49 protein-coding genes and 1 pseudogene (1 of these 50 running past the window's edge) are annotated in these 57,671 nt (G+C 49.6%); 13 read left to right on the top strand and 37 right to left on the bottom strand.

The annotated features are described in order from the left end of the window. Nucleotides 1-1,326: the 5' portion of a DNA repair protein RadA gene (radA, locus tag BGX12_RS05195; protein ID WP_109735024.1), read on the bottom strand. 69 nt of this gene lie to the left of the window's left edge; 1,326 of the gene's 1,395 nt are visible here — the first part of the coding sequence; the start codon lies at nt 1,324-1,326; its stop codon lies beyond the left edge, outside the window. A gap of 215 nt (nt 1,327-1,541) precedes the next feature. Here radA and BGX12_RS05190 point away from each other — a divergent pair, with 215 nt between their 5' ends. Continuing rightward, nucleotides 1,542-3,662: a fibro-slime domain-containing protein gene (locus BGX12_RS05190; protein ID WP_199220732.1), complete on the top strand. Its 2,121-nt coding sequence runs from the start codon at nt 1,542-1,544 to the stop codon at nt 3,660-3,662. A gap of 104 nt (nt 3,663-3,766) precedes the next feature. Here BGX12_RS05190 and BGX12_RS05185 read toward each other — a convergent pair whose 3' ends face one another. From BGX12_RS05185 to BGX12_RS05175, 3 genes are all read right to left on the bottom strand, one after another. After that, on the bottom strand, nt 3,767-4,657 hold the full coding sequence (locus BGX12_RS05185) for a hypothetical protein (RefSeq protein WP_109735023.1): 891 nt from the start codon (nt 4,655-4,657) through the stop codon (nt 3,767-3,769). Next, nucleotides 4,650-5,210, bottom strand: a complete 561-nt coding sequence (locus BGX12_RS05180) for a CMP deaminase (protein ID WP_109735022.1) — start codon at nt 5,208-5,210, stop codon at nt 4,650-4,652. Before BGX12_RS05180 ends, BGX12_RS05185 begins: the two co-directional genes overlap by 8 nt. Nucleotides 5,211-5,388: 178 nt before the next feature. Next, nucleotides 5,389-6,123, bottom strand: coding sequence for an SDR family oxidoreductase (locus BGX12_RS05175; protein WP_109735021.1), 735 nt, complete (start codon nt 6,121-6,123; stop codon nt 5,389-5,391). A 173-nt stretch (nt 6,124-6,296) separates the two neighbouring features. Here BGX12_RS05175 and BGX12_RS05170 point away from each other — a divergent pair, with 173 nt between their 5' ends. Together BGX12_RS05170 and BGX12_RS05165 are read left to right on the top strand one after the other, a co-directional pair. Continuing rightward, complete coding sequence (locus BGX12_RS05170) at nt 6,297-7,961, top strand: sodium-dependent transporter (RefSeq protein WP_109735020.1); 1,665 nt, start codon at nt 6,297-6,299, stop codon at nt 7,959-7,961. Between the two features lie 198 nt (nt 7,962-8,159). Further along, nucleotides 8,160-8,666 (top strand): RidA family protein, encoded by a 507-nt coding sequence (locus BGX12_RS05165; RefSeq protein ID WP_109735019.1) that lies wholly within the window; start codon nt 8,160-8,162, stop codon nt 8,664-8,666. 188 nt (nt 8,667-8,854) lie between these two features. Here the strand turns inward: BGX12_RS05165 and BGX12_RS05160 are convergent, their stop codons facing one another. From BGX12_RS05160 to BGX12_RS05120, 9 genes are all read right to left on the bottom strand, one after another. Further along, nucleotides 8,855-9,358 carry a hypothetical protein gene (locus BGX12_RS05160; protein WP_109735018.1) on the bottom strand — a complete coding sequence of 168 codons (504 nt, stop codon included), beginning with the start codon at nt 9,356-9,358 and terminating at the stop codon, nt 8,855-8,857. A 21-nt stretch (nt 9,359-9,379) separates the two neighbouring features. Next, a complete protein-coding gene (locus tag BGX12_RS05155) occupies nt 9,380-10,966 on the bottom strand; it encodes an ATP-binding protein (RefSeq protein WP_109735017.1) in 1,587 nt (528 codons plus the stop codon). A gap of 229 nt (nt 10,967-11,195) precedes the next feature. After that, on the bottom strand, nt 11,196-12,080 hold the full coding sequence (locus BGX12_RS05150) for a DUF2971 domain-containing protein (RefSeq protein ID WP_109735016.1): 885 nt from the start codon (nt 12,078-12,080) through the stop codon (nt 11,196-11,198). Next, nucleotides 12,034-12,345 carry an FISUMP domain-containing protein gene (locus tag BGX12_RS05145; RefSeq protein ID WP_109735015.1) on the bottom strand — a complete coding sequence of 104 codons (312 nt, stop codon included), beginning with the start codon at nt 12,343-12,345 and terminating at the stop codon, nt 12,034-12,036. Before BGX12_RS05145 ends, BGX12_RS05150 begins: the two co-directional genes overlap by 47 nt. Nucleotides 12,346-12,452: 107 nt before the next feature. Further along, nucleotides 12,453-13,169 carry a hypothetical protein gene (locus BGX12_RS05140; RefSeq protein ID WP_109735014.1) on the bottom strand — a complete coding sequence of 239 codons (717 nt, stop codon included), beginning with the start codon at nt 13,167-13,169 and terminating at the stop codon, nt 12,453-12,455. A gap of 2 nt (nt 13,170-13,171) precedes the next feature. Further along, nucleotides 13,172-14,281, bottom strand: a complete 1,110-nt coding sequence (locus BGX12_RS05135; RefSeq protein WP_109735013.1) for an RNA-directed DNA polymerase — start codon at nt 14,279-14,281, stop codon at nt 13,172-13,174. A 120-nt stretch (nt 14,282-14,401) separates the two neighbouring features. Continuing rightward, nucleotides 14,402-17,098: a fibrobacter succinogenes major paralogous domain-containing protein gene (locus BGX12_RS16015; RefSeq protein ID WP_146196255.1), complete on the bottom strand. Its 2,697-nt coding sequence runs from the start codon at nt 17,096-17,098 to the stop codon at nt 14,402-14,404. Nucleotides 17,099-17,129: 31 nt separating this feature from the next. Next, nucleotides 17,130-18,116 (bottom strand): FISUMP domain-containing protein, encoded by a 987-nt coding sequence (locus BGX12_RS05125; RefSeq protein ID WP_109735011.1) that lies wholly within the window; start codon nt 18,114-18,116, stop codon nt 17,130-17,132. 9 nt (nt 18,117-18,125) lie between these two features. After that, complete coding sequence (locus tag BGX12_RS05120; protein WP_146196254.1) at nt 18,126-19,655, bottom strand: hypothetical protein; 1,530 nt, start codon at nt 19,653-19,655, stop codon at nt 18,126-18,128. Nucleotides 19,656-20,170: 515 nt separating this feature from the next. Here BGX12_RS05120 and BGX12_RS16080 point away from each other — a divergent pair. Beyond that, a pseudogene (locus BGX12_RS16080) lies at nt 20,171-20,332 on the top strand (ATPase); the annotation flags it as partial. Between the two features lie 5 nt (nt 20,333-20,337). Here the strand turns inward: BGX12_RS16080 and mutS are convergent. The 4 genes from mutS to rapA are packed head-to-tail and all read right to left on the bottom strand — an operon-like array spanning nt 20,338 to nt 27,871. Next, nucleotides 20,338-22,980, bottom strand: a complete 2,643-nt coding sequence (gene mutS / locus BGX12_RS05110; protein WP_109735008.1) for a DNA mismatch repair protein MutS — start codon at nt 22,978-22,980, stop codon at nt 20,338-20,340. Beyond that, a complete protein-coding gene (gene scpB / locus BGX12_RS05105) occupies nt 22,980-23,687 on the bottom strand; it encodes an SMC-Scp complex subunit ScpB (RefSeq protein WP_109735007.1) in 708 nt (235 codons plus the stop codon). Before scpB ends, mutS begins: the two co-directional genes overlap by 1 nt. Nucleotides 23,688-23,719: 32 nt before the next feature. Further along, a complete protein-coding gene (gene proB / locus BGX12_RS05100) occupies nt 23,720-24,859 on the bottom strand; it encodes a glutamate 5-kinase (RefSeq protein WP_109735006.1) in 1,140 nt (379 codons plus the stop codon). Nucleotides 24,860-24,883: 24 nt separating this feature from the next. After that, on the bottom strand, nt 24,884-27,871 hold the full coding sequence (rapA, locus tag BGX12_RS05095; RefSeq protein ID WP_233246266.1) for an RNA polymerase-associated protein RapA: 2,988 nt from the start codon (nt 27,869-27,871) through the stop codon (nt 24,884-24,886). A gap of 115 nt (nt 27,872-27,986) precedes the next feature. On the opposite strand from rapA, the gene BGX12_RS05090 reads away from it, so the two are divergent. Both BGX12_RS05090 and murA read left to right on the top strand, forming a co-directional pair. Beyond that, nucleotides 27,987-28,841 carry an RDD family protein gene (locus tag BGX12_RS05090; protein ID WP_109735005.1) on the top strand — a complete coding sequence of 285 codons (855 nt, stop codon included), beginning with the start codon at nt 27,987-27,989 and terminating at the stop codon, nt 28,839-28,841. 5 nt (nt 28,842-28,846) lie between these two features. Continuing rightward, nucleotides 28,847-30,130, top strand: a complete 1,284-nt coding sequence (gene murA, locus BGX12_RS05085; RefSeq protein WP_109735004.1) for a UDP-N-acetylglucosamine 1-carboxyvinyltransferase — start codon at nt 28,847-28,849, stop codon at nt 30,128-30,130. Between the two features lie 432 nt (nt 30,131-30,562). Here murA and BGX12_RS05080 read toward each other — a convergent pair whose 3' ends face one another. The 13 genes from BGX12_RS05080 to BGX12_RS05020 all read right to left on the bottom strand — a co-directional run bounded on the left by BGX12_RS05080 (nt 30,563) and on the right by BGX12_RS05020 (nt 42,690). Then, nucleotides 30,563-31,570 (bottom strand): tetratricopeptide repeat protein, encoded by a 1,008-nt coding sequence (locus BGX12_RS05080; protein WP_146196253.1) that lies wholly within the window; start codon nt 31,568-31,570, stop codon nt 30,563-30,565. Nucleotides 31,571-31,641: 71 nt separating this feature from the next. Continuing rightward, entirely contained in the window at nt 31,642-32,247 is a 606-nt protein-coding gene (locus BGX12_RS05075) for an OmpA family protein (RefSeq protein ID WP_109735003.1), read from the bottom strand. Further along, on the bottom strand, nt 32,244-33,593 hold the full coding sequence (locus tag BGX12_RS05070; RefSeq protein WP_233246265.1) for a translocation protein TolB: 1,350 nt from the start codon (nt 33,591-33,593) through the stop codon (nt 32,244-32,246). The genes BGX12_RS05075 and BGX12_RS05070 overlap by 4 nt, the downstream gene beginning before the upstream one ends. A 29-nt stretch (nt 33,594-33,622) precedes the next feature. After that, entirely contained in the window at nt 33,623-34,393 is a 771-nt protein-coding gene (locus BGX12_RS05065) for an energy transducer TonB (protein WP_233246264.1), read from the bottom strand. Between the two features lie 12 nt (nt 34,394-34,405). Beyond that, complete coding sequence (locus BGX12_RS05060) at nt 34,406-34,816, bottom strand: biopolymer transporter ExbD (protein ID WP_109735001.1); 411 nt, start codon at nt 34,814-34,816, stop codon at nt 34,406-34,408. A 9-nt stretch (nt 34,817-34,825) separates the two neighbouring features. Beyond that, nucleotides 34,826-35,518 carry a MotA/TolQ/ExbB proton channel family protein gene (locus BGX12_RS05055; protein WP_199220731.1) on the bottom strand — a complete coding sequence of 231 codons (693 nt, stop codon included), beginning with the start codon at nt 35,516-35,518 and terminating at the stop codon, nt 34,826-34,828. 228 nt (nt 35,519-35,746) lie between these two features. Beyond that, complete coding sequence (locus tag BGX12_RS05050) at nt 35,747-37,246, bottom strand: FecR domain-containing protein (RefSeq protein WP_158278174.1); 1,500 nt, start codon at nt 37,244-37,246, stop codon at nt 35,747-35,749. A 174-nt stretch (nt 37,247-37,420) separates the two neighbouring features. Continuing rightward, complete coding sequence (locus tag BGX12_RS05045) at nt 37,421-38,191, bottom strand: ribonuclease HII (protein WP_109734999.1); 771 nt, start codon at nt 38,189-38,191, stop codon at nt 37,421-37,423. A gap of 30 nt (nt 38,192-38,221) precedes the next feature. Beyond that, the gene (gene purN, locus BGX12_RS05040) at nt 38,222-38,818 is read right to left on the bottom strand and encodes a phosphoribosylglycinamide formyltransferase (RefSeq protein WP_109734998.1); all 597 of its coding nucleotides are present in this window, start codon (nt 38,816-38,818) and stop codon (nt 38,222-38,224) included. 401 nt (nt 38,819-39,219) lie between these two features. After that, complete coding sequence (locus BGX12_RS05035) at nt 39,220-41,112, bottom strand: SulP family inorganic anion transporter (RefSeq protein ID WP_109734997.1); 1,893 nt, start codon at nt 41,110-41,112, stop codon at nt 39,220-39,222. 105 nt (nt 41,113-41,217) lie between these two features. Continuing rightward, nucleotides 41,218-41,556: a hypothetical protein gene (locus tag BGX12_RS05030; protein WP_109734996.1), complete on the bottom strand. Its 339-nt coding sequence runs from the start codon at nt 41,554-41,556 to the stop codon at nt 41,218-41,220. Between the two features lie 11 nt (nt 41,557-41,567). Continuing rightward, on the bottom strand, nt 41,568-42,146 hold the full coding sequence (locus BGX12_RS05025) for an SGNH/GDSL hydrolase family protein (protein WP_109734995.1): 579 nt from the start codon (nt 42,144-42,146) through the stop codon (nt 41,568-41,570). A gap of 10 nt (nt 42,147-42,156) precedes the next feature. Then, nucleotides 42,157-42,690, bottom strand: coding sequence for a sulfurtransferase TusA family protein (locus BGX12_RS05020; protein ID WP_109734994.1), 534 nt, complete (start codon nt 42,688-42,690; stop codon nt 42,157-42,159). A gap of 156 nt (nt 42,691-42,846) precedes the next feature. On the opposite strand from BGX12_RS05020, the gene BGX12_RS05015 reads away from it, so the two are divergent. Next, nucleotides 42,847-44,415 carry a glycosyltransferase gene (locus BGX12_RS05015; RefSeq protein ID WP_233246263.1) on the top strand — a complete coding sequence of 523 codons (1,569 nt, stop codon included), beginning with the start codon at nt 42,847-42,849 and terminating at the stop codon, nt 44,413-44,415. Nucleotides 44,416-44,493: 78 nt separating this feature from the next. Here the strand turns inward: BGX12_RS05015 and BGX12_RS05010 are convergent, their stop codons facing one another. From BGX12_RS05010 to BGX12_RS04985, 6 genes are all read right to left on the bottom strand, one after another. Further along, nucleotides 44,494-44,745, bottom strand: coding sequence for a type II secretion system protein J (locus BGX12_RS05010; protein ID WP_109734993.1), 252 nt, complete (start codon nt 44,743-44,745; stop codon nt 44,494-44,496). After that, nucleotides 44,736-45,038 (bottom strand): PilW family protein, encoded by a 303-nt coding sequence (locus BGX12_RS05005; protein ID WP_199220730.1) that lies wholly within the window; start codon nt 45,036-45,038, stop codon nt 44,736-44,738. The genes BGX12_RS05010 and BGX12_RS05005 overlap by 10 nt, the downstream gene beginning before the upstream one ends. Further along, the gene (locus BGX12_RS05000; protein ID WP_109734991.1) at nt 45,035-45,862 is read right to left on the bottom strand and encodes a hypothetical protein; all 828 of its coding nucleotides are present in this window, start codon (nt 45,860-45,862) and stop codon (nt 45,035-45,037) included. The genes BGX12_RS05005 and BGX12_RS05000 overlap by 4 nt, the downstream gene beginning before the upstream one ends. Further along, the gene (locus BGX12_RS04995) at nt 45,859-46,836 is read right to left on the bottom strand and encodes a hypothetical protein (RefSeq protein ID WP_146196252.1); all 978 of its coding nucleotides are present in this window, start codon (nt 46,834-46,836) and stop codon (nt 45,859-45,861) included. Before BGX12_RS04995 ends, BGX12_RS05000 begins: the two co-directional genes overlap by 4 nt. Before the next feature lie 82 nt (nt 46,837-46,918). Next, the gene (locus BGX12_RS04990) at nt 46,919-48,634 is read right to left on the bottom strand and encodes a type II secretion system protein GspD (protein WP_233246262.1); all 1,716 of its coding nucleotides are present in this window, start codon (nt 48,632-48,634) and stop codon (nt 46,919-46,921) included. 214 nt (nt 48,635-48,848) lie between these two features. Beyond that, complete coding sequence (locus BGX12_RS04985) at nt 48,849-50,186, bottom strand: family 16 glycosylhydrolase (protein WP_109734989.1); 1,338 nt, start codon at nt 50,184-50,186, stop codon at nt 48,849-48,851. 318 nt (nt 50,187-50,504) lie between these two features. On the opposite strand from BGX12_RS04985, the gene BGX12_RS04980 reads away from it, so the two are divergent. Continuing rightward, nucleotides 50,505-51,977: a DUF4832 domain-containing protein gene (locus BGX12_RS04980; RefSeq protein WP_109734988.1), complete on the top strand. Its 1,473-nt coding sequence runs from the start codon at nt 50,505-50,507 to the stop codon at nt 51,975-51,977. Nucleotides 51,978-51,991: 14 nt separating this feature from the next. On the opposite strand, the gene BGX12_RS04975 is transcribed toward BGX12_RS04980, so the two are convergent. Beyond that, nucleotides 51,992-52,549, bottom strand: a complete 558-nt coding sequence (locus BGX12_RS04975; RefSeq protein ID WP_109734987.1) for a hypothetical protein — start codon at nt 52,547-52,549, stop codon at nt 51,992-51,994. Between the two features lie 225 nt (nt 52,550-52,774). On the opposite strand from BGX12_RS04975, the gene BGX12_RS04970 reads away from it, so the two are divergent. The 5 genes from BGX12_RS04970 to BGX12_RS04950 all read left to right on the top strand — a co-directional run bounded on the left by BGX12_RS04970 (nt 52,775) and on the right by BGX12_RS04950 (nt 57,228). Next, the gene (locus BGX12_RS04970) at nt 52,775-53,080 is read left to right on the top strand and encodes a type II toxin-antitoxin system RelE/ParE family toxin (RefSeq protein ID WP_109735066.1); all 306 of its coding nucleotides are present in this window, start codon (nt 52,775-52,777) and stop codon (nt 53,078-53,080) included. Then, nucleotides 53,067-53,411 (top strand): addiction module antidote protein, encoded by a 345-nt coding sequence (locus tag BGX12_RS04965; RefSeq protein ID WP_109734986.1) that lies wholly within the window; start codon nt 53,067-53,069, stop codon nt 53,409-53,411. The genes BGX12_RS04970 and BGX12_RS04965 overlap by 14 nt, the downstream gene beginning before the upstream one ends. Before the next feature lie 189 nt (nt 53,412-53,600). Beyond that, nucleotides 53,601-53,927: a type II toxin-antitoxin system MqsR family toxin gene (locus BGX12_RS04960; RefSeq protein ID WP_109734985.1), complete on the top strand. Its 327-nt coding sequence runs from the start codon at nt 53,601-53,603 to the stop codon at nt 53,925-53,927. After that, complete coding sequence (locus BGX12_RS04955) at nt 53,928-54,416, top strand: type II toxin-antitoxin system MqsA family antitoxin (RefSeq protein WP_109734984.1); 489 nt, start codon at nt 53,928-53,930, stop codon at nt 54,414-54,416. 61 nt (nt 54,417-54,477) lie between these two features. Further along, nucleotides 54,478-57,228, top strand: a complete 2,751-nt coding sequence (locus BGX12_RS04950) for a valine--tRNA ligase (RefSeq protein ID WP_109735065.1) — start codon at nt 54,478-54,480, stop codon at nt 57,226-57,228. Nucleotides 57,229-57,671 lie beyond the last annotated feature (443 nt).

Genomic DNA, 57,671 nt, shown 5'->3' with positions numbered 1-57,671 from the left:
CCTGGAGTCGGTGGGAATATTACCTCCAGCAGGAACGATAGCTTCGGTCATGCCTAGGCGGCGGGCCTCCTTAAGGCGTTGATCCAGAAGGCTTACACTACGGATTTCTCCAGAGAGACCCAGTTCCCCGATGGCAATCGTCTGACGGGACAGAGGTATTCCCAGATGATTGCTGGCAATAGCTAACGCAAGGGCCAGGTCCGAGGAAGTATCGTTTATCTTCATTCCGCCGGCGATGCTTGCAAATACGTCGGAAGCCCCGATGGTAATACCCCCAAACTTTTCCAGAAGGGCGAGAATGATGGTGAGGCGCTTGGCATCAATGCCAGCGGCCACTCTCTGTGGAACCGCGAAGGTAGTCTGATTGACGAGAGCCTGCGTTTCAAATAGAAGAGCGCGGGACCCTTCCAAGGTGCAGCAAACCACACTGCCTGGAGTTGGCGGTACACCCTCCTGCAGGAATACCTTGCTGGGGTTGGGAACGGAAGACAATCCATGGCTGGTCATCTCGAATACGCCGATTTCATCGGTGGCGCCAAAACGATTCTTGATGGTACGGAGTAGACGGTACTGATGGTTACGATCCCCTTCAAAATAGACTACGGTATCCACCATATGTTCCAGAATGCGGGGGCCAGCGATCTGACCATCCTTGGTGACATGGCCGATAAGAACCGTAATGCAACCGGAGTTTTTTGCCCATACCATAAGGTCTAACGTGCATTCACGAAGCTGAGCTGCAGAACCCGGCGTTCCATTCAGGTCGTCTTTATAGACCGTCTGGATGGAATCGATTACGAGGATCTGCGGTTTGATGTCATTGGCCTGCTGGATGATTTTTTCAAGACTTGTCTCGCACAGCAGAAGCATGTCGGAGCCAGCCACGTTCAGACGTTCGCTACGAAGTTTCACCTGACAGGCGCTTTCTTCGCCACTGACATAAAGAGCCCTGACTCCCGCGGCATTCATGGTGGCAAGAGTTGTAAGAACCAGAGTGGACTTGCCAATACCGGGATCGCCGCCAATGAGGACAAGGCTTCCGGGAGCGAAGCCACCGCCCAGCACGCGGTCGAATTCCGTATTGGCAGTACTTAATCGTTTCGTATCTTCAGTAGCAACATCCTTGAGGGACACCACCTTATGGACCGGACCACCCAGCCCTCGCCCACCGCGACTTGCAGCCACATCCAACTTTTCTACAACGTGTTCCTTAAGACTACTCCACGCTCCACAGAATGGGCACTTTCCTGCCCACTTGGGAGTTGTATTACCGCATTCCGTACAGAGGAATTCAATTTCTTTCTTGTTTTTATTTACTGCTACCATGTGCACTAATATAGAATAAGCCCATTGACATTTTGTGTCAACGGACAAAAATAGTGCACAAAATTTCACTTCCTAGGCATATATGGCATTTTTTGCGCTCAATAATCACACAATTATGCAATTTTCAAATCAAACAATTTGCTTCACGATTGTTTAATTAAATTACAAGCATCGATTACCCAAGTCGCATATTTATTTGGTTTAGGAGTTACATTATGAACACATCTATGAAGGTTCTGCTTTGCGGAGCAGTTATTTCTGCGGGTGCAGTCAGTGCAAACGCAGCAACGAAGCACATTAGCGTCGTTATTCCACCAGATTTCGACGCATGGCTTTCCGACACCCCCATAATCAGTCTGGACGGAGGCAAGACCGGTACTGCACTTAAGTTAGATCAAAAACATTGCGGTTGGCTTTATGCAGATGTTGAAGCTGACAAGCTGTCTGACGACGTGGTCTTTTTCCGTAAAGGGGATTCCAATCGCGAAGACATGATCGGCTTAAACGGAAACTGGGAAACAGGTGCCACGGCAACGCCCATTCCCTTGGCAACTCTTTTTGAAGCATACAATACGGACTCCCTATACTTCGTTGCGGATCAAGAACAATTTATAGACGGTGAAGACGGTTGGTATACAACATACCCCGAAGGAGTGGAAGGCTCTTGCACATATAGTCTGCAATCCGTTGTCTATGATACCGATGCAAAGCTTCATCCCGCATTTTCCTGCTACGGATCAGGTGGGGAAAGCTGTCAGTTTGGCATTGAAGGCGTCGTAGACCAAGACGTAGCCCAAAAGGCAGTCAACAGATGTATCGGTGTTACCACAGGCATTGTGGAAAGTGTATTGGACACGACCGTCAACCAGTTCAAGCGCAAGCCGAAACTCACCACAAAGGGAGCAGCCTGTTTCATCAATGAAAAGTTCTTCAACCAGCTGTTCACTCCTACCGAAGGTGTAAACGAAGCGAGCTGCTCCGACATTCCTTTGACCAGAACTCAGAATTTCCAATGGAAGTTTGATTCAGACATATTCCAAAGCAAGGGGACGACCGTTCCAGGCGGATTCTTCCCGGTTGAAGAATCTACCGACGAAATGATCAAGTCCAACCTTCAGACACCTCTTGCTGCAGCCCGAATCAAACGCAGTGCCGAAGGTCCCATCTTCTATGGTCCGGATTTAAGAGAACTTGACGAAGCGACAGGTGTTCCAAAAATCAATCTGGTTTGTAATGGAGCCGGTTGGACTGGCGGTGCAGACTGTGAAGGTCATTTTGCAGATGGTGACGATACAGAAGCACTAATCAAGTCCCTTTATCCCAAGGCAAGCTGTGTTATAGGATGGGCATGCCAGGATGAGGCACCGGAAGGCTGGACATTCTACAAGACAAGTTCTGAAACAGTGGTTGCCAGCGATAAGGGAGGCGTTCCTCGCTGGTACGGCAATCGCAACCAACACTTCTGTACAGAAACTCACGTAGTCTTCGACTATATAGCAGGGCAGACATTCTCCGTATTAGGCGATGATGATATTTGGGTATTCATCGACAATAAGTTGGCTATCGACTTGGGCGGTACCCACCTGGCAGCACCGGGTTTTGTGGACCTGAGCAAATTTGAAGGTCTTAGCGGAAAGCTGGTTGAAGGAAATCGCTATAATCTGGACATGTTCACCTGTGACCGCCGCACCACCATGTCCAACTTGGCCATCCGTACCAACATCTTTATGCGTAGCCTTCCCTCCTACCTCCAGATTCGCGCTACAAAAGATTACGCTACAAACGTTTCTTCCTATGAACTTTGCTACAATAAAGCAGAATTTGGCTGTATGGATTTGATCAAAGGCGTTGAAGAGAATTCTACCTGCAAGTCGGTACCGAATACAATTCAGTATTTCCTTTCAACAAACGGCATCGCAGATACCGACAACAGCGAACTTCTTGAAAACGGCAAGATCAACCATGGCGGCATAGACCTCACTAATCCGGCTGCCCCTCAGGTTAACAACCAGAAACTCGATCTCCCCGAAGGTCGCTACACCCTGTTTGCTGCAGTTGAAGGCAAATTCAAAAAGATTACATCCATCCGTGTAAGCGGCAATGCGGAGACCATTACCATTAAGCCCGTTGCTACTGCCAACATGAAGATTCAAGCAGCAGGTTCTTCTATCTCCATTACTGCACAGGGTGCAAAGACTTATGCTGTCATGGATATGATGGGACGAGTCCTGTCCAAAGGAAAACTCATGAACGGACATGCAAATGTTGTCATGACTCGTAAGGGAAGCTTCATGGTTCGCGCAGACAACCAAGTCCAGCGAGTGATCCTGAAATAACCCTAGCAAAAAAAAGTTATATTCCTAACAAAAAAGTAGGCAGGTCCAGATGGATCTGCCTATTTTTTAAATGCCTCTAAATACAAGCGCCTGTATTTTACGGATTAAAAGAATGAAAGAGAGATGCCTAGCTGAGCAAAATAGTGGTACTTCATATCAGCGGCGAAGTTCTTCTCGAAACGGATTCCACCATCCGCAAAGCCATGAACAACACCATCAGAACTTGCCAAAGGAGAAAGACGCAATCCCACGTCGTTCATATAGGTAAAACTACGCTTGTGGAATCCTTCGGAAATAATCTGAGTGTTCAGGCGACTTCTATCCAAAATACCCAGCCAGGACCCGGGAACCACGGGAATGTACAGGGAACCGCAAAGTGCGTAAACAGGCACCAAGGCAATAGCGGCCAGAACGGAACCTACTGGACCCATGGATGTTTTTTCAGAAGTCTTGACGGAATCATTATGGAAATCGGGACCTCTGAAAATTGGGCCAAGGCCGCCCATAATGGCGCCGGCAGCGGCAATCCAGATAGTTTCATCGGACACCACCTGAAAATTGTCTGCGGCAATTTGGAGATGGAACGGTTCAAAGCCGACGGATACAGGCCAACTCCTGGAAAGAGGAAACATAAAGCCTATACCAAAGTCCACGCCATTGGATGGTCCGTAGCTAGACCTGACGAACAAACCCGCAGGAAGATAGCGAGGGTAAGGTTTCTTACCAGAGTTCAGGAGACGAACCACCAGGGCTGTGTCCAGGCGATTGACCTCCGGCCTCTGTTCCGCAGGGGCGGATACCTCGGTGATTTCTGCAGGTGTTGAGACTTCTACGTTTTCTGCAGGAGCGTGCTCTGCAACAGGAGCCTCTTCCACGGCAGCTTCTTCTACTGGGGACGCAGCAACAGGAGTCTCCTCGGCAGGAACTTCCTGGGCAGAAACCTCGCAGGCAAAAGCCAACAGGAAACTTGAAATATAGGCGGTGAGCTTACGCATTAGGCTTGCTTACCACGGGACGAATACGCTTACCACAGAGGGTCACTACAATGTGTGCCTGAGCAAACATATAGTAGGCGGTGTCGCGACTGTTATTGAGGGTAGACTTGGGATCGTAATCATCCTTGGTCACGAAAACTTCGGACACGCCGGAAAGACTTACATCCAGAGCACAGCGTTCGCAAGGAAAACCGATCACGTAGAGCTTGGAGCCTTCGGGAACCTTACCGCGGGCATAGTGCAGGGCATTAATTTCTGCATGAACCATGAAGGGGTACTTATTGGCCTCGAACTCGTGATGGCTCAGCAATTCACCGGAGTCTGCATCCAAAAGATCATAAGCCAACAGCTGTTTCTCGCGAGTGTAAGGAACAGTCTCGTCGTCAAAGCCGGCGGGAGCGCCGTTGTAACCAGTACTGATGACACGGCCTTCGGGGGAAACCAGGATTGCACCCATCTGAGTGTTCTGATCTTTGGAAAGACGAGCCTGGGCCACCATCATCTGGGTGTAGACTTCGTCACGGAGCTTTGTGCGGGAGGAATTATTGTTCATGGGGATAAATATAATAAAAGCAAATCCTGAGACTTGTTCAGGATGACGTCATGAAAAGCTGGTCCTGAAACTTGTTCAGGAATACCTTCAAAAAAACTGGTGGCAGCCGAAGCCACCACCAGCTTTTTGGGGGTTAGGAGGATTCTTTGGGAGATTTCACTCCATTAGATGCTCCGTTTTATTCGACGGTTGCACCCTTCTTCAAAGCGTCTTCAAGAGTCATGCCGGTAAATTCCTGGGCACTGAACCAACGACCGCTCTTCTTGTCATCAAGGAGAACGCCCACCATGGAGCCCGGGATAACAGTTTCAGGAGCGTTGGGGGCAGCAGGACCACCCAAATCCGTACGCAACCAACCCGGATCCATGAGGTTCATCATAACATCAGTTCCGTTCAGCTTAACGGCAAAATCCTTCACAAACTTGGTGAGGGCGGCCTTTGCACAAGCATAACCCATGAGTTCCGGCTCGTTAGCGATGCCACTGGTGGTCAACTGCATACGGCCAAAGCCACGCTTAATCATACCCGGCAGGAAATGGTAGGCAATTTGGACCGGAGCATAGAAGTTCACAGCCATTGCGTGGTGGAAATCTTCCATAGTGTTGGTCAGGTAGTCCTGGAAATAATGACTCATGAGACCTGCGTTATTGTAAACCAAGTCAACCTGGATACCCCAGGAATCAATTTCAGCGAGGGCGGCAGCCACTTCATCGGCACTTTCAAGATTGCAACCGACGGCACGGACTTCTACGCCATAGGGCTTCAATTCTTCAATGACCTTGTCTGCGTTAGCCTTGCAACGGCCCTGGAGGATGATATTTGCACCCAGTTTAGCCATTTCAATAGCAGTAAGACGGCCTACACCACGGCAACCGCCGGTAATCAAGGTCCATTTACCCTTAACGTTGATCATAAATCCAATCCTTTTTTCCCAAATCTTCTTGGGTTTATTGTAAAGTTACTTTTTATCAGGCAATATGATCACAAATTTTTGATTATTTCTGTATACAGCAGTAACAGCTCCATCAAGCCTCACGCCTCCAAAAAAGTTTTCTAGATTGCAAAAAAAATATTGGGAACAAGAACATGAAAAACAAACGTGATAACTGGGGTTCCAAACTGGGCGTGATCCTGGCAGTAGCCGGTTCCGCCGTCGGTCTGGGCAACTTCCTTAGATTCCCGGTGCAGGCTGCCACAAATGGCGGCGGCTCATTCATCATCCCCTACTTGATAGCGTTTTTACTCCTGGGAATTCCTCTTTCCTGGATGGAATGGACCTTAGGTCGCGCCGCAGGCGGCAAACGTCATGGAACCGCCCCGGGTGGTTTCCATTACATTCTGGGAAAGAAGCCCTGGGCAAAGCACCTGGGGTCCCTGTGTATTCTGCCGCCCCTGTTCATCACCTTCTACTACATGTTTATCCAGTCCTGGATTCTGGCCTTTACCTACTACTCCGCCACAGGAAAGTTGATGGAAGTGGTGGCTGGAGGTTACGGCCCCATGAAGGAATTCTTCGGTAACTACATCATGCTGAACACAAAGATTGGCCCCTTCCCCGCCGCAATCCTTTTCTTCCTTGTCACCTTCGCATGCAACATGGGCTTGCTTAGCTTTGGAGTCCGTAAAGGCATTGAACGCGTAAACAAGATTACCATGCCGATTCTTCTAGTGATGGGCTTGATTCTTGTGGGACGAGTTTTGACCATTGACGGTATCAGCAAGGGTTTGGCATTCGTCTGGAACCCGAACCTTTCCGAAATCACGAACCCCACCGTATGGCTTGCCGCTTCCGGCCAGGTATTCTTTACCATGAGCCTGGGTATGGGTATTGTATTCTGCTATGCAAGCTACCTGAAGCCCAAGGAAGACCTGGTGCTTTCATCCCTGACGGCGGCATCCACCAACGGTTTTGCAGAAATCATCCTGGGTGGCACCATCGTGATTCCCATGGCAGTTCTTATTGCAGGAAACAATATTGAAGAATGCGCCAAGCTGGGTACCTTCGGTCTTGGCTTCCAGACCATGCCCTTCGTATTTGGCCAGTTGCCCTTTGGCGGTTTCTTCCAGACATTGTGGTTTGGCATGCTGTTTATTGCTGGTGTCACCAGTGCCATCTCTATTATCCAGCCCCTTATCAGCTTCTGCGAGGACGACCTGAAGCAGAGCCGCAAGGGAGCCATCACCTCTGTCAGTGTAGTGACATTCCTAGGCGGTCTCGTCGGAATCTTTGGCCTTGCCGCCGGTGCGGTTGACGAATTTGACTTCTGGGGCGGCAGTTTCCTTCTGGTGTTCATCGGAACCATCCAAGCATTCATTTTTTCCTTTGTCCTTGGTAAACGTAAGGTGAAGCAGGCTGATGGTTCCGATGAATCCGAGGCATTTGCCCTGATGAACGAAGGTGCGGCATTGAAGCTTCCAAAGTTTTTCAGATTCATCATCCGTTACGTCTGCCCCGCCTACCTGGCCATTGTACTTGTGGCTTGGCTCGTTCACGACGGCTGGGCAGTAGTAAGCCTGCAGGGAGTTTCTCCCGATGCAATGGTGACTTTCCTGGGCCACCAGATGAGCCAGATTTCTTTCACCTGGGGAATTCGAATTTTCCTGTTGGTTTGCACAATCCTGTTAAATGTGTTGATTTACCTGGCCTGGCGCAAGGGTGATCCGGCCGACGTTCCCCCTACCACCCATAAGCAGAACATGCCCATCGGCGATTCTGACGATGTTCTTTCTAACAAGAAGGAGGTTAAGTAATGGAACTTTCTACTGGCGGAATTATCTTTATGGTCGGTTCCTGGGCCGTCATCGTAGGCCTTTGCGCTTTTTGTTTCAGCAAGGTTTTTGGCGGAAAGAAAAAAGACTAAAGCGCAGGAGCACCCCCGCAGGTACAAAAAATTAAATGTCCAGAAACAAGATTTCTGACAGGGCAAAATCTATATAAGGAGTAAAAACATGCTCTCTATCAAGAAAAAAGTCGAAGAACTAGGCTTGACGCTGCCCGCCGTGGCAGCTCCGCTGGCAGCTTATGTACCAGCTACCCGCGTGGGCGACATGATTTTCGTATCAGGACAGTTGCCTTCCGTAAATGGGGATTTTTCCGCTTATACAGGAATTGTTCCCACCGAGCTTTCTCCAGAAAAGGCAAAGGAAGGCGCCGCTATTTGCCTGCTGAACAACATTGCAGCGGCCATGAGTATGCTAGAAGATGGAGAAACGCTGAAATTGGTCCAGATGCAGGGTTTTGTCCAGTCCTCCCCCGACTTTAAAGAACAGCCCGCCATCCTGAACGGGGCAAGCGAACTTGCAGTCCAGATTCTGGGAGACAACGGCAAGCACGCCCGCACTGCCGTAGGCGTTGCAGCGCTCCCCAAGAATGCAGGTGTGGAAATCAGCTGTACCTTCCAAGTGACAAAGAGCGAAGTCAAGTTCCAGGGTCGCATGAACTGGATCGAACCGTAGGTTTGTTGCAACGCAGTCATATAGTCATTGCCCTTCCGCTCGGTTCACTCCGTTCACCCGGCTTCGCCGGACTCGCTTCAGTTCAATAACTATATGACAAGGAAGTGCAACAAAGGTCTTTCGCATTCAAGAGAACGCTAGATATTTCAAGAGAAAAGCACCGTTCAAAAGAACAGTGCTTTTTTCATTTAAAACTCAAATTTCATTAACCAATCCCGCATTTTACAAGGCGGGATATTTTCTTTGCGAGACTGTGCGGCAATGAAGGCTCCGGCAAGCGAAGCCATTTTCATCGGATCAAGATTAATTTCCACGCGGCCCAGGTCAAGGCGGTCTGCGTCGTAGCAGGTATCAATGGTGGGGTCGCCATTATGCCTTTCCGAAGTGTGGTTCTTACAGGCGTGATATAGTTTCTCGAACTGTTCATCCGTGATTTCAAAACGTTTTTCTTCACGACATTTCTTGGCGAATTCAGCACCACGGCCGCCGTGAGTTTCGTCGTATCCGTCAAAGTCCCGCTTGGAATCGTGGAACAAGGCAAAGAGGCGAACCACCGTAATGTCAGCCTTAGTCTTTTTCGCAAGCAACAGTCCGTTAAACTCCACTTGCCGCCAATGGGCCAAGCCGTGGATTTCGGAATCATAAACGCGATCCTCGAAAACGAAGTCTTGTAACGCAGCGAAGTCGATCATAGGGAACAGCAACAATACAAACTATGCGATTTTCCACTGACCCAAGGTGCGTTTTTCCGCATCGAAGGCGACGCCAATCTTGAACAGTTTTTTCGGGGAGCCGTCGGCAGTCTTGGTCACGGTGTAAGGCACCAGATACCCCTTGTCGTCGATTTGTCTGAGGGCATCGTCGGCAGTACCGTTTGCATCAAGTTTGAATTCAAATACGTAAACAGCGTCGGCGGTTTCCACCACGGCGTCGGCGCGGCCTGCGGCGGTACGTTCCTCGCAACGGACAAGGTACGGCGTCGCAATTCTGAATATCAGGTAGAAAATAGTTCTATAATGATGTTCGTTCTGCTTTTCGGCGTCGTAGGGAATGCTCGCCATGAACGCGCGCATTTCTGTAAGCGCAGTTTCAATGTCACACGCCTTCATCGCCGTCACGAAGTGGTCCAAGAACTCGGAGGTTTCCTCATCATTTTTTGACACATACGAATTCGTCAGCAAATCCAGCATTCCATTACGAACTTCATCGTTGGGGAACTGCAATTTGAACGGACGTACTGAATCCTTTTCGTAACCCTTGATGGTCAAATATCCACTTTGGTATAAAACCGGGATGGGAGTCTCTGCGGTTTCTGTAGGAGCATCAAAAGTTCTCTGTGCAACAGAAAAACCACGATCATATTCTTCGGGACTCAGCTTATAACGGGCCATGGCCTTCACAAGCATGGTCGGCGTACCCGATGCAAACCAATAGTTTAAGAAATTCTGTTTACCTAAAGAGTTTATCAAGCTAAACGGATTGTAGATATCCGGTGAGTTTTCGCTGAAGTGGTAACCATCATATCGGCGCTGCAAAGTTGCGACAGCCTCGTCGTAGGTCATTTTCTGCTTGTCGGCGAGCGCCTGGATTTCGGGCTGCATCTGGGTCAGCAGTTCTTCCTTGGTGATGCCGCAGATGGCTGCATAGTCGTCATCCATGGTAATGACATTCAGGTTGTTCAGTTCGCTAAAGATGCTGAGCTGACTGAACTTGCTGACGCCCGTGAGGAACACGAAACGAAGCATGCCGCCAAGGGCCTTGAGGGGCGCGTAAAGTTCCCGCATCTGCATTCGGATGCGTTCTAGCGCCTTCGCATCGCCCATAGCCTCAAGAACGGGAGCATCGTATTCATCAACCAAGACAACGACTTGCGACTTTGTCTGATTATTTGCAGCTTCAATAATACGCCTAAGCCTTGCACCCCATGCCTGGCTAGTTGTCTTGTCCAAACAATACTCTTTTTCGTAAGACTCCAGATTCAAGCTCATGTTCTCGGCAAACTTGTCCTGGTCTGTTGACTTGACTGTACTCAAGTCCAGCCGAATGACCGGATACTTTTTCCACTCGGTCTCCAGGCGTTCCATGGCTAGGCCAGTGAACAGTTCCTTGCGACCTTCGAAATAGCATTGCAATGTGCTAATCAAAAGGGACTTTCCAAAACGGCGAGGGCGGCTGAGGAAGTAATACTTGCTTGTATGAGTCAACTTGTAAACAAGGTCCGTCTTATCTACATAAAAGAACCCTTCGTTGCGAATGCTCGCAAAATCCTGAATGCCGATAGGAAAATTCTTTAACGCCATGTTTTAAATATAACAAAAGGCGAGAGAAGTAGCCACGCTTGCGTGGATATTTCCGAGCCGCAGTATATGCATGCGAAGCATGCCATATAACAAAAGGCGAGTGCAGCGACCGCCGAGTTTACTCGAGCGGGCATTGCCGAGCCGTACTATATGCGCGCGTAGCATGTATAAGCTATGCTTAAGCCCCCAAAGCCTTGTTCAGTATTGGGATCATAATTCTATTCGCAAATTATGATAAGTCTCCTAAGTCCGCACAATAATTCCGAATAACAGACTTATTCACAAAAGTCCAGTCATTTCGCAGGTATCTTTTTTGGGGAGAGATTTTTTCACAAAGTTTCTCAACCTTTTTCTTAAACCTCTCTTTTTGCTTTTCAATCAAAAGATAATTAGCCTCTGACTGATTCTTACTCTCAAGTAATTTTTTTTCATAGGCAAAGTCACTAATTGAGACGGATTCAATCAGATCCTTAATTGTCTTAAATCTCAAGTTTTGTTTTGTAGATATAATGCGCCATTCCCGTTCATCTTGATATGAATATCGCTTTATAAACGGGTAAAGCAATTTATTTGGCACAAGAATTTTCTGTTTTTTTCTTTTTTCTAAATGGGGTATATACATAACAGGGTAAAACAGAATTTTTTCACCCAGAAGTTCCAGAAGTTTTCGACCATTAAAAATAATCAGTACAGAATTCTCTTTGAAAGCATAATTTTGCCACATTAAAGATGTTTTTTGCGTAGTTATACAAGACGCATAAATTCTTTTTCCAAGTTCAATTTCATTGGAATATGCTTCAATAAAAATTCTATCAACATAATCATACCACTTTGGAGGAAAACCTAGCTTTAACGTTTTCTTATTTACGAGTAACTCTAGTTTATCATAAGTAGTAAACCAATAAAAATAGTAATTCTTTTCCCCATTAACAAATTTACTATATGCCTCTTTTTTCAAAAAGAATTTTTTTAAATCTTCTTTTTCTTTTATAGGATTGAATTGCAATGAAGATAATGTATCCTCTTCTGATTCCACATATTTTTCGTTTTCAAAGCGCTCGTTTGTATCATTCACAACATTTCCATTCCCAAGCCGTAGAGTTTTCTTTCTCATATTTTTCCTTTTTTAGGGGCATCATTGTTACAAACGGATTGCCAGAGGAGTTGCGGAGGCAACGGACAGAAAAGCCGTTGTTCTTATTGTTGTTGTTCTCGTTCACGTTCGAGTTATTGTAGTTGAAGTTCTTGTTGTAGGCGTTATTACTATTGTTCTCAGTAGAAGACCAGAAGTTCCCGTTGTTGCCAGCATTGTTGAAGCTACCATTGTTGTAGTTGCCAGCAGGAAGGACGGAGAAACCCTTACAAGAATTTCGCAGCAACTTTCAGCGGAAACAGCAAAAGCGGACAACAGCCGCGATTCACCATTCCCGACAAACTCTACTCGCCCTGCATATCAGCAGCGAGTATGCCGCCCAACTCCAGAGGTTCACTCCTGCACATCAAAGCAACAGGATTCCGACCTTAGTAAATTCTGCATTCTGTCAAAACGATCGTTGAGCATTTTCCACACGCCACTATCAAATTGCTTCACATCATGCATTATGCGAGTGCGAATGCGCATCTGTTCTATCTCATAAAATATTTGCCGTTCATCCAGAGACTCACCTCGTTTAAACGCCACGTGTAGTTTTACCGCCAGTTCCAGAGATTCATTTCGCAAGGAATCACCAGCTCCAAAACGAAAATTACGGTGCAGCCTAGAAGTAAAATTTGTAAGAGCCACAGCATTGTCATAAGCTTCGCGGTAAAGACGCAATTTTAATGACTCCTGAGCATTAACAATAGGCAAAGTTTGCTCTTTAGCCCTAACGGCATTAGACACGCAACCATTTTTCCAAGAAGAAAATCCTTCCAAAGGTTCAATCCCATGAACGGCAATTCTCTTTTCGTCTTGGCATTCTACCGAATACCCAAACGACTGGGCTACAGCCATATACTTATCCAAGGCAATTTTCGGGAAACCAATGCGTACAATGTCGCAAGCCAGTGACAAGTTGTGAACAGCACTTACCTTGCATTCCCGAAACCTCTTGCAAAAACGAAATGCAGACCTTTCATAAGCCTTGTAAAACGAGCCTTCCAAATAAAGATAGATGGAGGATTTGTTCGCTTCTTCCAAAGCATATATTTCAGACATTTTCATATTCATGTTCCTTGTTGAATAGACTGGGTAAGCCGATATGCGTTATAATGCCCCATATAGCCCAGGTAGCTTTGGACTCTACTTTTCTGCTTATCTTCATCACGGCAAGGATTCTTTACACATTCTACAAAGTTTTTAACCGTACGCCTGCCAGGATAAGTTCGGTACGGCAGAATATAGGCTCCAAGCATAGGAAAACCTTTCTGTATAGGTTGAAGCCTTGTTTTCTTTTCATTTAGATTCAAATGCAACCGTGATTTAAGATAATCCCGAATCTTGAAGATTGCTTCTAAAAGAACAGACTTGTCGTGATGAACCAGAAGCATATCATCAACATAGCGGCCATAGCAGCGAATTTTCAGCTGATGCTTTACAAACTGGTCCAATCTATTCAAGTAGATATTACCAAACCACTGGCTGGTAAGATTACCGATGGGAAGTCCACAGTTTACTGAAGTTCCTCGAAGGCTCTTATTTAACGGAAGGTCATTCCAAGCACTTGGTGGACTTCGAAAAATAGCGTTATCCAAAGGATTATTGTAGATAAACTTTTTTAGAAGAAACATGCACAAGTCCTTGTCGGGAACACCCGCCCACTTGCCACGACTCAAGCCCTCTACACAAAGCTGATACAGGATATCCCGGTGGATTCCCATAAAGAAACCACTAATGTCAAGACGCAAAGACCAACATTCCCTTGTAAAATCACGGCTTTCAGATACCATAAAATACTTTGCGCGGCTCACGGCAAAATCGGTTCCACGGCCAACACGGCAGCTGTAGCAATCATGAATGAACTGTCGGTCGAATATGGGGCAAATCCAGTTACACAGCAAATGGTGCACAACCCTATCACGAAAGTTTGCTGCAATGATTTCGCGTTTTACAGGAGTTTCGTTGATAAAGCAAATGGATGGCCTGAGATCATACGTTCTTGAAGACAATTCTCGCGATAAATCATAGATAGACTGTTCCAGGCTTAGTTCAAACTGCAGCTGGTTTACCGTGTTCCTTTTATGGCGACGTGCTTGATAGTACGCCTCCAGTAGAGGGAGAACCAAGTCATCTGCCGTTAAAATTTTTGATTTCACGACACTTATTCTTTTTTTCAAAATTTTGCAAACAAATTTTATTCGCGCTTCGCGCGGCCGCCCCACCCCGCCCGGCAAGGCTCGACGGGGTGGGGCGGCGCAACCCCTGCCTTCGGCTTGGGGTTGCCTAGAGGCAGGCTCCTAGTTGGAGTTGCGGAGGCAACGGACAGAAAAGCCGTCGTACTTACCGTAGTTGCGCTCGTCCACGTCCGAGATATCGTAGAGGAAGTACTTGCCGTAGGCGTTATTACTATCGCTCTCAGTAGAAGACCAGAAGTACCCGTAGTAGCCAGCATTGCGGAAGCTACCATCGTAGTAGAGGCCAGCAGGAAGGACGGAGAAACCGTACGCATCTTCGCCATTGCCACCGCTGTTCCAATCGCTTGTTGATTTCAGCTTGGTTCCTGCGGTAGAGGTTCCTCCAATAGCAGTCCACAGAATACTCCAATCGGAGTTGCTAGGCAGGTGCCAGCCCTCGGGGCAGACGCCTCTCACCAAGGTCGCTGAACTTGTCGAAGCGGCTGCGCATGTCGTGCCATAACCGCAACCCTTTCCGGCATTGCTAAAGACTGCCGCGGAGTCCATGGCTGCCGACCACAGGTACAAACGACCATACTCGTCGCAGTTGGCACTGCTGTTGCTATAGCAATAGCTCTTGGCAGTTCCCTCGTTGTAGTCGTAGTTCAAGTTTTCTGCCATCCAGGTCTGGGAACCAATAGTCACTGTTAAATATACCTGATTGTCACGGACATCTGCAACTGTTCCAAATTTATGATTCTGAGGATTGTCGCGTTTGAACACCCAGGCAGTTCCGTTACAAGCGTAAATCTTTGTTGTATTAATGAGGCCATTCATCGTGGAAGCGATTTTTTCGGCAGAACATTCAATACCATAAGTATCGTATTCAACCTGAGTTGCATTGCGCCAGGCTCCTTTGGACTTTTCGTAGATGTAGTAGTTGTCTGTAATCTGTCCCTTGCTGACCTCGCCATCAAAGTTACTCTTGAGAGTAGACCAGTGGATTGTATCCTTTTCGATGTCTGTAGAGGTGCGCCAAACAGTCATTATTCCAAGAGAATTCAACTTAGAGTTAGGGACAATCGTATCCACGCAAGTATACCATGCGGAACCACTCTTCCATACGGAATCCACGCGGGCCTTAGTGCAGCCTCCAAGACCAAGGTTCTTGTCCAGGTCAGTTCCACGACGGTACTGTTTCCCCTCGTACACATAGACATAGTCTGTATTTATTTGACCGTTGATTACTGAAGCCTGCTCATGAGTGGTGAGTTCACCATGCTTCAGGCCCATGGTATCCTTCTCGATGTCGGTCGCCTCGCGCCACTTGAGGCTGTCGGCATCCACGCAGATGAAGCGATTCTTGTTGGTTTGACTGGTGTATGTTGCTGCGTAGTCATTGCTTGCTTTGCCATTGTTGTTGGTGGCGTTCTTCACGGTGCCTACGGGCACAGTGTCGCTGCCACAAACGCCCAAACCATATTCGCGGCTCCAGAAGTTGCGCAGATACTTTTCAAATTCAGGTACTGAGCCGAGGTCCCAGCGTTCCACATAGCCACGATATACACCGAAATTTCCTGCACCATCGCGAAGGGCGGCCCAATTAGCGATGGTGCCGCGTGTAGCCTTGTCGTCCCAGGTTCCGTCCTCCTCAATATCCTTACCGAAGCTGGCAAGCAGGGCGCTTAGATCGGCTTCGCTGCGGTCACCCTGCAACAAAATGCTCATGGCAAGCAGTGCCGCATTCTGATCGCCTTCGCCAAATACATCCAGATCTTCGGAATAGCCGAAGCCATCATTATCGATACCGAAGGCGGCAAAGATTTCTTTCTGGGCGCGTTTCTTGGAAGCCTTGATAGTGGATTCCAGACCGTTTTCCATGAGGTAGCCCACACGATAATATTCCAGGTGGGTCAGCAGGTTGATGTTCACGCTGCTGCGGGCTTGCAAATCGGAATAGGCGTTCAGAACAATGCTAGCGGTACTGTTCTTGCCAGTGACTTCGTTGCGATAAAAACCGTTGGCGGTCATGCGCACATAGCTGGACTTCAGGGAAACGTTGTTCACGCTAAAACGACCGTCATCGGTAATGATTTCACCACCGAAGGTGCGACCGGTCTGCACCAGGCTACGGCTACCGTCCAGTTCAAAGAGCGTCACCGTGGAGCCGTTGATAAACGGCCCTTTCTGGGAAACACCGCTCAACTTCGCAAGAGAAACTACATCTTCACCGGGAACAACAACTTCCCCACTACCGCCGTTCAGGTTCATGCTAAACAGGTCATCACCGCACTGAATTGTCACAGCATCTTCCGTCTGGGAAACGACCTTGCAGCCTATGCCCGGCATCCCGTCGCTACCGGCATCGCCTTTTTCACCCTGCAAACCTTGCGCACCATCTTTGCCATCAACGCCGTCCTTGCCATCGGCACCTGCGGCACCGGTTTCACCGATGTCACCTTTATCACCCTTGGCACCATCTTTGCCGTTCAGCACAACACCAATGGAATCCCCTGCGCAGTAGATGGCGACACCGGAACCATCCGCAAGGTTCTTAGTCTCACAACCAAAATCTGCAGCAGCGCCGGATCCGCCGATAACATTCCACTTGCCATCCACGCAAATGCTTGCAGCACCCTTTTCCTTGACCCACACCTGGTCACCTTCGTTATCCGTAGTACACTTGGGCAGGTCCGAGACCTTTTCTGCGATTTCCATCCCGCTGGTATAATTATTGGTAATATTTTCCGTTGTCCCGGAATCGCCACAGGCAATCAAGGTTAGAGGAATCGCAAATCCTGCAATTTTTAAAATTTTCATTTTCATCTCGTTTTGTTTGTAAATGTTTCATCTAATCTTTCAGGCAGCGTACCGAATAGAAATTAGACTGTTCCTTGTAGCCATCGATAAAATTCTGGTTCGATGACGACAGGTACATATAAGTGGCCATCATGCCTCCTACATCGGTGGAACTCCAGAAACCGGCAAAGCCTCCCAGAGAAACGAATTCTTCCTCTTCGGCATCATAGTAGCCGGCGGCCTTGGCGCTAAATTTGCTGCCAGACTGTCCGGGCTTCGCTGACCATGTCTCAGTGGACTTCAGATCCAGACCGCCATTGTCTCGAGTAACCGTAGTCTGCAAAGCAATCCACTCTTCTTCGGAAGGCAGATGAGTTCCCTCGGGGCAAGCGAACTGTGCATCGGCAAAATTGTACAGACGACCGTAAATCTCGCAATTTTCCGGTGCATCATTGTAACACTTGGATTCGCCAACAGCCCTGTAGGAATTTTCCGCAAGCCAACATTGGGAACCATACTTTACCGTTGCATATTTTCGACCGAGATACTCTTCAGAATCTACAATGCTATCCAGGCCGCATCTGAATGTTACGGCAGAGGAACTGGATTCTATCGGATCAGGGACCTTGGAAGAAGAACTGCCGGGATTGTCAACTGCGGAACTTCCTGCAGATTCGACCTTCTGCGAAGAGCTGGACGGATTGACGATTACCACATAGGTGGTGTCTTTTTTGCTGCTACTGGACGAGTCATCCTTCTTGACGCTGGAGCTGGAGATAGACTCACCATCCTTATCAGGGGTCTTGGAACTGCTAGAGACCCCCTCATTTACAGAACTAGAAACTTTTTCGTCGGCAGAGCTGGAATTTACGTCATTTTCGGCAATGCCCCAGAAAGCATTGTAAGAATCCTCGCTGTAGTTATCGTAAACAGAACAGGAAGCAAGGAAAAAGGCTGCCGCAAGGAGGACTGCTAGATTCTTCGCTTCGCTCAGAATGACACGAGGGAATGAGCTCAGAATGACACTTAAATACTTCATAATTCCTCCTTACATGTTCCAGTACAGCGTCAGGTAGCCGCCGTTGCCGAGGTTCGTGATTATATCAAAACCGGCTTCGACACCGAACATTCCAAAGTTTACAAATGCGCCTGTCTTGAACTGCATCCATTCCTTGGAATCATTTTCTGGAATAGCGATGACAGCCGTTTCGCGGACACCGAAAATTTTGTAGCCAAGTTCAAGCTGAGCAACAGGAGCAAAATAAACTCGCTGCAAGCCATCTCCAAAACCCGCACCTACATAGGCACCGGCACCGACAGCAGCAAACCATTCGGCATTTTCGCCAAAGCCGAGCTTGACACGGGCAGTCGCCACAAGGTCCGGCAAAATCATCAGCTGGTCCTCATCCACCTCAAAGGCCGCAAAATGCTTGTCGCTAAAGGGAGCGAATGCTGCAGACACACCAACCCAAGGTGAGAAACGAACGCCGCGACGCTTTTCGATAACGGAACGACGCTCGGCCTCCTGCAAGGCAAAAATACTGTCCTGGGCGGCCTCGTCAATTTCCGGGCCAAAGTCAACGCCATCGTTGTTGCCCTGGTTTTCCCAGATCCAGCGACCGTTCAGCTTGGCGGTCTTTTCCGGGTAATCTACGGAACCCTTGAAGCGAAGTTTTTCACCGCGTTTCACGACTACATTTTCACCATCCACCTTGACATTGCCGTTCTCGAAAGCAATTCGCAGATGACTTTCGCTTGCAGGCCCGCCACTCACTCGGGCGTGGAACAGCTTTACACCATTCAGATAGTAGGCGCTTCGTACCGGCTTGGAAATATCCATATAGAGCGTAGGCTTGCCCACTACGGTCGTATCTGTCTTGTACACTGCCAACGAACCGTTACCCGCCAGTTCGCCATTCAATTTATCAAGGGCGTCCAAGAAGAAGGGAGCAAAGCCTTCCCCATCCTGGCGAACCACCATTTCACGGCAGGTTTCGCCCCACTTCTGAGCAATCTCGAAAGAATGTTTCTGGTGGTTGGGTTCGTACTGCAAGGTAAAATCGTGATTAGCCTGGAAACCATTGCGAAGCGGTTCCAGGTAAACGCCACCTTCCAGGTTCAGGAACTGATCTTTGGAACTTGCAAAACTGTATAGCGCTTCCGCACAGGCATCAATCTGCAACTTGCGATCTTCAAGCCCGCGGGCCATTTCCATGTGGCCCAGCCGCACCTCGCCGGTGACCTTCATGTACTGTTCCTCGAAGGCGGGCAGTTCCACCCGGTAAAAAGTCCAGCACTCGTCATCCATCACGTCGTTGATGCTGATGGATGAACAGCGGTCATTCATGGCGGTAATGCGGTTGGTCCGCTCCAGCAGGGAATCAAGCCCCTCGTTCTTGCCCTCCACGGAGGCCTTCAACTTTTCCAAGTCCGCCTGTCGCTGGTGAAAAATCGCAGGATCCTGCACAAAGATGGAAGCGGATTGGATTTCCGCAGGCGACTCGCCCGCCGGAGACTGGGCGAATGCCGCCCCTAACGTTAAACCTAGAGCAGTTATAAAAAATCTTTTTTTCATCATAAGTATTACTCTTGTTTTTAAACGCAAAAAAGGCCACGTCAAGACAAGACGCGGTCCACAGAAGGCATCGCTGAATTTGCGACGCGGTTAAAATTTACGGATTTTCTTAAAGATTTAGCACACCAAGGGAGCTGATTACAAACAAACTCTCCAGCCCCCCCCCTGCACATATTAGCACTAGCAAGAACGGGCAATACGGAAAAAACGATGCAACAAGCAACGCCAGTCATATACCCATATACCAGTTTTGAGCAAAAAATTCTCACTCTGGTAAATATAAGTTAATTTGTAAAATTTCGTTTATCCAAGACCTTTTTACAAATCAAAATGTGACATAGATTATGCGCTTTGTATGTTTTTTTGATTTTTTACTGTCATTTTTTGCAGAATTAGCAAAGCGAGAAGTTTTTTTCGAAGCACAACAAGAATATAGCTGGAGAAGTCATACACAATGTATATAAGGCGTTCAACACCCCAGGGCAAAACCTGCCAAATCAAAGATGTCGACAAACAATGTGACCTCTGCGGACTTTGTTAAGAAATACAACCTGGTATCAGCCAGCAGTGTTCAGGCAGCGCTAAAAGGATTGCTTGCATAGCAACTCGTTACGCAAGAATCCGGCAGTTACCGGGTTTACGATTATTTTTTCGCCCACTGGCTGAAAACGCAGAGGTAGAGCAACTATTTCCCGTAGTTTTCCTTCAGGTCCATGAGGGTCTGGAGAGCCTGCATGGGGGTCATTTCTTCGGGATGGAGTCGGCGGATTTCTTCCTTCAGGAGCATGGTGCTTTCATCAGGAGGAGCGAACAAATCAACCTGGGGCTTTTCCTTCAGTTTCTTGTTGGCGGCTTCGTCGCTGGGGTCGATCTTATGCTTTTCAAGACGCATCAGGATCTTGCGGGCACGGCGCAACACGTTGTTGGGAAGCCCCGCCATTTCTGCCACGTGAATACCATAGCTAGAGTCGCACGCCCCTTCAAGAATCTTGTGGAGGAACAGCAGCTTGTCGCCTTTTTCCTGAACTGCCACCTGATAGTTTCCGGCATGCTCAAGGTCTTCCACCAGGCCCGTCAATTCGTGGTAGTGGGTTGCGAATAGCGTCAAGGCAGCGCGGGCCGGTTCGTCGTGCAAAGTCTCTACGATGGCCCAGGCAATGGAGAGGCCGTCGAAGGTACTGGTACCGCGGCCAATTTCGTCCAGAAGCACAAGGCTGTGAGCCGTTGCGTTACGCAAGATGTTTGCCGTCTCGATCATTTCCACCATGAAAGTAGAGAGGCCGCGGCTTAGGCGGTCGCTGGCGCCAACGCGGGTAAAGATGCGGTCCACAACGCCAATGCGGGCAGATTCCGCAGGCACGAAGCAGCCGATTTGCGCCATCAAAACGATTAAGCCAGTCTGACGCAGGTAAGTGGATTTACCAGCCATATTAGGGCCTGTAATCAGCATCAGTCGGGTGGCCTCGGGCGACAACTTCACATCATTGCTGATGAAGTCTAGATCCGGATTCACCGCCACAATCACAGGATGGAAACCACCCTTGATTTCAATGCCGGAGCCTTCGAAAACTTCGGGGCAGACGTAGTTGTACTTGCGAGCTGCACGAGCAAAGCTGTACAGCGTATCAACGCGGGCAATGGCGTTGGCAATTTCCTGAAGTTCTGCGCGCCAGGAGTTGACGCGGTCGCGGAGTTCAGAGAAAATCTTGTATTCCAGAGCGTGAATATTCACTTCGGCATTGCTGATGACGGATTCACATTCCTTCATTTCCGGAGTGATGTAGCGTTCAGCGTTCACCGTGGTCTGTTTACGAATATACTCATCAGGAATGGGGTTCGTAGCCTTGGCCATGGCGGCGCGGGTCACCTCGATATAGTAACCGAACACCTTGTTGTAGCCCACTTTAAGGCTAGGAATTCCCAGACGTTCCTTTTCGCGGGTTTCCAAAGAAGCAATCCACTGGCGACGATCCTTGATATCGGCATTCATGGCATCCAGTTCTGCATTGGCGCCTTCGCGAATCATTCCGCCTTCACGAACAGTCAAAGGCAGGTCATCATTAAATTGACTAAGAAGTTCCTCTCCCCTACCCTGAGCGCGGACGAGTGCTTCACGCATGGGTTCAAAGATGGGCGACTGCAATCCTTCCAGAACATCGGCCACCTTGGATGCCTGAGCCAGGGAGCGGCCCATTCCAGCAAGGTCTCGAGCGTTGGCGCGACCAGAACCTACGCGTCCCATCAAACGTTCCATATCCAGAATGGAAGTGAGGGATTCCTTCAGTTCATCAAGGGCCACCGGGTTATTTACCAGTTCATCGACGGCTTCTTCGCGAGCCTTAATGCGATCCACAGAAATCAAAGGATGGCTCACCCAATCCTTCAAAGTACGGCCACCCATGGCAGTGACGGTAAAGTCCAGCACATAACAGAGGGTGCTGCTGATGTCGTCGGCATTCAACGGACGCACCAGTTCCAGATTGCGCAAGGTGGACGGATCCAGTGTCATGTAGTCGTCCAGATTCAAAATCTCCAGAGCCGTAAAGTGGCTCAGTTCAGATTTTTTCTGGTACATGAGGTACTGCAGCAAGGCACCCGTCACGGAAGTTTCTTCGGTGCGGCCATCCAGACCGAGGCCATCCAAGGCTTCCACCTTGAAGTGGTTGAAAAGCGTGTCCTTGGCAGCTTCTTCCCCAAACTGGAAGGCAGGAAGTTCTGTAATCAAGATGTTTTCGGACTTGATCAAGTCCATGACGCCATCGGGAATCTTGGTTCCTTCGGGAACAACAATTTCCTTAGGCATGCGACGGCAGAATTCACATTCAAATGCCTGAACGGAACTCTTGCTGGTAGCCAGGTAACCCGTAGTCACATCAGCGATAGCGAAGGCTGCAAGTTCCGCGCCCTTGCCTTCGGCATTTTTTTCTGCGGCAGACGGGACGTAGGCGCAAAGGTAATTTGCTTCCTTGGCGTCCAGGTTGGCTTCGTTCATGGCGGTACCGGCGCTGATGATTTCCACAATGTCACGCTTGACGATACCCTTGGCAAGCTTGGGGTCTTCCACCTGTTCGCAGATGGCCACGCGGTAACCAGCGGCAACCATCTTGGGAATGTAACGTTCCGCGGCGTGGTGCGGGAATCCGCAAAGAGGCGTAGCACCGGATGCGCCGTTATTGCGGCTTGTGAGTGTAATACCTAAAATTTTGGAGGCGATTACAGCATCATCTTCAAACAACTCGAAGAAGTCGCCCATTCTAAAGAACAAAATGCAGCCTGGATTCTGAGCCTTGATATCGTAATACTGCTGCATTAAAGGAGTACAAGCCATTACAGGTCTCCCATAGAAAGTTCAACCTGATCCGGGTTTTCTTCCGGTTCCACAGGTTCTTCAACCACAACAGATTCGGGCTTGGCATACTGAGGTACCAGAGCGCCGGCTTCCAGAAGTTCACTGAATTCACGGAGACGGGGCAAATCTTCGGGAATGCGATTGATACCGAAGTACTTCATGAATTCCTGAGTTGTTACATAAGTGTAGGGGTTACCCACTGTTTCTGCGCGGGAACCCAAAGCGATAAACTTCTTATCCAGCAAATTACGAATGGGACCATCCACGGAAGACACGCCACGGACCTGTTCAATGGCAGCCTTGGTAATGGGCTGCTGGTAAGCGATTACAGCCAGAGTTTCAAGGGCTGCCTGGCTCAAGCGGCGGGCATTCACTTCCGGGAACAGTTTGCGGACCCAAGGATAATATTTGGCTCGAGTACGGAAACGATAGCCACCAGCCTGTTCCACAATTTCGAAAGGAGAATTGATTTTGTTCAAGGAATCATTGGCTGCGATCAGGGCATCGGACACCAAACGTGCATCCAGGAAGTCCCCCAAAATTTCACGGAGCTTCTTCAGGGTCACTACATCGGGGGATGCAAAAACCAGGGCCTGGATAATACGTGCAAGATCTTCCTGACTTTCAACTTTAGGAAGTTCCGCAGATTCTTCGGTCAATTCATCTAAGTTCTGATCTTCTGCCATAATTCTAGTGGTTAGTAGTTAGTGATTGGTCGTTAGAACACGACCAGGTCGTTTTTATGTACAAGTTCGTCTGCCACGTCCTTACCCAGCAAGGCGTGGATTTCAGAAGTCTTCTTGTGAAGCACCAGCTTTAAAGTTTCGCTATCGAACTTCGCCACACCACGAGCCACAGCTTCTCCAGTGGGACTAAGAACTTCGATGAGGTCGCCCTTGTCAAAGTGCTTCTTCACTGCGGTTACACCAACAGGCAGCAAACTGGAATGCTTTTCGCGCAAAGCCTTCACACCACCTTCGTCCACCACCACGCTTCCGCGGGGAGTGGTAATAAAGCTGAGCCAACGCTGACGGCTATTCAGTTTTTTCTTGGAGCCAACGAACAAGGTGCCTTCAGCCTGTTCCAGAATCACTTCGTGAGGAAGCACTCGCATGCCGCAGGCAAGGAACGCATTGCAACCGCTCTTGGTCACGTTACGAATGGCCTCAAGCTTGCTACGCATACCGCCGGTACTTACAGCGGAACCTGCTTCACCGGGCTTACCAGCCAATGCAAGAATGGCGGGTGTAATTTCAGGAACAAAGCGCAACAAACGGGCATTGGGATTCTTCTTGGGATTATCGTCGAAGAGACCATCCTCGTCAGTGAAAATCAACAGAAGGTCAGCATCTAGGAACAATGCCACATCGCTACTCAGCTTGTCGTTATCGCCCACCTTGATTTCGGCGACCGCCAGAGAGTCGTTTTCGTTAATGATGGGAACGATCTTGCGGGCTAGCATGGCCTTGATGGTGTTCTGCAGATTCTTATAGCGGTTACGGTCCCGGAAGTCATCTGCAGACAAAAGAATCTGACCAACAGAAAGCTGACACCAGCGGAACATTTCGCGATAGGCGTACATCAAGTCGATCTGGCCCACGGCAGCACAAGCCTGCTTCTCGGCGATGACCGTAGGCTTTTCCTTGTAGCCCAGCTGGCTCATGCCGGTACCCACTGCACCGGAAGTCACAATGACCACTTCCTTGCCGGCTTCCATAAGGCGAGCAACGGAATCGGCCAGCTTCTGGATGTAACGGGTACGTACGCCGCCCTTCTCGGAATCCACGAGAATGCGGGAACCGATTTTCACCACAATGCGGTGGGCTTCGTTCAAAATGTTCTTTCTTAATTCACTCATAATTATCTCGGCTTTCGTCTAACCTTATCTACAAACAAGCAAGCGGATTGCGTCTAGGCGCAACTGCGGGGTGCTGACAATCTTTTTCCATTCCTGGGCATTCTTTCGAAGCTGCTGGAGCTGAGTATTGTTGCCAGCCTTGCCGCGCATCATCAGCAAGTGATTCATACGCTGGTATTCCTGTTCAGCTCGATTTTCAACAGCGACAGCAGCAGCATCAGCCAGTTCCTTAGCCTGAGCCATAACCACACGGCGAGCGATGGCAAGACCATCCTTACCGAAGTACTTGAGAGTCATGTTCACAGCGGCATTTCCCTGAGGAACAGGAACATCCTTGAAGGAAGCGTTCTTCAGTTCCGGAATCTTTTCGGAGAGATCGTCACCGTTAGCAGCCACCAGCACGCTGATGTACTTGGGACCAGCAATATCGGAAACGCCCCAGTCCTCACTGATGGAGAATTCTACGGCAAAATTATACTGCATGACCAGGCCGCGCATTCCGGAATTTTGCCAGATGTTGCAGGCCACAGCACCATTGTCCAGAGTGGTTTCAAAATCCAGGACGCCCTGGGACAGCGGGTGTTCCAAGCTGACGAAGTCCACTTCGTCATGGATCATGGCCACCTTACGATCGAAGGTAATGGTCAAGCTGGAAGAATCGGAGTAACGAGCATCGTCATCGCCACCGGAACCTTCGGAGAAATCACCAACAGCCTGTACCACACGACCACCAGCACCGTTACTGCCCGGGATGCCGCCAATATTTTCGGGCATTCCAGGAACAGAACCAGCTTCCACCTGGGTTCCCATGGTCACAATGAAGCAACCAGGAATGATGCTCTTGTCAATTTCAAGACCACGGTCCATGAGGGAATCGAAGACCAGAGTCTGCAATTCCTTTTCACCATCGATACGTTCGATTTCGTCGGTAATCTCCTTGGCCTTGGCAGGATTACGGGAGTTGAATTCCAGCAAACGGTCACGGCCCTTTTCAATATTCTTGCGCATGGAATCGCAGTCTTTCTTTACCTGGGGAATGACATCTTCAACGAAGTGGTCCAGGTAGTTCTGCGGTTCAGCAAGAGCGGCAATCAGGTCGTCCGTATACTTCAGGAACAGTTCACCACCGCTCATCATAGGAGTACCAAAAGCGTTCAGGCCGTTGTGGTACCAGCGGAACATGACTTCCTGACCGGAGCCCTTCACATAGGGAACGTGGATAATGATGTTCTCGGTCTGGCCGATTCGGTCCAGACGACCAATACGCTGTTCCACCAGGGAGGCATCCAGCGGCAGGTCAAACAGAATCAGGTGATGGGCAAACTGGAAGTTACGTCCTTCAGAGCCAATTTCAGAAGCAATCAGGAGATTTGCGCCGTTTTCCTTACTGAAGTTTGCTGCGGCCTTGTCGCGGGCCATAATGGTCATGTTCTCGTGGAACATGGAGAAGGCGCCTTCACCCAGATATTCCAGGAGGAGAGATTCCAAGGCAAGCACCACCTGGATGGATTCGCAAATCAACAGGACCTTGTCATCCTTATGGTCCTTCAGGAACTGCTTCAGCCAGACGTAACGTTCGTCCAGGCACCAGGCGTCAGAGAAGCTGGTGCACAGCAAACCGTTTTCCTGAATGTCCGTAGACATGTCCAGGTCATTTTCAGCAGCGACGTTCACCATTTCGCGGTAACGTTCGTTGGGTTCCAGAGCAACTTCATCCAGCACTCGCTTGGGGAAGCCACCAACGCCCTTACGGGTATTACGGAACACCACGGAACCCGTTCCCACTGCATCCACAATGCGGCGGATCCATTCATCCGCAGGCATGGACTTGGCACTTTCCTGTTCCAGCCAGGGGCGGATCATGGACTTCTTGGGGACCGCTTCATTTAGGTCGTCCCAGCTCATCTGCTGGCCAGGATCGGTGGGAAGCTTATTCAGTTCGTTTACCAACTTGCGGTAAGCGTCCTGGTCCTTGATAAAGTTACTGTAGTCCGCAAAACGGACCGGATCCAGCATTTTCAGACGGTTAAACTGGGATTCCGGATGGAACTGCAGCGGGGTACCCGTCAGAAGCAGGACACCCTTGGAACGCTGGATTACCGCATTTGCCAACAGGTATTCATGACTAGTGAAGCCATCTTCGCACACCAGATGGTGAGCTTCGTCGATGATGGTCATATCCCACTGAACCTTCAGCAAGTCCTCAATCAGGGCGGGCTGTTTGATCAGGAAATCAATGGAACAGATAATGTCATTGGCCAGGCTGAACGGGTTGGGCTTGTCATCATCATCGGCAATGAAGATGCCCTTCAGGTAGCCTTCATCCACCAGGGTAAACAGGGTATTGAAGCGTCGCTTCATTTCGATAAGCCACTGGTGCTTCAAAGTTTCAGGAACGATAACCAAGGTACGGGTCACGCGGCCGCGGGACTTTAACGCATGCCAAATCATGCCTGCTTCAATAGTCTTACCCAGACCCACTTCGTCGGAAAGCATCAGTCGGGGCAGAGTGGAGCTGGAGCATGCACGCTGGCACAAATAATACTGGTGAGGAATCTTACTTACACGGGGACCAATCATACCGCGTACAGGAGAGGAAATCCACTTGCAGGCGAGCTGCTGTGCTTCTTCACGACGGCGGAACTGAGCGCATTCGGACACACGGTTTTCGGTCAGGGCGCGGAACAGGTCAGCAGGACGAGCAATGGAAATCTTGGCGTTCAGCTCGGATTCCTTCATGGTTCGGCCGCCACGACCTTCGTAAATGAACAGTCCATCCACTTCCTTCACCGATTCAACGGAGAAGGACAAGCCCTTATCGTTCTTGGCGGTTTCACCGGGATTCAACTGGAATCGATCTACAGGAGCCCCCATGGAACGGTAAAGACGGACATCGTTCATGGCAGGGAAAGAAATCTTCACAATACGGTCCTGAACCTCTGTGACAATTCCAAGTCCCAGAGCAGGTTCCGATTGACTTACGTAGCGTTGGCCAACCTTAAAATTCATCATAAGCCCCAAATTTAGTTTTTTTTCGGAAATTCGGCTTTTATCCTTTTTTCATTATCGCGAGCAAAGCACACTTTTGTCAAAATGTCCGTCATTTTTTTCTACATTGTAGTACCGTATGACATGGTACTATATTGATGAATCCATTACAGATGGCGAACGTCGCAAGGGTCCTTATCATCTGGACGAAATTCGCGACCTGGTCCAGGAGAAAAAAATCACGGATGACACCCTGGTTTGGCACTCCGGACTGGAAAATTTCGTCCCCTGGAAGGAAATGGAGGAATCCAAGGCTACCTACACTTCTGCGGAAGATGAAGAACTCCTGAAGAAGACCATCGAGGAGCTCCTTGCCCAGCAAGTCGCCCAACATAAGACGCAGAAACGCTATGCTGGATTTTTTACAAGAGGTCTGGCTTTCGCTATCGACAATATTATCCTGACCCTGACAGGACTGCTGATGATGCAGGTGCTGGGAGTTTTGCAAATTATCGACCCGGCATCCATCGATCAGGTCATGGAAACCATTGCAAACTCCGGAGATAGCGCCGGCGGTTTCAGCGAAATTCTCGACAAGATGCTAAAGGATCCTAGCCTGGAAATTCTCTTCATGATCTGCAGCATTATCCAGGCTCTTTACTTCATCTTTTTCACGGCAATCAAGGGCGCCACTCCCGGCAAGATGCTTCTGCACATCAAGGTGGAAACATCTGAAGGAGGAAAGGTCCGCTGGCTCACTAGCATTATCCGCTATATCGCCAGCATGTTCACCCAGTTCACCCTGGCGCTGTACGGTATCGGCTATATCATCGTCATGATTGACCCTAAGCGCAGGGCTCTTCATGACCACATTGCCCGTACCCGCGTAGTTATTGAATACAAAATAAAGGTTCGTCCCGTAAGTGAAGTGAACAGCGTTCAAACCCAGGACGAAAATAACGATGATCATTCCCAAAATGATCAGGAGAAATAGTTTATATGTATCGTTTTGAAGTTCACCAGGCAGCAAAGCCTCTGGAAGGTGAAGTTGAAATCTCCGGCGCAAAGAATGCCGTTCTTGCCGTAATGGCAGCAGCCCTCCTGGCCGATGGTGTTTCCGAAATCACCAACGTGCCTCACCTGAAGGACATGAAGACGATGTCCGACGTGCTGCGCGTCATTGGCTGCCGTATTAGCGGCGAATCTCACCAGCTGAAAATCGATACTCGTGGCGCAGACCATCTGGAAGCACCCTACGAACTGGTGAAAACCATGCGCGCTAGCTTCTATGTGCTGGGCCCTCTGGTAGCACGCTTTGGACGCTGCCGCGTTTCTCTCCCCGGCGGATGCGCATGGGGCCCCCGCCCTGTGGATCTGCACTTGAAGGGTCTGGAAGCATTGGGCGCAAAGATTACCTTGACCCGCGGCTATGTGGAAGCCTCTTGTGAAGGACGTCTCCCCGGCGGCAACTTCAACTTCCCCATTTCTTCCGTAGGTGCAACCGTCAACGTCCTGATGGCAGCAACTCTCGCCAAGGGCACCAGCGTGCTGCAGAATGCAGCTCTTGAACCTGAAATCGACAACCTGGTGGACTTCCTGAATTCCATGGGAGCAAAGATCCAGGGTCGCGGCACTCGCACTCTTACCGTGCAGGGCGTAGAAGCTCTTCGCCCGGGTAAGTGCTTTACCATTCCGGACCGTATCGAAGCAGGCACCTTCCTTTGCGCAGCCGCTATTACCCGCGGTTGCATCAAGGTGACTAAGGTTTTCCCCGAACATATCGCCAGCACTCTTGACGCTTTCCGCGATATGGGCTGTAAGGTGGAAGTGGGTAATGACTGGGCTCAGGTAGACGCACGCGGCGTGGAACTGAAACCCATTAACGTCACCACCCTCCCCTACCCGGGTTATCCGACAGATATGCAGGCTCCCCTCATGGCAACTCTGGTTTCCATCCCGGGTAACAGCACCATTCAGGATACCGTCTACAACGACCGTTTCAAGCATGTGGCTGAATTGCAGCGTCTGGGCGCAGACATCCAGGTGAACGGCAATACCGCTATCATCAAGGGCGGCACCAAGCTGGAAGGTACCGAAATCATGGGTAGCGACCTGCGTGCAACCGCCGCTCTGGTGCTTGCCGCATTCATTTCCGAAGGTGAAAGCACCGTCAGCCGCGTGTACCATCTGGATCGCGGTTACGAAGACTTCGAAAACAAGGTGGCAAAGATTGGCGGTACCGTCATTCGCCATTCCGATGACGAAGAAGACGACAACTTCTAATGAATGAGGGGGTTCCTCCCCTGCGACAGCCTTTCCCTAGGATGAATCCGTGCAAAACCCCCCTTTCATACTAGGGATCGAGCAAGATTCAACCAAGATTCGTCCCCAGACTAGTATGGATAGTGGTAATCATAAAAATTCATACTAGTCCCCACCCGCAAATTACCATACTCTAGGATGAATCCGTGCAAAGGTCCCCTTTCATACTAGGGATCGGGCAGGATTCAACCGAGATTCGTCCCCAGACTAGTATGAATAGTGATAATCATAAAAATTCATGCTAGCCCATCCCTGCAGACTGCCAAACCCGAGGATGAATCGCAGCATTCAACAATTTCATTCTAAGAAGTAAAAATCCCGCAAGATTTCTCCTGCGGGATCTTCTCTCTCTAGAAAAAAACTTGTAGGTGGCGTTAAGCCACCTTTTATTTTTTATGGCGCTACAGAGGATTCTGCAGCGGGAGCTGCTGCGGCAGCAGCTGGATCTACGGGTTGTTCTTGAGGAGCGACCTGCTGGGCAGCCTGAGGTGCGGCAGGCTGGACGGGAGTACGATCCTTAGGAACACAAGCTTCTACAGGTTCACCTGCAGCAACCTTTTCTTCCTGTTCAAGAATTTCCTGGAGAATTTCTGCGGCCTGCTCGAATTCAGCAGACTTTTCGCAATGCTTACTGGAAAGAATCTTCTGGAGGTAGGACTTCTGCTTTTCGACATCGCATTCTTCGGAGTAAAGCAAGGACATCTTAAACAAAGCAGGACAGGTCTTCTGGCCTTCCGGGAAGGCTTCCGTCATATTGGTAAAGACCTTCTTGGCCTTATCAATCTGGTTCACGTCAATAAGGCAGAGAGCCATCCAATAGAGAGAATTCTCTGCCAGCTCGCCCGTCTTCATCGTTTCATAAACCTGCCTGAAACCGGTAAAGGCAAGCTTGAACTCACCACGATGATAGTCGCTGCGGGCGGTATTGAACATTGCTTCCGCTTCCACCAGCTTTTCTGCTTCGCGTTCCAGGCTGTCCAAAGAGATGGGAGCGGGAGCGCCGCTAACCACGACCTTCTTAGCCAGGATCTTGTCAGACTTGCCTAACAGCATATCCAGACGGTAGATGATTTCTTCCTGTCTAGAATCATTGCGTTCGGATTCGTCTGCCACACGGCGGGAAAGCATAGTGAGTTCAGCCTGCATGCGCTTTTCGGAGAATGAAGATGCAGTGAGCATGGAATCGATACGGTTATTGGCCGCATCCAGTGCCGCACGCAGGGAATCATTCTGAGCGGAAAGCTGAGCTACAGCGGAATTCAACTGCTGCCCCACACCAGTCTGAACTTCCGTACCAACGGACTTCATTTCCTGAGTGCGCAGCATAGTGATCTGGCTGCAACCCGTCAAAGCAAATGTCAAAACGGCAAGGCTTACAATACCACGAGCCAAACGTTTCATCTTTACCTCAAAAGACTAAAAGATTCAAAGGATTTCAAATAGCCAAGCGAACCTAATCGCGAGTCAGCCTGTTATTCCTTAATATTCACGCGGAAGTTAGCACGACGGTTCTGGGAATAGGCTTCCTCGGTTGCGCCTTCAGCCTTGGGAGCTTCCTTACCGTAGCTAACAGATTCCATGCGCTTGCCGTCAATACCGTAAGCAGCCAGGAATTCCTTCACCTTCATAGCACGCTTTGCACCCAGGGTGAAGTTGTAGTCTTCAGTACCGCGAGCATCAGTATGGCCTTCGATGGTGATGGTAAAGCGGGTTTCCTTCAGGAGCAGTTCCGCAACCTGAGCCAGCAATTCCTTAGCCTTTTCAGTCAGTTCGGAACGGTCAAAGTCAAAGTACACATCTTCGCTCATGATCTGGTTGATCAACTGTTCAAGACGGGCACGTTCAGCTTCCAGGCGAGCCTTTTCAGCAGCGATACGTTCAGCTTCCAGGCGGGCCTGTTCTGCAGCCAGGGAATCCTGGTTCACGGGAGCGGCTTCTACTGCGGGAGCAGTTTCTGCAGCCTGTGCTACGGGAGCGGGAGCTGCGGCAGGTTCAGTCTGCACGGGCTGGCGTTTGGAGCAACCGACAAGAGCAACGCATGCTACGCCGGCAATGAGAGCGATTTTTACTTTATTCATTTTGCACCTTCCTGTTTGTTAGGATTTTCGTAATAGAAAGACCATGTGGGCGAAGTATTTTCGCCGGAATTGGTAATACGGGTCACGTTGGAGCCATCCATTCTCATGATATAAATTTGATAGCTACCGCTACGATTGCTGGAGAATGCAATCAAGTTCCCATCGGGAGACCACGTAGGATGTTCGTTGTTTCCTGCGTTATTGGTCAGCTGGACAATATCGGAACCATCCAGAGCGCAGGTATAAATATTCATCTTGCCATTATCCATGGACGTATAGGCAATGCGGTCGCCCTTGGGAGACCAGCTGGCACGTTCGTTATAACGTCCCATGAAAGTTACGCGGCGCAGGTCGCTGCCATCGCTGCCCATGACAAAAATCTGAGGGCCACCGCCACGGTCGCTGGTAAAAAGCACTTCGGAAGCATAAGGACTCCAGGCGGGGCTCGTCTGGTTAGACTTTAGGTATGCAAACTTACGAGCCTTGTTAGTAGCAGGATTACCAATGAACAAGTCCGTCTTTCCATCCACCGTACTGGAGAACAGCAGCTCGCCAGTCTTGGGATTTACGGCCGGACTATAAGTCTGGTCCAGCTGGGGGAACAGAGGTTTCTCCACGCCACCGAACATCTTGGAATACAGCTTAGGACGGTGAGTCTTGAAGTTCACATAAATCAAGCCCTTGTTGTCCTTCATCCATACAGGCATCATGCTGATTACAGAATCACGAGTGACCTGCGTGCGATGGTAACCGTCATAGTCGGAAACCACAACCTGCTTGACACCATCAATCTTGGAAACGTAAGCAAGCTTGGTGGATGCCACACCAGGTTCAGCCCACAGGCGCATAATCACCTGGTCAAAGAACTGATGCATGGCGCGACGCAGATCCTGCTGAGTAATGGTATAGGATTCCCCAAGAAGCACATCCTTCGTCTGCGCCACATAAAGGAAGCATTCCAGCTTCAGCTTGCCACCAGGCATAGGAGCCACACGGCCAGTGATGTAATGCTTAGCATGCTTCTTGCTGAACAGAGCCAGATTAAACTTGTCAGAAGCAATCACTTCGAAGCGACCGGAAAGTTCAGCATCACGGGTCACAATCTGATGGGGCTTTTCTTCAACCCATTCAATGTTTCCCTTCGCTTCGCTAAAAGGAACGATGCCAATAGGCATGGTCTTGAAAACAGAGATGCCCACATCCACAGCTATGGTATCAATTGCGGCGGAACTTACGGAGGGGAGCACCAAGAGCAAAAGCCAAAAAACGATGGACAACGCCAAGGAGGAAACTCGGAATATCTTTCCAGCCTTTTGACGCATCATTACTTTTGTACGCTCAGTCATGTTTCAATACCTTCTATGTTCTTCTAATCCTAATTCGGAGTGAAATTGAAGTGCAGAATCAGAGAGGGAGCTCTGAAATTAAACGGCAGTTCAGGAACCTTGGAGATCTGCACCGCACGGACGGACAAATGGTCCCAGGTCTTGTTGCCAGAAGACAGCTTCAAAGTCACAGCGGAAATACCACCTAAACGATCCACCGTAAACTGAACCGTAGTCTTGATTTTCTTGGAAACGTTCAGACTTGCCGGAGGATTGAAATTGCTCATGATAATTTGTTTTAAACGAGTCAGATATTCCTGCAGCAAGGGGTCCATGTCCACGGAGCCCACAGGATTCAGGCTAGGAGCTTCCATGGTTGCAGGAAGGTCCATATCGTCAACGTCAAAGTCATCCACAGGCTCCGGTTCAGGAGCAGGTTCCGGTGCAGGTTCTTCATGCACTTCTTCCGGTTCAGGCTTCGGTTCTTCTTCGGGCTTAATATCCGGAGGAAGTTCCTGATTTACCTTAGGCTTAGGTTCCGGACGGGGCTTAACTTCCGGAGGCTGTTCCGGAGGAGGTTCCTGCTTGGGCGGTTCAGGAGGTCTTACGCGAGGAGCGGCAGGTTTCTTGACAGGCTGCTGCACCTGAACCATCTCGAACACGGGGATCGGTTCCGGTTCTTCCTTGAAGTCCACAAAATGCAGGCCAATGCATGCACCGACAATCGCCACATGGAAAATAACTGCGCAGATAACAATCTTCGCAATCATCCCGTTGTCGTGGTCCGAGAAATACTCGATATGTGGATTCTTGTTACTCAAAAAAATACCTGACTATCTCTTACCGGGCTTTTCCTTGGGATTCATGGTAAGGAACCCAAGCTTTGTAACGCCCAGCTTCTGCACCTGGGTCACAACCTTCATGACCAGGCCGTACTTCACATCCTCGTCGGAATTAATGACCACAGCCATTTCGCCGTTCCACAAGGACTTGAAAACATTGTTGAAACTATCGAAGTCCACCATCATGTCAGCGATGTACAGTTCATCGTTCTTGGTAATGGACACCTTCAAAAGTTTTTCCTGCTCCATGGTAGGTGCTTCGGCCTTGGGGAGGTCAACCTTCACACCCTGACTCATGAGAGGCGCAGAAATGATGAACACAATCAAGATGGAGAACACGATATCAATCATGTTCGTCAGGTTCATCTCCTGCTTCAGTTCTTTTCCGCGGCTACGCTTCACTCAAGCCTCCTAGCCAGCCACTTCTTCAAGAGCGAGCAAGTCGCCGCGCTTGAACAAGCTCAGCACCTGGGAACCAAAGTTGTAGTAGGAAATTTCGTTCTGTCCGTTATGGGAGGTAAAGTAGTTGTAACCGGCGGAGGCGGGAATTGCAACCACCAGACCGGCAACGGTAGTAATCAAGGCCATGGCGATACCCGGAGCCACAACGCTCAGGTCGGCGGAGCCATGCTGGCCAATCTGGAAGAAGGCAACCATAATGCCCCACACAGTACCCAACAGGCCAAAGAAGGGAGCCAGGTTGGAGCTGGTAGCAAGGAAGCTCAGGTAGCGGTCTTCGGAAAGGCGGAGGCCTTCGATAGAACGCTGGATGGTATCTTCCAGCAAGGACGCACGGTGCTGGATAGAGTCGTAACTCACAAAGTTACTGAACTTGGACGCTTCTTTCAGCACTTCGTCCGTCAGACGTCGAAGGGCACTTTCATCTGCAGTTTCGCACAGGCTCTGCAGTTCAACGAACTGCTGCACGTTGCTGAACTTGCGGAAGAAGATCACGTTTGCACGCTGATTCTTCCTGTTCACCACGTACTTCACGATGATAATACCCCAGGAACCTAGGGACATGATTGCCAAGATGCTGAGTACCACAATCGTCGCAATATCCGACTGGGTAATCATTTGAAGCAGAGGAACAGAGTTGTTCAAGACAGCCTCCCTTTGAAAACTCGTAACTTATTGATAGTCAACAAGATAGAAAATCTTTTCTCCTAAGATTTTGAACATTGCACACACAATGTACAAAATGGGCATAAAAATGTCCAAAATGATTTTCACGACGTAAAAATAGCCCCAAATTGAGTACTTGGGGCTATATCTTCAGGTATTATTACAAACTAACGGATTATTTTACAATACGGGCCTATTGATGGAAGATCAATCCACGATGTAGGTCTTATAGGCACACACGTAGGAGCCATCCTTCAACTTTGCAGCCACTTCATATTTTGCAATTTCATTCTTGGAGAAGGAAATCTTTCGGGAATAGGAAAGTCCTGCAACGTCCGTAATGAACTCTTCCTGCTGACCATCGCGGAAAATGAAGATCGTGTCAATTTTTGCCAGTTCATCGTCTCCGATGCCGGACAATATGATGTTAAGATCCGTATTGATTTTCTGTTTGCCACTGGACACCTTGAGTGTTTCCAAGGTATCTCGACCCAGGGAGTCCGTTTCAAGAACTTCAGCACCTTCGGAAGGAGGAAGATTGATGACCAGGTTGAACACAGGTTCACTGGGCTTAACAACCTTCTTCGCCTTAGACACGGCAGCCTTAGCGGAGGTCTTGACAGATTCTTTTACCGGGGAATCGGACTTGGAAAGTGTATCCATTTCCACATTTTCGGCAGGAACCTCGTCGGGAGTCAAATCCACATATTCCGTATTCCAGGTGCTGCAGGAAGCTTCCACAAAGCCATTGCTGCAGGTTGCAATGAAACGCTTTTCACCGGCAGCGGCTTCGTCCCAGGTAAAGGTCCTTTCATAAGAGCCCGATGCAGGCACAGTATCCGTCACGCCCATGATAGTCACAAAGACGCCCGGAGTGAGCTTAGCCTTCAAGGTAATGGAAGGCTTGGAAATCTTACTCGGAATAGAAACAGCCTTGAAGTCCAAAGATTCTACAAACTTTTTCTTTTCAGCGGCATAGCCAGCATCAAAGGACTGCAGGGATTTTTCCAGTTCGTCCATGTTGTTCAGGCCCCCCGCTTCAACCAAGCCTGACAAGGTGGCAAACAGGGCGGGAGAACCGGAAGATTCCAGCTGGAAGGTTTTTACCTCACCGGACTTAGCTATCAGAACGGTCTGGTTTTCCTTGATGCTGGAAGTATTGCCCTTGGCATCCTTCACTTCAACAAGGCCTTCCTTAAGGGAAGCGACCAGCTGGCCATCGAGGCTACCCACAAAGCCTGCCGTACCACGGATCGATGCTGTTGCAGTTCCGGTTCCAAAATTATACTGTCTCTTCTTTTGTTTCTGGACGTCGAACTGGATGTTTCCATTCTTGATGAACACATTCACTTCGCCACGGACAGAATCCTGGAAAGCGGCATTAAACTCTACGTCGGATTTTTCGGAAATGACAAATACGGTGCCATCGAAAGACTTGAGAACAACTTCGGACTCCGCAAAAGTACGAACACGGTCATTGTCACGGACGCTCTGGCCGACACGGAGAGACTTCCAGGCATCGCTCATCGCCCTACGCAATTCGGAACTACCCAGGGAGCTGTGAACTTTAGCTTCAAAAACACCTGCAGACTTTTCTGCAGTTCGAGCAGCACTCTTGTTCGACTTGACAAATTCCTCGGAAGGATCATTGCACGCAGTGAACGCAAGAGAAAGGCAAATCAGCGGAAAAAGGCACTTTTTAACCATGGTAACACTCATCTATACCCAAAAATAAATTCCTAAAATACAAAAGCAACAGAAAACAAAAAAATAAAGCGGTTCTTATGCCCCTTATCACACAGAAAATACAGGCATTGTTAAAAGACCTTTACACAACCAAGGCAAAACAGGGGAAAAGAGATAAAAAGCAGGCTAAATAAGCTAGAGATCCAATTCCATCTGGAGGGATTTGGGATGGAAACTCATGCGATGCTCAGGAGTGTACCCCTGTTTCTTGATGGCTTCCAGATGAAACTTTGTTCCATAGCCGGCATGCTTGTCAAAACCATAGCCAGGATACTTCTTTTCCAGGTCATCCATATAGCGGTCACGGAAAACTTTTGCAAGAATTGAAGCGGCGGAAATACTGGCAATACGACCATCGCCTTTCACGATGGGCATCTGCATCTCCTGCGGAATTCCGCGAATTTTGAGGTTTCCGTCAACGGCAATCAACACGTTGTAGCTTGCAGATCCGAACAGCTGATTAGCCCCATCGGCGAAACTGCCCTTTACCTCAACTGGTATCTGAGGAGCGGATTCTTGAACCCCCGGAAGCCCCAGAGCCTGAAGGGCACGGCGCATCGCGAGGAAGTCCGCTTCCAGGATGTTGATTTCGTCAATTTCCCCAACGCTTGCGCTGGCGATGGCGTAACAGACACAGGCATCTTTCACGGACTGGTACATGGCCTCACGCTTTACGCGGGTAAGCTTCTTGGAATCGTTCAGAGTCATGAGTGCGTCGGGAGACTTCAGGACGGCGGCGCAGGCCACCACGGGGCCTGCCAGTGGGCCACGGCCCACCTCGTCAATTCCAACGACGATGGCCGCCGGAGACGCACCTTCCTGGGATGCGGCAAACTTACGGATGGCCACTTCGCCTTCAATAGGCGATTCAATCCCCTCTAAAAACTCTGGCACCTTGAATTTCATAAAAATTCGAACGGTTAGAAACCTGCGGACTTAAGCATTCCCGGTAATCTTTTCACCATATTCCTTAATGACACGCCAGAACAGGTCATGTTCCTGGACCAGCACTCGAGCGGCGAGATCAGCAGGAGAATCCCCTTCCATCACGGGAACCTTACGCTGACCAAGAATACGACCTGCATCTACCTCTTCGGAAACCAGATGAACGGTAGGACCAGATTCCTTTTCACCAGCAGCCAGTACAGCTTCGTGAACATGGATTCCAAAATAGCCCTTTCCTCCAAACTTCGGCAGAAGAGACGGGTGAATATTGAGAACTCGATCGGGCATGCGAGCCAGGACGCAAAGGGGCAGAACCTTCATATAACCAGCAAGGATCAGCAAATCCACGTCATACTTGTCCAGCACCTCCAGAAGGGCGGCTTCATAATCAGCCTGTTCCGGATGGGTACGGCCAGAAATGTGATAGACAGGAATGCCATAAGTCTTGGCATGGTCTACAGCTCCGCAGCCTGCATTATTGGTAATCAGGAACTTGCACTGGGCTTCGAGATCCCCCTCGCCAATGCGATCAATAATTGCCTTAAAGTTGCTTCCACCACCGGAAGCCATTACGCCGATCTTAAACATAGGCGCAAAGATAAAAAAAAATCTATACTAGATGTTTGACAGGATGCCTAAGACAACCATCATTGCGGCCACATAATTAAGGAAAAAGTCGCCAAAAGTGCTACGACGTCTCAACAAGATGTTCTTTTTATCCACTGATTGCTCCGACAGATGACATCCCAAACGGCACCACCCGTTTTCAAGCACAAAAATAGATTCCCCCCCTCTACAACCAAAGTGACTAGAATCACACCTGTCTCTTTCTGTAGCGGGGCTCACAACACCCCTCAACGTTCTGTAAAAAAAAGAAAGGGGCAAAGCCCTTCCCTAAATAGTTCAACGATTTTTCCCGAATTAATTGAGTAGGAAGCTTCGCTTCCACTCAACGAGCAATGCAAGGTTGGCGACAGTGAAGCCGCAGCCTATTTTTCAATCTTCCAGACGGGTTCTTCGGAAACCTTTTCTGCAATCACTTCGGGAGTGCCTTCAGCAACAGCAGCGTTGGATTCTTCCGGGAGCCAAGGCTTGTCCAGGCCCTTTTCCCAGCTTACAGTGGGATTGGGATCCAGGGAAACATCCACCATCGGGAGGCCCAGAATTTCACGGGCGCGGTTCAAGGCGGCGTCGATGTTACCCAGAGCGTTTTCTTCGCCAAGCTGCTTCAGCACACCTGCACGAGTCAAGGCAACCACAGGCTGGGCATGCACACCAGAAAGCAGCAACTGGGTACCGTCGGCCTTGCAACGGTTCAGCAGGTCTTCGATCATGTTGATACCGGCAGCATCGATACTGGAAACGCTACGCATACGCAAGATGAGGATCTTGGGTTTCACAGCGATGCGGTTCAAGGTTTCCTTGAACTTGTCCACGGCACCAAAGAACAAGGAACCGGCAAGCTCGTAAACCACCACACCATTCGGCACCTGGCGGGCGAATTCGGTGTGGGTCACTTCTTCGTCGTCGGCACGGATAGCATCGGTAACGGCATCCACTTCGGCAACTTCGCTCATACGCTTGATGAAGAGGATTGCGGCCAAAAGAACGCCCACTTCGATAGCAACAGTCAGGTCGATAATCACTGTGAGGAAGAATGCAACAAGCATCACCGTCACATCACTCTTGGGGAGCTTGAACATCTTGATCACGGCGCGATAGCCGCACATGTTGAAAGCCACCTGGAAAAGCACTGCGGCAAGAGCTGCCATAGGGATCATTTCGGCATACTTACCCAGAACCAGCATGATGAGGAGCAGCACCACTGCGTGAACAAGACCGGAAATCGGGGAAACAGCGCCGTTACGAATGTTGGTTGCAGTACGGGCGATAGCGCCAGTAGCAGGAATACCGCCAAACACGGGAGAAAGAAGGTTTGCAACACCCTGGCCGAAAAGTTCGGTATTGGAGCGATGCTTAGTAGAAGTCATACCGTCGGCCACAACAGCGGAAAGCAGGGATTCGATAGCGCCAAGAATAGCGATAGTCAAAGCCGGCTGGAAAACTTCACGCATCATGGAAAGGCTAATGTTCGGAAGGTGCGGAGTGGGGAAACCGGACGGGATGTGATTTTTCATACCGATGGTCACGACACCATGACCGGTAACAGGGTCATCCCAACCAAGAACCTTCACGACGACGGTTGCAACGATGATTGCAATGAGAGAGCCCGGAACCTTCGTGGTGATCTTGGGCCACAGAATGCAAACGGCCAGAGCGATAATACCAATAATCACGGAATAGATATTGATGGTATCCAGAGAGGATGCATAAAGCTTGATCTTGCCCACAGCATCAGCCGGGTCCTTGGCCAGGAACTTGAGGCCAAAGAAGTTGGGAACCTGACCCAGGGCGATAATCACGGCGATACCGGCGGTAAAGCCCACCGTCACAGGATAAGGAATGAACTTGATGATAGCGCCGAACTTTGCAAGGCCGAAGACGATCAAGATGATACCGGCCAGGAGAGTTGCGGAAGCCAGGCCATCGTAACCGTACTGGCTCACGATGCCATAGACAATCACGATGAAGGCGCCAGTAGGACCGCCAATCTGGAAGCGGGAGCCACCCAGCAAGCTAATGGTAAAGCCGGCGATAATGGCTGTGTAAAGACCCTGTTCGGGACCTACGCCGGAAGCGATAGCGAATGCAATTGCCAGAGGCAAGGCAAGAATGCCGACGATAACACCGGACATCAAGTCGCTAATGAGATTTTGCTTGGTATAACCCCTCTTGATGGACTTGACCAGTTCCGGGGTGACAGTTGCTACAGATTCGGTCAAGAACTTCTTGACGGATTCTTTTGCATTAATGTTAGACATTTGGCGTCTCCATTCTTAAAAGCGCGCGCCAAATTTAAAAAAATCCCCCTTTCTTGTTAAGGGGGAAAATTTGGGGCCGAAAAGCCCTATGGTCCATATAATATATTAGAGTAGACCCTTACGAGCAGCGCGGAGAAGACCCTTCACCTGCTTCTTGTCCATCTGGGGAACTTCAGCATCTCTTTCACGACGGGACTTGGGAGCGCAATCTTCACAAAGATGCTTGACCACGGTACCGAAGCTTGCCGCACCGGCAGAAACGGTGGTTTCCTTGCTGCGATAGGAACGGAGCAACTTTTCCTGTTTGCACTTGTCGCAGATGCCCATCTTGGGAGCAGCCGGTTCACGAGGTGCGCGATCCTTCTTGGGAACATCGCTGGTCTGGTCCCAGGCTCGGCTCTGGGCTGCAAGTTTACGCTGGAAATGATCGTCTGTTAAGCTCATGATTTGACTCCTTACTTTAATTCTTTCAAAATGCATTCCTGGAGAAACAATGCCAGAAGAGTGTTACACAGGGAAGTGGGTTTTCCATCTTCTGTATAGATGGAACGGCCAAACTTGCCTCTTTCCACCTGTTTTTCCTTATATATATCAGCATAAGCTGCAAAATCGAAAACACTTACACGCGGTTTTTCCTGCAAGCCGCGAATCAGCTCGTTCAATCCGACCAGCTGAGCCATCGCCGTAGGCAACATATCCGTAGGGATGGTCAAAAGATGCACCGGCGACGTAGTCTTATTCAGGATATCGTCCACAAACTGGCTGTACTGCTCAAATACCAGCTTATAATCAACCCCGCCTCGATTCAAATCCTTTAAGCCCAGCCCCAATACAATACGGCCTGGCTTCTTGCCGATGACATCCGTGGACACACGGGCTCGCAACTGGGCCAAACTCTGGGCAACGGGAGCATTGATGGAAAACTGGATGGGACGATTGGCTTCGCGACAAAGTATAATCTCTGCACAGCGGTGAGCAGCCTCACCCTGGTCGCCAAAAAGTTCGTCGCCTATAATAAGTGTACGGTTTTCCACGAACTATAATCTATACACTTGCAACGTGTTTGACCACAGTCAGTTCCCAAAAACCCTGTTTTTTTTCTCTTTTTTCAATAAAATGGCCATCCGCCACCAGAGAACCCGGAACATTTTCGATAGGAGAGCCTTCATCCAGGAGGATCGTCATGCGGAATCCTTCCGGAAGACCGGACATGACGAGCCTGCTTCGGGCTGAATTCCTGGGGCAAACCACTCCACGGAGATCCAGAACGGAAGGAAAATCCTGCTTCAACGCCGACGGAAGTGGTAAAGTCTTGATTTTTTCACAAAAATCGGCAATTTCGTCCAAATGAGCCTCGGGATCCTCCATCCATTCGCCCAGGGGGTACTGAGGCAAGGAGGCGGTGACCACCCAGGAAATCGCCTTTTCCGGGGGAACCACCGTGCCGGAGCCTTCTAGGAACCACTCCGAGCAGGCAAACGCCAACAATTTTTGTAAAGCCCCCCGAAATGATGGGGAATTGCGGTTGGCAGAAAGCCAACGGGCAACAGGACTGTCAGAATTGCGTTTTTGTTCCATTTTTATTACAAGATTGGCGATTTTAGGCTAAAAAGGAAACACTAAGCTCATTTTAGGTAAAAATTATGTGATAAATGTAGCAAAGTTCACATAGCCTTTCTATATTTGGCCGCAAGCTTTGAAAAAAGCACCCTTTTAAACAGGTTATACGGTTATATGGCAATCAGTACAATCCTACTGGACATCATGTTCGCAATCTATGTGATTGCGGGTGTTGGTCTCGTCATCTACGGCTTCAGCTGCTACTACAGCGTGTATTTGTTCCTCAAGAACAGCCGTGCCACCCGTCTTGCAGACCGCAAGGCTATCCTGCAGTTCTACCGTGAGCATTCTTTTGAAGACCTGCCCCAGGTAACCACCCAGCTGCCGGTATTCAACGAAGCCAACTGCGTGGAACGTCTTCTCGAAGCAGTCTGCGCCATCGACTACCCCAAGGACAAGCACGAAATCCAGGTCCTGGACGACTCTACCGACGAATGCTACGAAGTGGCCAAGAAGAAGGTGGAAGAACTGCAGGCTCAGGGTTACGACATCAAGCTGATCCACCGCGTGAACCGCCAGGAATTCAAGGCCGGCGCCCTTAAGGAAGCCATGGCCATCGCCAAGGGCGATTTCCTTGCCATTTTCGATGCCGACTTCGTACCCGAAAAGGACTTCCTCCTGAAGACCATCCCCTACCTGGTCATGGACGAACAGATTGGTCTGGTCCAGGGTCGTTGGGGCCATCTGAACCGTACTGAATCCGGCCTTACCCTTGCCCAGTCCATCGGTATCGATGGTCACTTCGTGGTGGAACAGTCCGCACGTAGCTGGGGCAAGCTCTTCATGAACTTTAACGGTACCGCAGGTGTCTGGCGTAAGCAGGCCATCTATGGCGGTGGCGGTTGGGAAGGCGACACCCTGACCGAAGATATGGACCTTTCCTACCGTTCTCAGCTGGCTGGCTGGCGCATGAAGTTCGTCTTCGACGTGATCGTCCCTGCAGAACTTCCCAACGATATCAACTCTTTCAAGGCTCAGCAGTTCCGTTGGGCAAAGGGTTCTATCCAGACTGCAAAGAAGATTCTCCCCCGCGTGCTGAAGTCCGATGTTCCTCTCCGTGTAAAGATTGGCGCAATCCTTCACACCACCCACTATTCCATCCACCCCTGCATGTTGTTCACTGCACTGTGTGCATGGCCTCTATTGGCATTCTTCCAGCCCGTTGCTAACCTGCCGGTCTGGGTCTACTCCGTCGGCTTTACCTTCATCTTCCTCGCAGCAATCGCACCTAGCTTCCTTTACTTTGTCGCTCAGCGTTGCTCCGGCTACACCGGTTGGAAGGTCCGTCTGCTCTCCATGCCCATCCTTATGGCACTGGGCGTAGGCATTGCAGTAAGCAATTCCAAGGCAGTATTTGCTGCTATTACCGGTCACAAGAGTGGCTTCGTCCGCACCCCCAAGAGCGGCGTGGGCCAGAAGAAGAAGCAGACCAGCCACTATAGACAGAAGTTCCCCTGGCAGGCAGTTCTCGAACTGGGCGTGGGCGTCTACTGTATCTTCGGTTTGCTGGAATACATCGGTGCACAGAAGTTCATTATCGGACCGTTCCTGGCACTGTATTCCATCGGCTTCCTTTCCGTGGGCGTCCTGAGTTTCATGCACTACTTCGGCAACCTGATCGAAGTCCATAAGGCCCGCAAGGACGAAAACCATCACGTTGAAGGCGTGGACCTGGGTAAGTAAGATCCCAAGCGCTAGTGTTTAAAAAGAGACGCAGAAAACTGCGTCTTTTTTTCGTTATCCGGTAGCGGACAAAAAAAATCAGAACGTAGGATTGATGCGTCGCCGCTTATCCAGACCATAAGGATGGGCGCTGCGGATATGATCCAGAAGAACCGAAGAGCTCCGCCAGTAGCTTTCCACCAGATGGTGGTGGGAACTCCAGGTTTGCTGCAGGAAGGTGAAAGCCGTCAGCGACAACAGGGCGGCAAGGACCATGGCCACCAAAAGTTCCATCAAGGTAAATCCTTGATGTTTCCGCAAGCGATTTCCAGACCGCCATATCAGCGACATGGGATAAGCCTCCGAAGGTTCACCCCCTGTTCTGTAGAGATGGAAACAAGGGCTAGACGACTCACGCCGGGAACAGGGACCATGGGAAGGGAGGTTTCCTCGCAGGATGGCGGAGTCCTGATGAGTTGTTCCATTGCGTTAATGGAGCGCATATAAGAATCCACCGCTTGAATCTCCAGACGTCGCTGATGGTTGAAGTTGACGTAGATGGAGCCTAGGGCCATCGCCCCGATCGACAGAATTGCAGAGGCGACAAGAACCTCCATCAAAGTAAAACCGCGGGAAGAATTCAATTGAGCCTCCAGGAAAGAGCCTGCATTTTACCCCCCACGGAAGCGGGCAATATACAGCGGGGACTTAAGGGTTCATTCCCATCCCGAGAAAGCATGTACTGAGAAATCAAATGCACGTGGACTCCAGTGGTGTCAGCGCAGGCTGTCGGGGAAACATTCCCTCGGGAGTATACCACACCGGAAAAGGAAACTGTCCGAGACAGTTCCACGTCTCCCCCGCTGTAGACTTCCAGATGGTCGACACTCACAGATCCCCTCAGCGTTACATTTCCAGACGCGTGAAGACGAAGCGTATCATATTGCGCGACACCACCTACGTTTATATCCCCATCGCATTTGAGGTTCACGGACCCTACGTCCCCATCAAACCCAAGCGTCAAGTCCCCTGCGGTAACAGACAAGGCTATGTTTTCCCCACGGCCATAAAGACGCCGGCTACCAGACTTTACCTTCAAATCGGAACGTCCCAGAATTTCCCGTTTTAAATGAGCCTCCAGCAGGCCCTCCACTTCCCGCAATTCATCCCTACCTAGGGGGCGGAACCTGGAGCCCACTTGGGCCGTCACCTTCCCTGCAGAAACATTCATCCAGGGGAACTCATCATCTGTCTGAACTTCGGGCAACTGCAGGTTCCAGGGTTTCCTAGCGAAGTAATCTGCAGGGAACTGTTCCATCCAGGCAATAATGGCAGACTCCTCCAAGTACACTTCTTCTACCTCTTTTTCAAAGCGTCCTATTTGCCGTTTCACGCCCCCAGGAAGATTCAGCAAGTTTGTCGCAAGAATAGTCGCCACCAGCAAGATACACAAGACTAGTTCAATCACCGGGCAATCACCTCCAATGTTTTGTGGAGGCACTTCAGGGTTAAGCGGTCTCGGGCGATTTTTTGAACAACATACGGTTTTGCTTTAGTTTCCGATGAAGATTGCAAGGAATCACCTAGGGATAGATTTTTCATCTGTCCGTCGACTTCCGCAATGACCAGTCTTTCGCCAACAATCCCCTTAAGGTTCAGAACAGGCGGAACGCAATCGGAAGTTACTTTGCGTGGGGAAAGGTTTTTCGGTTCTTCCACGAATTCCATAAGCGGAGGCAAATCCAGGTCAACGGGAACAGCATCCTGAATTTCTACAGAAGAATGATTTTCAAAATAATCTGAAATCTTTTCAACCATCCGATTTTGAAACAGGGCTAAAGCCCCTAGAATCAAGAACGCCGTCGTGGGGATTTTCATGTGGCACAGCCACCAGCTACGCCTTCCTGAAACATCAATCGTTCCATTCAGTTTCAGCCTTCTGAAAAAAGGATCCCGGGACGCAGCAAGAAATTGTTCCTGGGGAAAGCCATCCGAGTTCCCCTTCAATTCAATCATCTCAAAATGATCCGCCCTAGAGAATAGACTGTCCTGTTCAAGAAATTTCCGGAATCGATCCAGTCGGTCAGAAATCTCGTGAAGACTGCCGCTATCATAGCCCGGTTCCTCGGACCAGTGACATAGACGTCCTTCGAAATACACCAGAAGAATCAGGAAGTCACGATACACTGTCCAGAAAACACAGTTTCCGCTGTTTCCCTCTTGCAAGTTCATCATGAACTCGTTCGCTTGCGATACCAGGCTAACTTGTTCCGGCAAGTAACGACACCTTCCATCATTTGCCACATTCCTCGGCGGGAATGCCACCAGATAACGCCATAAACGCCCTTCCGTAGCGTTGAAGGAAACCATCGGCCAAAGCCTTACATCAAAGGCTTTTCCCTCGCGAGCCTCCCATTGAGGCATTTCACACAGGAATTGCATACGCACACTTTTTAGATCCGGTTCCTCCTCAAACGTGGAGCGATATTCCCACGTCATCAAACGGCAGCAAACGGATACAGGTTTATTTTTCCACATGAGGCGTAATAAAAATGGCCAGTTCATTTTCCTCGTCCTCCTCCGAAACGTAGCTGAAGAGGCGTCCAATGAAGGGAATGCTTCCTAGAAATGGCACCGCGGACCTAACTTCCGTCTTATTCTTTCGTATAAGGCCGCCCAGGCATAGGGATTCCCCATCCTTCAGCACCACCACGGTCTTCAGATTACGGGTACTAATATCTCGGGGGCCATCTCCAGAAGATCTTCCCGCCGTCTTGATTTCCGGAGAAACTTCCAAGGTGATATTTCCGTCCAGCGTAACCGAAGGAGTCATTTCCAGGGAAATGCCGTCATTAAAGGAACGGTAATCCGTAATGGGGTATCCATCGGCAGATACCTGACTCACCAGGTAATACACCGTGTTGGTCACATTCAGTTCCGCCTTGTTGCCGTTCAATGTGGTAAGACGGGGCCGAGCCAAAACCTTCCCGCGGTTATTTTCCTCGAGGGACGCCAACTCCACTTCAAAACGATCGGGAAGCAGCCCTACCTTCCCGAAAGCTCCCGACCTGGAAATATCCGTCCCTAGAAAATCAAAGTATCCACGAGCCCCCACGTCGTACGCTCCTGTCTTGCGGCTTGCCCCACTATGGAATCCGATTTCAAAATTGCGACCACGCTTCAGCTCCACGATAATACAGGATAGAGTGACCTGCAGGGCGGGAACATCCACCAGCCGCAACAACGCCTCCCCCATTTCCAATTCTGCAGGAGTTCCACCCAATAGAAGCGCGTTCTGCTCCCGAACCTCTGTGACGGCAAAACTCTCGCTGGGCATGAACTTGGCAAAGTATCCCATCGCCTTCTCGCAATTCACATGCTTCAAGGCCACCAGTCTTGTACCGGATAAGGCCCTGCGGGAACCGCCCTCGGACACCAGCAGGGAACGGCCTTCCATGACGTAACTGTAGCGCCGATCCCGAAACAGGGCGTGCAGCAAATCTTCCAGCGGGACCCCCTCAAATTTTAAATGCACCTCCTCGCGGATTTCGCCATACAATGCAAGATTAAGACCCGCCTCATCCGCCAGGGATTGCAGAACAATCCCAAGAGAAACTCCGTTACATTCCAGAGAGAACAAGTCCCCATCCCGTTCGACACGAATGCCTGAGACGCCCGGACGAATTTCACCCGAAGCACTTGAAGCCACATCCACCCGCAAGCATCCGCCTTCACGCCAAACCCGAAATCCATGAGCCTTCATTAAACTACGAAAAGCCTCCTCCCCCGCCATATCACGCAATTCGCCTGTAATTGTTCCTGAAAGTCCCGGATTCGCCAAAATGTTCAATCCAGAATTCAAGGCATACTCCCTGACAAAATCCGCAACAGGTTTGTCCCGCACGGATATGGACACCAATCCATCCTTTATAGAGAAATCATGCACTCCATGATCCACCTGCCGCCGGATATGGAAAACACGGCCCTCCTGAACTACGGACAGACCATTTGCTGAACATAAGGCAGATATGCCCTCCATAAGTCCAACGCCTTCCAGGTGAAATGTCACCTTCAAATCCAATCCTTCGTCTACCAGGATGGGCGTATCATAAGCAAGGGAAACCGCACGAACCACATCCGCAATGGGCATCTCTACAAAATCCAGGACGACACCTTTTGCGGCACCATTTTTTCCAGGAGACGCAACACAAAAAACTGCAAGCACCGCTTGCAGCGTCACAATTAATAAAATATGTCTCAAGATATTCTGGCCTACAGGCCTAAAAAAGTTTATATACAAAAACTCTGGGAATAGACCAAAAGCCTAAACTGGCAACGCACCTAAATGGGGGTGGTACGCCTAATATAGCTACAGCGCACAGGCAAATCAACCCTTCCCATTATTTTGCAAACAACTGTTGACAAAAGCGGCGCGATGAGCCAACCAAAACAAGTTAGCGCACACGCCCCATCACGTCAAAGGTCCTGCCCTTGAGAATCTGCTGGATTCGGGAAATAGCCTGCTTACGGATAATCTTGTCTGTACCCGGGTCCTCTTTTTCAAGATCCGAAGCCTTGATGATTCGCCATCTCTGGTTCCATTCCCAGCTGGTGTTCCAGTCCTGGACAACACGTTCCCCGTCAGAAGTGGAACGGAGATAATGTCCACTATGGGCCATCTTTAGACGGTACTGATTGTCGTACTGATTTTCAAAAATGATTTTCTGATGGTCCTTGCCGTTCCAGGCGTATACACCGGCGGTAACTCCCGGATCCTTATTTTCATTAGGAATTTCCAGGCTCATGTCCCCAAAGTCCAGGCGGAACGTGCTGGAAGAAAGTTGGGTCATGACAGCAAGGGCGCCCTTATCCCCGCAATCCTTGAGATAAAGCCGTTTGTCTTCTCCAGGAACCATGCAAGTTCCGAACTGTTCATTCTTAACGACAACCGTATCGGGCTTTACAGGCTTTGCCTTCCAGACACGGACCCAATCCGCTTCAAAATAGGCCGGATTATCCGCAGTCACTTCGATATCATCACCGGCCCACCCACCAATGGCCAGGTTCACGATAATATACTGGGCAGCAAGCTGCTTGATTTCCGTAGGACGGTTATAGCTTGCGAACTTTTTATCGTCAAAATAGAAGTTCAGGTTGCTTTCGTCCCATTCCACAGCGTAGGTGTGGAAATCTGCGGAACGGTCCACGTCATCGTCCTTGTGCCCCCCGAAGGAAGCCTCGTGATCCCAGGCGGAACCGTGACTGTTATACCAGTCAGGAGTTGTGTAATGCAGGTAATAATGGTGTTGCTTTCGGGATGCGGGGATTTCCAGGATGTCGATTTCCGGAGGCCAGCCATCCTGCAAAGTCCAGAAGGCAGGCCATGTTCCCTTATGTTTTGGAGCCTTGAATCGGCCTTCAATATAGCCATACTTCACTTCAAAATGCCCGCGGGTATCGATGGCACCGGATGTGTAATCTACAGGGATTTCCTTGCCATTAAATTTTGCAGTCTTGCCACTGGCATTGGGATGTTTCTTTGCTTCTCCCTTCAATTTCAGGTAGCCATCGGATACGATGACGTTTTCCGGAGCACAGTAGGCACGGTGATTATGAGTTGGCCCCCAGTTATAAGTGGAATTCCACTTGCTCTTGTCCAAAGATGTTCCGTCGAAGTTATCTTCGAATACCAAATCCCATCCACTGAAATTTTTGGGAGGATCCGCCCAAACGGAACCACAAACCACAAATGCAACCGCTCCTACGGCCTTCAAGATATTTTCACCCATCATAAAAAACAACCCTTTTTCTAGAGTTTCATCCCATCACCCTAAAAATATATCCTCAGGTCCCTTCGCGCAATAGGCCCGTTAAAGGCTGCAAGGGAATTTTGGGGTGAAATCAGGGGGAATTTTGGGTTTTCGCGGGGTATCCTCGATTTGCACTAGCCGTCCCCAATTTTGCCCCTGTATTTTTGAGTTCCTCCCCTAAATTTTTGCGGGAAGAGATTGTTTTATGCAGGTCACCCCGAAAATGCGTTGACTTCGGGAGTAAATTGCCATATATTTCTCCCTGTGGGCCGCTTGGTTCACGGATGTGGTATGGGATTTATGAAAAAGACACTTTCTCTTTTGAGTGCCGCCTTGGTGGCCTCTTCTTTCGCTGCGGATCGCGGCATTGCGCTGAACAAGACAATCGAAACTTTGGAGCCCATGAAGGGCATCGTGTTCTGGCCCGATCAGGCCAAGAGCAGCAAGGATTACCTGGGGGCGATTTCCCTGGAATTTTCCTATTGCCTCCCCTGCGCTGTGGTGACGGGAAAGACTGGCGACAAGCTGAATTACGACTGGAGTTCCTTTGAAAAGATGTTGAACGATGTGGCTAGCCGCGGGCACCAGGCCATCGTGCGATTCCGTATCGAGTATCCCAGCGAAACCATTAGAAACGCATCGGGCTGCACCCAGAACGTGAAGGGCGCCACCGCCGTTCCCCTGTACATCAAGAACATGACGGGCTACACCGAGACTTACTCCGAAGACCCGGGTGGCGACGGACCCACTTATTACGCCGACTGGAGCAGCACGGAGCTGATGTGGTTCTACAAGCAGTTCTATACGGACTTTGCAGCCGCCTACGACAAGGACCCGCGAATCGCGTTTGTGCAAGTGGGCTTTGGCCATTGGGGTGAGTACCACATTTACGGCACCACGAAAAAATTCGGTGTCAACTTTGCCACCAAGGATTACCAGGCTGAATTCCTGAAGCACGTGGCAGCACAGTTTACCGAAACACCATGGAGCATTTCCATTGACGCAGCGGACAACAGCTACTCTCCCGTTATCGACGACAAGAGTTTGCTGGCCTTGAATTTCGGACTTTTTGATGATTCCTTCATGCATGCCGAACACGATATTTCACAGGGCTACGGCGACAACGAAAGGAACTGGCGAGATATGGGTCTGGACCGCTGGAAAACAGCACCCGGTGGCGGCGAAGTCAGCTACTATACGGAAAAGGACCAGCAGGAATTCTTGAATCCCGCAGGACTTTACGGTGTGACCTGGGAACAGGCCGCCAGCAAGTACCACATGACTTATGTTATCGGTAATAACTCCCCCGACGGCAAGTACGCTACTAAGGAACGCCTCTACGAAGCCAGTTCCTTCGCAGGCTACAAGTTCGAAATTACCGCCTTCACTGCCAACGAAAATTCTGCCTCGGTAACGGTAAAGAACATCGGTATCGCCCCGCTGTACCACAACGCCTACGTTACCATCAAAGGCAAGCGCAGCGAAACATCTCTGAAGGGCTTGATTCCCGGCGAAGAAATCATCTGCAAAATTGACGGTTTGAACATCGCAGCCGACGAAAGTCCCGAACCAACCATTACCAGCGACAAGCTGCTGGAAGGCAAGACCATCCCCTACCAGGCAAAACTTGAGGCAAGCGAGGCTCCTTTGAAAATGAGTACTGCACGGCAGATTGTTCCGACAAGTACAGCCAAGTTCCTAGTTGACACCAAAGGCCGCACACGTAACAAATCAAGAGACCTGCCTAAAGGGCATTACATCTTGAAATTTTAACAACACCGCAGCCTTTAATGCAATCCACGAAGGTTTATATCTACATAAAAAACAGATTCAATCACCTTAACCACAATCAACAATACAATTACTAGAGCTGATCCTAAGAGAATCGACCATTTAAAGTTCTCTCGATATTCTTTTTGCAACCGCTGGATTGTTTCGTGAGTTTTGCCCTGTTCAATATTGTATTTGGAGTCGTAAACCGGCGTAATACACCTGCCATCGAAATTATACCCGATGATTTCTACGTCCTTATGCCTTTCGTATGTCTCGTTGACGGAATTTCTAACTTCTTCAAGTTCCTCGGCAGTCAATCCACCTTTTCGATGAATTTTTTCTTCCGAAGGTAATTCTGGCAATGGCATTGTCGACAACAGTCCTGCCCACAACAGTCTATCCGATGTTTCCAGTTCACCAATCCGTTTATTTACAATATCAATTCTTTCTGAAGTCTTGTCTTTTTTAACGATATCCAGAACTTCGTACAACTCATCTAGCGGGAGCTTGCGAATCTGGTTCTCGTAATCTTGAAGGTATTTGGGATCTTTCAAATTGACTTTGTCGAACATTGAATAAAATTCTAACAAATTCGGGCATTTTCGTCAATTGTCAAAATTTGGCATTCCGCCTTATTTATATTTCTGCACAGCGAAAAAAATTCGGGAACCAGTCGATCTCCGTTTCTTAGATGAATACCGTCGCTTTTTACGCATGTAGCGACAGGAGGAAAAAATGAATACACATGTAATGCACTTGACACTTTGTATCCGATTAGATACATTTGGGAGGGTAAGATGTTTTCAATAGAGAAAACTGAAACCTTCTCTAAATGGTACGCGAACCTTAAGGACAATCAGGCAAAGCAGAGAATATTCTCTCGATTATTGAGAGTTGAACTAGGAAATCTTGGTGATGTCAAAAACATTGGCGACGGGATATCCGAAATGCGATTCGATGTTGGACCTGGATATAGGCTCTACTACGCCATACGAGGACAAGTTGTAATCATTCTCCTATGTGGTGGAGACAAATCAACACAACGGCGAGACATTGAAAAGGCAAAGGAAATGTGGAGGGCTATTCAAAATGAAAACAAGTAAACTGGATCTATCGGAACTGCTCGACAACGAAGAGGTTATTGCCGGAGTCATCAGCGACGCATTGCAGTCAAACGACAGCACCGTTTTGTTGAGGACCATCGGATACGTAGCCAAAGCTCGCGGCATCGCACAAATTGCAAAAGCAACAGGTCTCGGCAGAGAAAGTCTTTACAAGGCGCTGGATGAAGATGCCCACCCCCGTTTTGACACCATTTTACGCGTATTGAACGCACTAAATGTTCAAATGATCGCGGTTCCTAAAGTTCGTACAAAGAGAAAGGTCACCCGCAAACTTGCCGTAGCCGAAAAGAAAGCCGCTTACAAGGCTTAGGCGAATGTTTCGCCGAACTTAAACCACTTTTTGATAAATAAAATCGTAGCACAAAACCGTCGCTTTTTACGCATGTAGCGACAGGAGGTAAAATGACAAAAATACCGCTCGCAGACAGTACCATTATGGTACTTTTATATCTATATTTCAATCAAGACAGATTCTTTTGCATTTGAGGAGGCATTCTGAATGGAACACCTCGGCAAAGCGCACTATGATTTGGAGTTGATAAAAAAACTGCTCCAGGACAAAGACAAAAGATTTGTTACACGATCTTCTAAACAGACTGCCGTTCTGCTAGGATACACAGACGAAGATTCAATCGTTGAACGCGTATGCAAATTAAGGAGTAACGAAATATACAAGACCATGACAACCGACGCTGACACAACTCTTTGGCAAGATGTTTATCATTCCGCAGACACAAAAGCGGATGGTTCTTGCGTAAGGTTGTATATCAAAATTCAAATAACAAAAAATGGAAACGGAGTTGTCATTTCGTTCAAGGAGCTATAAATGATTATCAAAGAATGTCCCATTTGCTGCGCAAAAGTGATCCGAAAAAAAGTAAAAGAAACCTACACCTACAAGGGTAAATCCATCACCGTAAACAACCTTCCAATTTTCCATTGTACCGGATGTGGCGAGGAGTTCATTGACGAGGAACGTGTCGGTCCCATCAACAAAAAGCTTGATGCTCTCTACAGGGAAGCGGAGGGCTTATTGCAACCCCAGGAGATTGTTGAAATTCGCAAGAAGTTCGGTTACTCCCAGGAAGAATTTGCAGAAATCGTGGGTGGCGGACCGAAGGCCTTTGCCAAGTATGAAAAAGGAACTGTAACACAGAGCCGTTCCATGGACAACCTGCTTCGCATCCTGCGGGATTCCTCAGACGCCATGACCATTCTAACAAGTCAAAAAGCCCTCTGTGCCTGCGAAGCCAAAAGTGTTTATCAGGTAAAAAAAGACAAGAGTTCGTCCTGTTCAAAGACATCTCGTTCATGAAGTTCACTGTTTTTTTTCTAAATTTGCCCACGTTAAGAAATTATTTGTGGAAGGCTCTATTATGGAAACACGTTATAATTCTAAAGATGTTGAAGCCCGTTGGCATGCCACCTGGGCAGAAAAGAATAGTTTTGCACCCAGCGGTAAGGGCGAACCGTTCTCTGTCGTCATTCCGCCTCCTAACGTGACTGGCGCCCTGCACCTGGGCCACGCTCTCAACGACACCCTTCAGGATATTCTGGTACGCTACCGCCGTAAGACCGGCCGCGACACCCTGTGGATTCCGGGTACCGACCATGCCGGTATCGCAACCCAGGCTGTTGTGGAAAAGCGCCTGTTCCAGGACGAACACAAGACCCGTCACGACATTGGCCGCGACGCTCTGGTGGAACGCATCTGGAAGTGGAAGGAAGAATACGAAGCTCGCATTACCACCCAGCTGAAGAGCCTGGGTGTGAGCTGCGACTGGAGCCGTCAGCGCTTCACCTTGGACCCCATCTGCGCCAAGGCTGTTCGCCACGCCTTCTTCAACCTGTTCAAGAAGGGCCTGATCTACCGCGGCAAGCGTCTCGTGAACTGGGATACCAAGCTCCAGACCGCCGTTGCCGATGACGAAATCTATTACGAACATGTGAAGGGTCACTTCTGGACCTTCAAGTATCCTCTGGCCGACGGTTCCGGCTTCATCCCGGTTTCTACCACCCGTCCGGAAACCATCATGGGCGATACCGCTCTCGCCGTGCACCCCAGCGACGAACGCTATGCACAGTTCATCGGCAAGACCCTGAAGGTTCCTTTCGTTGACCGTGAAATTCCGGTGATCGCAGACGCAATTCTCGTGGACAAGGACTTCGGTACCGGTTCCGTGAAGGTGACTCCGGCTCATGACCCCAACGACTATGCTACCGGCCTCCGCCACAAGCTCCCCATGATCAACATCATGAACGACGACGGCACTCTGAACGAAAATGCCGGCAAGTTCCAGGGCATGAAGGGCCAGGCTGCTCGTGAAGCGGTTGTTGCAGGTCTGGTCGAACTGGGCCTCCTCATCAAGGTGGAAGACCACGAAATGGATGTGGGCCACTCTGACCGCAGTAAGACCGTGATCGAACCGTACCTCAGCGACCAGTGGTTCGTGAAGATGGACGTTCTTGCCGAAAACGCAATGAACGCCGTGAAGTCCGGTGAAATCAAGATCCTCCCGGAACGTTACGCCAACAAGTATCTGGATTGGCTGGCCGAAAAGCGCGACTGGTGCATTAGCCGTCAGCTCTGGTGGGGCCACCGCATTCCTATTTGGCACACCGACGCAACCGAAGAAGAACTGAAGGCAGTGTTCGGCGGCCGCGACGACATCTTCTTCTACAAGGCTGAAAACGGCGGCTACCTAGTCTGCTCTCAGGAAGAAAACCTGAAGGAAGACGCAGTTCCGGGCCACGTTCTCAAGCAGGAAGAAGACGTTCTTGACACCTGGTTCTCCAGTGGTCTCTGGCCCCATTCTACCATGGGCTGGCCGACTCCGGCTGACGACACCCTGAAGAAGTACTACCCCACTTCCGTGCTGGTGACCAGCCGCGACATCATCACCCTCTGGGTGGCTCGCATGGTGCTGTTCAGCCAGGAAAACATGGGTACCATCCCCTTCAAGACCGTTTACATCCACCCGAAGATTCTGGACGGCAATGGCATGACCATGAGTAAGTCCAAGGGCAACGGTGTGGACCCCATGGATATCGAAAAGAAGTACGGCACTGACGCTCTCCGCTTCGTGATGGCAAGCCTCTGCACCGACAACCAGGACGTCCGTCTGCCGGTGAAAAAGGAAAAGCAGGAAGACGGTACCGAAATCAACACTTCCGAAAAGTTCGAAATCGGCCGTAACTTCAGTAACAAGATCTGGAACGCATGCCGCTTCCTTTATCCGCAGCTGGAACAGGCTGGCGCTCTCACCGCAGAGCTCCCCATGGACAAGGCTCTCCTCACTCTCGAAGACAAGTGGATCCTTTCTCGCTTGCAGACCACCATCAAGGATGCAACCCGCATGCTGGAAGAATACCACTTCGCAGAACTTGCAGGTTTCCTCTACCGCTTCGTGTGGGACGATGTTTGCAGCCAGTATCTTGAAATCAAGAAGGCTGTAATCAACAGCGAATCTTTGACCGCCGAAAAGAAGAACGCCATGGCCATCCTCAGCTACGTGCTGAAGAATGTGCTTGACCTTCTCCACCCGGTTATGCCGTTCATCACCGAAGAACTGAACAGCATCCTGTTCCAGGGTTCCGAAATGGTGATCAGCCGCCCCTGGCCCACTGCTGATGAATCTCTCATCAACAAGGACATCGAAGTTGCATTCGACCAGGCATTCGCCGTGGTGGAAGCAGTCCGCGGTGTTCGTGGCCGTTACAGCGTCTCCCCCGCTACCAAGCTGAAGGCTGTGGTGAGCGTCGACGATGCTGCTACCGAAAAGTCCGTGAATGCATGCCTCGCCATCATCACCGAACTGGGTGGCATCGAAAGCATTACCGTTGGCGTGAAGGCCGCAAAGCCCAAGTTCAGCGCATCCGCCGTTGTTCCTGGTGGCGAACTCTTCATCCCGCTGGAAGGTATCCTTGACCCGGCTGCAGAAATTGCACGCCTCGAAAAGGAAATCGAAAAGGCAAAGAGCTTTGCTGCTTCCATCGAAAAGAAACTCAGCAACGAGAAGTTCGTTTCCGGCGCTCCGGAAGCCGTCGTCAACGCAGAACGTGTCAAGCTGGCAACCCAGCAGGACATCATTGCTAAGAACGAAAAGGCTCTAGCTGAGTTGAAGTAAGAACGACAAGTACGTAAGCCGAGTGTCGCGGACAAATTTATTTGTCCATGACCGAGGCCAGCATTTGGTACTTTCGTGAAACGAAAGTACCCATCATTGCTAAGAACTGTAGAATCACAAACCACCCCTCTTTTTTAGCGGGCGGTTTTTATATCCGCCACATTCGTGGCGGATAATCCCTAAAGGACTAAATCAAAAAAAACAGGTGTTCCTTACGGAGCACCTGTTTTTCTCACAAATACTTCTTCCACACAAAATCATCCTTTTGCTTTCTACTTCGCAAAGATAAAAGATGTTTTTTTTCTCGCGGATTCTCATCGTCAAGTAAATCCGATCTAGGCTGAAAACAAAAAAAATCCCTAGAAAGTGAATTCTAGGGATGGTTAGGTTTCTAACTTGCGTTTTCGACCAAGAAAAGGACAAGCGATGAGACTTAACCGAGA

Source organism: Fibrobacter sp. UWR4, from assembly GCF_003149045.1.
GTDB lineage: Bacteria > Fibrobacterota > Fibrobacteria > Fibrobacterales > Fibrobacteraceae > Fibrobacter.
The sequence above is the reverse complement of the archived record's forward strand: the minus strand, read 5'-3'. Positions and strand labels throughout refer to the sequence as shown.

Excerpts from the sequence above, each read along its gene's own strand:
- BGX12_RS04980 (WP_109734988.1), top strand. The coding sequence starts at position 50,505 with ATGAAAAAGACACTTTCTCTTTTGAGTGCCGCCTTGGTGGCCTCTTCT.
- BGX12_RS04975 (WP_109734987.1), bottom strand. The coding sequence starts at position 52,549 with ATGTTCGACAAAGTCAATTTGAAAGATCCCAAATACCTTCAAGATTAC.
- BGX12_RS05045 (WP_109734999.1), bottom strand. The coding sequence starts at position 38,191 with ATGAAATTCAAGGTGCCAGAGTTTTTAGAGGGGATTGAATCGCCTATT.
- BGX12_RS05125 (WP_109735011.1), bottom strand. The coding sequence starts at position 18,116 with ATGAAGTATTTAAGTGTCATTCTGAGCTCATTCCCTCGTGTCATTCTG.
- BGX12_RS05010 (WP_109734993.1), bottom strand. The coding sequence starts at position 44,745 with ATGTCGCTGATATGGCGGTCTGGAAATCGCTTGCGGAAACATCAAGGA.
- BGX12_RS05190 (WP_199220732.1), top strand. The coding sequence starts at position 1,542 with ATGAACACATCTATGAAGGTTCTGCTTTGCGGAGCAGTTATTTCTGCG.
- murA (WP_109735004.1), top strand. The coding sequence starts at position 28,847 with ATGTATCGTTTTGAAGTTCACCAGGCAGCAAAGCCTCTGGAAGGTGAA.
- BGX12_RS05175 (WP_109735021.1), bottom strand. The coding sequence starts at position 6,123 with ATGATCAACGTTAAGGGTAAATGGACCTTGATTACCGGCGGTTGCCGT.
- BGX12_RS04985 (WP_109734989.1), bottom strand. The coding sequence starts at position 50,186 with ATGATGGGTGAAAATATCTTGAAGGCCGTAGGAGCGGTTGCATTTGTG.
- BGX12_RS04960 (WP_109734985.1), top strand. The coding sequence starts at position 53,601 with ATGGAACACCTCGGCAAAGCGCACTATGATTTGGAGTTGATAAAAAAA.
- BGX12_RS05075 (WP_109735003.1), bottom strand. The coding sequence starts at position 32,247 with ATGAATAAAGTAAAAATCGCTCTCATTGCCGGCGTAGCATGCGTTGCT.
- proB (WP_109735006.1), bottom strand. The coding sequence starts at position 24,859 with ATGAGTGAATTAAGAAAGAACATTTTGAACGAAGCCCACCGCATTGTG.
- BGX12_RS05160 (WP_109735018.1), bottom strand. The coding sequence starts at position 9,358 with ATGATCGACTTCGCTGCGTTACAAGACTTCGTTTTCGAGGATCGCGTT.
- BGX12_RS04995 (WP_146196252.1), bottom strand. The coding sequence starts at position 46,836 with ATGCAATTCCTGTGTGAAATGCCTCAATGGGAGGCTCGCGAGGGAAAA.
- BGX12_RS05015 (WP_233246263.1), top strand. The coding sequence starts at position 42,847 with ATGGCAATCAGTACAATCCTACTGGACATCATGTTCGCAATCTATGTG.
- BGX12_RS05185 (WP_109735023.1), bottom strand. The coding sequence starts at position 4,657 with ATGCGTAAGCTCACCGCCTATATTTCAAGTTTCCTGTTGGCTTTTGCC.
- BGX12_RS05155 (WP_109735017.1), bottom strand. The coding sequence starts at position 10,966 with ATGGCGTTAAAGAATTTTCCTATCGGCATTCAGGATTTTGCGAGCATT.
- purN (WP_109734998.1), bottom strand. The coding sequence starts at position 38,818 with ATGTTTAAGATCGGCGTAATGGCTTCCGGTGGTGGAAGCAACTTTAAG.
- BGX12_RS05170 (WP_109735020.1), top strand. The coding sequence starts at position 6,297 with ATGAAAAACAAACGTGATAACTGGGGTTCCAAACTGGGCGTGATCCTG.
- BGX12_RS05120 (WP_146196254.1), bottom strand. The coding sequence starts at position 19,655 with ATGATGAAAAAAAGATTTTTTATAACTGCTCTAGGTTTAACGTTAGGG.
- BGX12_RS04970 (WP_109735066.1), top strand. The coding sequence starts at position 52,775 with ATGTTTTCAATAGAGAAAACTGAAACCTTCTCTAAATGGTACGCGAAC.
- BGX12_RS05035 (WP_109734997.1), bottom strand. The coding sequence starts at position 41,112 with ATGTCTAACATTAATGCAAAAGAATCCGTCAAGAAGTTCTTGACCGAA.
- BGX12_RS16015 (WP_146196255.1), bottom strand. The coding sequence starts at position 17,098 with ATGAAAATTTTAAAAATTGCAGGATTTGCGATTCCTCTAACCTTGATT.
- mutS (WP_109735008.1), bottom strand. The coding sequence starts at position 22,980 with ATGGCTTGTACTCCTTTAATGCAGCAGTATTACGATATCAAGGCTCAG.
- BGX12_RS04955 (WP_109734984.1), top strand. The coding sequence starts at position 53,928 with ATGATTATCAAAGAATGTCCCATTTGCTGCGCAAAAGTGATCCGAAAA.
- BGX12_RS05070 (WP_233246265.1), bottom strand. The coding sequence starts at position 33,593 with ATGACTGAGCGTACAAAAGTAATGATGCGTCAAAAGGCTGGAAAGATA.
- BGX12_RS04965 (WP_109734986.1), top strand. The coding sequence starts at position 53,067 with ATGAAAACAAGTAAACTGGATCTATCGGAACTGCTCGACAACGAAGAG.
- BGX12_RS05150 (WP_109735016.1), bottom strand. The coding sequence starts at position 12,080 with ATGAGAAAGAAAACTCTACGGCTTGGGAATGGAAATGTTGTGAATGAT.
- scpB (WP_109735007.1), bottom strand. The coding sequence starts at position 23,687 with ATGGCAGAAGATCAGAACTTAGATGAATTGACCGAAGAATCTGCGGAA.
- BGX12_RS05020 (WP_109734994.1), bottom strand. The coding sequence starts at position 42,690 with ATGGAACAAAAACGCAATTCTGACAGTCCTGTTGCCCGTTGGCTTTCT.
- rapA (WP_233246266.1), bottom strand. The coding sequence starts at position 27,871 with ATGATGAATTTTAAGGTTGGCCAACGCTACGTAAGTCAATCGGAACCT.
- BGX12_RS05090 (WP_109735005.1), top strand. The coding sequence starts at position 27,987 with ATGACATGGTACTATATTGATGAATCCATTACAGATGGCGAACGTCGC.
- BGX12_RS05030 (WP_109734996.1), bottom strand. The coding sequence starts at position 41,556 with ATGAGCTTAACAGACGATCATTTCCAGCGTAAACTTGCAGCCCAGAGC.
- BGX12_RS05080 (WP_146196253.1), bottom strand. The coding sequence starts at position 31,570 with ATGAAACGTTTGGCTCGTGGTATTGTAAGCCTTGCCGTTTTGACATTT.
- BGX12_RS05140 (WP_109735014.1), bottom strand. The coding sequence starts at position 13,169 with ATGAAAATGTCTGAAATATATGCTTTGGAAGAAGCGAACAAATCCTCC.
- BGX12_RS04950 (WP_109735065.1), top strand. The coding sequence starts at position 54,478 with ATGGAAACACGTTATAATTCTAAAGATGTTGAAGCCCGTTGGCATGCC.
- BGX12_RS05050 (WP_158278174.1), bottom strand. The coding sequence starts at position 37,246 with ATGGTTAAAAAGTGCCTTTTTCCGCTGATTTGCCTTTCTCTTGCGTTC.
- BGX12_RS05165 (WP_109735019.1), top strand. The coding sequence starts at position 8,160 with ATGCTCTCTATCAAGAAAAAAGTCGAAGAACTAGGCTTGACGCTGCCC.
- BGX12_RS05180 (WP_109735022.1), bottom strand. The coding sequence starts at position 5,210 with ATGAACAATAATTCCTCCCGCACAAAGCTCCGTGACGAAGTCTACACC.